At 49.8% G+C, this 57671-nt stretch carries 53 protein-coding genes and 3 tRNA genes (2 of these 56 running past the window's edge); 5 read left to right on the plus strand and 51 right to left on the minus strand.

Annotated elements, in window-relative coordinates; translation table 11 throughout:
* From QWY82_RS14395 to thrS, 23 genes are all read right to left on the minus strand, one after another.
* Positions 1 to 520, minus strand: partial view of a lipopolysaccharide biosynthesis protein gene (locus QWY82_RS14395; RefSeq protein ID WP_290263726.1) — the start only. The gene continues 743 nt to the left of window position 1, outside the view; the window shows 520 of its 1263 coding nt (coding positions 1–520); its start codon is at positions 518 to 520; its stop codon lies off the left edge, out of view.
* A gap of 56 nt (positions 521 to 576) precedes the next feature.
* Entirely contained in the window at positions 577 to 1647 is a 1071-nt protein-coding gene (locus QWY82_RS14400; RefSeq protein WP_290263729.1) for a DegT/DnrJ/EryC1/StrS family aminotransferase, read from the minus strand.
* 1 nt (position 1648) lies between these two features.
* Positions 1649 to 2230 carry an acyltransferase gene (locus tag QWY82_RS14405; protein WP_290263732.1) on the minus strand — a complete coding sequence of 194 codons (582 nt, stop codon included), beginning with the start codon at positions 2228 to 2230 and terminating at the stop codon, positions 1649 to 1651.
* Position 2231: 1 nt separating this feature from the next.
* Positions 2232 to 3185 (minus strand): Gfo/Idh/MocA family oxidoreductase, encoded by a 954-nt coding sequence (locus QWY82_RS14410; protein WP_290263734.1) that lies wholly within the window; start codon positions 3183 to 3185, stop codon positions 2232 to 2234.
* Positions 3186 to 3205: 20 nt separating this feature from the next.
* Entirely contained in the window at positions 3206 to 4483 is a 1278-nt protein-coding gene (tviB, locus tag QWY82_RS14415) for a Vi polysaccharide biosynthesis UDP-N-acetylglucosamine C-6 dehydrogenase TviB (RefSeq protein ID WP_290263735.1), read from the minus strand.
* Between the two features lie 87 nt (positions 4484 to 4570).
* Positions 4571 to 5875: a Wzz/FepE/Etk N-terminal domain-containing protein gene (locus QWY82_RS14420; protein WP_290263739.1), complete on the minus strand. Its 1305-nt coding sequence runs from the start codon at positions 5873 to 5875 to the stop codon at positions 4571 to 4573.
* Between the two features lie 118 nt (positions 5876 to 5993).
* The gene (gene cysN / locus QWY82_RS14425) at positions 5994 to 7403 is read right to left on the minus strand and encodes a sulfate adenylyltransferase subunit CysN (RefSeq protein WP_290263742.1); all 1410 of its coding nucleotides are present in this window, start codon (positions 7401 to 7403) and stop codon (positions 5994 to 5996) included.
* A gap of 50 nt (positions 7404 to 7453) precedes the next feature.
* On the minus strand, positions 7454 to 7807 hold the full coding sequence (locus tag QWY82_RS14430) for a four helix bundle protein (protein WP_290263744.1): 354 nt from the start codon (positions 7805 to 7807) through the stop codon (positions 7454 to 7456).
* Between the two features lie 92 nt (positions 7808 to 7899).
* Positions 7900 to 8319: a type VII toxin-antitoxin system HepT family RNase toxin gene (gene hepT / locus QWY82_RS14435; protein ID WP_290263746.1), complete on the minus strand. Its 420-nt coding sequence runs from the start codon at positions 8317 to 8319 to the stop codon at positions 7900 to 7902.
* Positions 8309 to 8692, minus strand: coding sequence for a type VII toxin-antitoxin system MntA family adenylyltransferase antitoxin (gene mntA, locus QWY82_RS14440; protein ID WP_290263749.1), 384 nt, complete (start codon positions 8690 to 8692; stop codon positions 8309 to 8311). The genes hepT and mntA overlap by 11 nt, the downstream gene beginning before the upstream one ends.
* Positions 8693 to 8871: 179 nt before the next feature.
* Positions 8872 to 9783, minus strand: coding sequence for a sulfate adenylyltransferase subunit CysD (cysD, locus tag QWY82_RS14445; protein WP_290263751.1), 912 nt, complete (start codon positions 9781 to 9783; stop codon positions 8872 to 8874).
* Positions 9784 to 10336: 553 nt separating this feature from the next.
* Complete coding sequence (pyrF, locus tag QWY82_RS14450; protein WP_290263754.1) at positions 10337 to 11041, minus strand: orotidine-5'-phosphate decarboxylase; 705 nt, start codon at positions 11039 to 11041, stop codon at positions 10337 to 10339.
* Between the two features lie 469 nt (positions 11042 to 11510).
* Positions 11511 to 12152: a flagellar brake protein gene (locus tag QWY82_RS14455; protein WP_290263756.1), complete on the minus strand. Its 642-nt coding sequence runs from the start codon at positions 12150 to 12152 to the stop codon at positions 11511 to 11513.
* Positions 12153 to 12454: 302 nt separating this feature from the next.
* Positions 12455 to 12652: a DUF2788 domain-containing protein gene (locus tag QWY82_RS14460; protein WP_290263757.1), complete on the minus strand. Its 198-nt coding sequence runs from the start codon at positions 12650 to 12652 to the stop codon at positions 12455 to 12457.
* Positions 12653 to 12765: 113 nt separating this feature from the next.
* A tRNA-Pro gene (locus QWY82_RS14465) sits at positions 12766 to 12842 on the minus strand.
* 96 nt (positions 12843 to 12938) lie between these two features.
* Positions 12939 to 13301, minus strand: a complete 363-nt coding sequence (locus QWY82_RS14470) for a MerR family transcriptional regulator (RefSeq protein ID WP_290263760.1) — start codon at positions 13299 to 13301, stop codon at positions 12939 to 12941.
* A complete protein-coding gene (gene ihfA, locus QWY82_RS14475) occupies positions 13285 to 13590 on the minus strand; it encodes an integration host factor subunit alpha (RefSeq protein WP_290263762.1) in 306 nt (101 codons plus the stop codon). The genes QWY82_RS14470 and ihfA overlap by 17 nt, the downstream gene beginning before the upstream one ends.
* A gap of 26 nt (positions 13591 to 13616) precedes the next feature.
* Positions 13617 to 16001 (minus strand): phenylalanine--tRNA ligase subunit beta, encoded by a 2385-nt coding sequence (gene pheT, locus QWY82_RS14480; RefSeq protein ID WP_290263764.1) that lies wholly within the window; start codon positions 15999 to 16001, stop codon positions 13617 to 13619.
* Positions 16002 to 16089: 88 nt separating this feature from the next.
* The gene (gene pheS / locus QWY82_RS14485) at positions 16090 to 17103 is read right to left on the minus strand and encodes a phenylalanine--tRNA ligase subunit alpha (protein ID WP_290263767.1); all 1014 of its coding nucleotides are present in this window, start codon (positions 17101 to 17103) and stop codon (positions 16090 to 16092) included.
* Positions 17104 to 17258: 155 nt separating this feature from the next.
* Positions 17259 to 17615, minus strand: coding sequence for a 50S ribosomal protein L20 (gene rplT / locus QWY82_RS14490; RefSeq protein WP_290263769.1), 357 nt, complete (start codon positions 17613 to 17615; stop codon positions 17259 to 17261).
* A gap of 31 nt (positions 17616 to 17646) precedes the next feature.
* Complete coding sequence (gene rpmI / locus QWY82_RS14495; protein WP_290263772.1) at positions 17647 to 17841, minus strand: 50S ribosomal protein L35; 195 nt, start codon at positions 17839 to 17841, stop codon at positions 17647 to 17649.
* A gap of 62 nt (positions 17842 to 17903) precedes the next feature.
* A complete protein-coding gene (gene infC, locus QWY82_RS14500) occupies positions 17904 to 18446 on the minus strand; it encodes a translation initiation factor IF-3 (RefSeq protein WP_290265709.1) in 543 nt (180 codons plus the stop codon).
* A 109-nt stretch (positions 18447 to 18555) separates the two neighbouring features.
* Positions 18556 to 20469, minus strand: a complete 1914-nt coding sequence (gene thrS / locus QWY82_RS14505) for a threonine--tRNA ligase (protein WP_290263774.1) — start codon at positions 20467 to 20469, stop codon at positions 18556 to 18558.
* Positions 20470 to 20846: 377 nt separating this feature from the next.
* On the opposite strand from thrS, the gene QWY82_RS14510 reads away from it, so the two are divergent.
* Together QWY82_RS14510 and QWY82_RS14515 are read left to right on the plus strand one after the other, a co-directional pair.
* Positions 20847 to 20923: transfer RNA gene (locus QWY82_RS14510), tRNA-Val, on the plus strand.
* Between the two features lie 797 nt (positions 20924 to 21720).
* On the plus strand, positions 21721 to 22650 hold the full coding sequence (locus tag QWY82_RS14515) for a GGDEF domain-containing protein (protein ID WP_290263776.1): 930 nt from the start codon (positions 21721 to 21723) through the stop codon (positions 22648 to 22650).
* On the opposite strand, the gene QWY82_RS14520 is transcribed toward QWY82_RS14515, so the two are convergent.
* The 6 genes from QWY82_RS14520 to QWY82_RS14545 form a co-directional block, all read right to left on the minus strand.
* Complete coding sequence (locus QWY82_RS14520) at positions 22647 to 23615, minus strand: hypothetical protein (protein ID WP_290263779.1); 969 nt, start codon at positions 23613 to 23615, stop codon at positions 22647 to 22649. The two genes, QWY82_RS14515 and QWY82_RS14520, sit on opposite strands and share 4 nt — an antisense overlap.
* Before the next feature lie 68 nt (positions 23616 to 23683).
* A complete protein-coding gene (locus QWY82_RS14525; protein ID WP_290263780.1) occupies positions 23684 to 25261 on the minus strand; it encodes an alpha/beta hydrolase in 1578 nt (525 codons plus the stop codon).
* On the minus strand, positions 25258 to 25950 hold the full coding sequence (locus QWY82_RS14530; RefSeq protein WP_290263783.1) for a TIGR01621 family pseudouridine synthase: 693 nt from the start codon (positions 25948 to 25950) through the stop codon (positions 25258 to 25260). Before QWY82_RS14530 ends, QWY82_RS14525 begins: the two co-directional genes overlap by 4 nt.
* The gene (dnaQ, locus tag QWY82_RS14535; protein WP_290263786.1) at positions 25943 to 26656 is read right to left on the minus strand and encodes a DNA polymerase III subunit epsilon; all 714 of its coding nucleotides are present in this window, start codon (positions 26654 to 26656) and stop codon (positions 25943 to 25945) included. Before dnaQ ends, QWY82_RS14530 begins: the two co-directional genes overlap by 8 nt.
* Before the next feature lie 45 nt (positions 26657 to 26701).
* Complete coding sequence (rnhA, locus tag QWY82_RS14540; protein WP_290263787.1) at positions 26702 to 27139, minus strand: ribonuclease HI; 438 nt, start codon at positions 27137 to 27139, stop codon at positions 26702 to 26704.
* A 41-nt stretch (positions 27140 to 27180) separates the two neighbouring features.
* The gene (locus tag QWY82_RS14545) at positions 27181 to 28062 is read right to left on the minus strand and encodes a class I SAM-dependent methyltransferase (protein WP_290263789.1); all 882 of its coding nucleotides are present in this window, start codon (positions 28060 to 28062) and stop codon (positions 27181 to 27183) included.
* 208 nt (positions 28063 to 28270) lie between these two features.
* Between QWY82_RS14545 and gloB the strand changes: the two genes are divergently transcribed.
* Both gloB and QWY82_RS14555 read left to right on the plus strand, forming a co-directional pair.
* A complete protein-coding gene (gloB, locus tag QWY82_RS14550) occupies positions 28271 to 29050 on the plus strand; it encodes a hydroxyacylglutathione hydrolase (RefSeq protein ID WP_290263791.1) in 780 nt (259 codons plus the stop codon).
* Between the two features lie 143 nt (positions 29051 to 29193).
* On the plus strand, positions 29194 to 30786 hold the full coding sequence (locus QWY82_RS14555; protein WP_290263793.1) for a LysM peptidoglycan-binding domain-containing protein: 1593 nt from the start codon (positions 29194 to 29196) through the stop codon (positions 30784 to 30786).
* Between the two features lie 90 nt (positions 30787 to 30876).
* Here the strand turns inward: QWY82_RS14555 and QWY82_RS14560 are convergent, their stop codons facing one another.
* The 16 genes from QWY82_RS14560 to prmB all read right to left on the minus strand — a co-directional run bounded on the left by QWY82_RS14560 (position 30877) and on the right by prmB (position 51312).
* Positions 30877 to 32757 carry a SurA N-terminal domain-containing protein gene (locus QWY82_RS14560; RefSeq protein ID WP_290263796.1) on the minus strand — a complete coding sequence of 627 codons (1881 nt, stop codon included), beginning with the start codon at positions 32755 to 32757 and terminating at the stop codon, positions 30877 to 30879.
* 169 nt (positions 32758 to 32926) lie between these two features.
* Positions 32927 to 33202 (minus strand): nucleoid-associated protein HU-beta, encoded by a 276-nt coding sequence (hupB, locus tag QWY82_RS14565; RefSeq protein WP_290263798.1) that lies wholly within the window; start codon positions 33200 to 33202, stop codon positions 32927 to 32929.
* A gap of 243 nt (positions 33203 to 33445) precedes the next feature.
* The gene (gene lon, locus QWY82_RS14570; protein WP_290263800.1) at positions 33446 to 35854 is read right to left on the minus strand and encodes an endopeptidase La; all 2409 of its coding nucleotides are present in this window, start codon (positions 35852 to 35854) and stop codon (positions 33446 to 33448) included.
* A 187-nt stretch (positions 35855 to 36041) separates the two neighbouring features.
* On the minus strand, positions 36042 to 37340 hold the full coding sequence (gene clpX / locus QWY82_RS14575) for an ATP-dependent Clp protease ATP-binding subunit ClpX (RefSeq protein ID WP_290263802.1): 1299 nt from the start codon (positions 37338 to 37340) through the stop codon (positions 36042 to 36044).
* Between the two features lie 124 nt (positions 37341 to 37464).
* Positions 37465 to 38106 (minus strand): ATP-dependent Clp endopeptidase proteolytic subunit ClpP, encoded by a 642-nt coding sequence (gene clpP / locus QWY82_RS14580; RefSeq protein ID WP_290263804.1) that lies wholly within the window; start codon positions 38104 to 38106, stop codon positions 37465 to 37467.
* A 298-nt stretch (positions 38107 to 38404) separates the two neighbouring features.
* The gene (gene tig, locus QWY82_RS14585) at positions 38405 to 39727 is read right to left on the minus strand and encodes a trigger factor (protein WP_290263806.1); all 1323 of its coding nucleotides are present in this window, start codon (positions 39725 to 39727) and stop codon (positions 38405 to 38407) included.
* A gap of 52 nt (positions 39728 to 39779) precedes the next feature.
* A tRNA-Leu gene (locus QWY82_RS14590) sits at positions 39780 to 39864 on the minus strand.
* Between the two features lie 155 nt (positions 39865 to 40019).
* Positions 40020 to 40946 (minus strand): TraB/GumN family protein, encoded by a 927-nt coding sequence (locus QWY82_RS14595; RefSeq protein ID WP_290263808.1) that lies wholly within the window; start codon positions 40944 to 40946, stop codon positions 40020 to 40022.
* Positions 40924 to 42315, minus strand: coding sequence for a hypothetical protein (locus QWY82_RS14600; protein WP_290263811.1), 1392 nt, complete (start codon positions 42313 to 42315; stop codon positions 40924 to 40926). Before QWY82_RS14600 ends, QWY82_RS14595 begins: the two co-directional genes overlap by 23 nt.
* Positions 42316 to 42728: 413 nt before the next feature.
* A complete protein-coding gene (gene fadA, locus QWY82_RS14605) occupies positions 42729 to 43907 on the minus strand; it encodes an acetyl-CoA C-acyltransferase FadA (RefSeq protein ID WP_290263813.1) in 1179 nt (392 codons plus the stop codon).
* A 17-nt stretch (positions 43908 to 43924) separates the two neighbouring features.
* Positions 43925 to 46075, minus strand: coding sequence for a fatty acid oxidation complex subunit alpha FadB (fadB, locus tag QWY82_RS14610; RefSeq protein ID WP_290263814.1), 2151 nt, complete (start codon positions 46073 to 46075; stop codon positions 43925 to 43927).
* A gap of 132 nt (positions 46076 to 46207) precedes the next feature.
* Positions 46208 to 46987: an amidohydrolase gene (locus QWY82_RS14615; protein WP_290263817.1), complete on the minus strand. Its 780-nt coding sequence runs from the start codon at positions 46985 to 46987 to the stop codon at positions 46208 to 46210.
* A 55-nt stretch (positions 46988 to 47042) separates the two neighbouring features.
* Positions 47043 to 47981, minus strand: coding sequence for a hypothetical protein (locus QWY82_RS14620; RefSeq protein WP_290263819.1), 939 nt, complete (start codon positions 47979 to 47981; stop codon positions 47043 to 47045).
* 105 nt (positions 47982 to 48086) lie between these two features.
* Positions 48087 to 49247 (minus strand): MFS transporter, encoded by a 1161-nt coding sequence (locus QWY82_RS14625; RefSeq protein WP_290263821.1) that lies wholly within the window; start codon positions 49245 to 49247, stop codon positions 48087 to 48089.
* Positions 49244 to 50338, minus strand: coding sequence for a chorismate synthase (gene aroC / locus QWY82_RS14630; protein ID WP_290263824.1), 1095 nt, complete (start codon positions 50336 to 50338; stop codon positions 49244 to 49246). The genes QWY82_RS14625 and aroC overlap by 4 nt, the downstream gene beginning before the upstream one ends.
* 59 nt (positions 50339 to 50397) lie before the next feature.
* Positions 50398 to 51312, minus strand: a complete 915-nt coding sequence (gene prmB / locus QWY82_RS14635; RefSeq protein ID WP_290263826.1) for a 50S ribosomal protein L3 N(5)-glutamine methyltransferase — start codon at positions 51310 to 51312, stop codon at positions 50398 to 50400.
* A 147-nt stretch (positions 51313 to 51459) separates the two neighbouring features.
* On the opposite strand from prmB, the gene folE reads away from it, so the two are divergent.
* Complete coding sequence (gene folE, locus QWY82_RS14640) at positions 51460 to 51999, plus strand: GTP cyclohydrolase I FolE (RefSeq protein ID WP_290263828.1); 540 nt, start codon at positions 51460 to 51462, stop codon at positions 51997 to 51999.
* 21 nt (positions 52000 to 52020) lie between these two features.
* On the opposite strand, the gene QWY82_RS14645 is transcribed toward folE, so the two are convergent.
* The 6 genes from QWY82_RS14645 to htpG all read right to left on the minus strand — a co-directional run.
* Positions 52021 to 52821, minus strand: coding sequence for a DUF4892 domain-containing protein (locus QWY82_RS14645; RefSeq protein ID WP_290263829.1), 801 nt, complete (start codon positions 52819 to 52821; stop codon positions 52021 to 52023).
* Positions 52822 to 52912: 91 nt separating this feature from the next.
* Positions 52913 to 53827, minus strand: coding sequence for an alpha/beta hydrolase (locus QWY82_RS14650; protein WP_290263831.1), 915 nt, complete (start codon positions 53825 to 53827; stop codon positions 52913 to 52915).
* Complete coding sequence (sixA, locus tag QWY82_RS14655) at positions 53824 to 54312, minus strand: phosphohistidine phosphatase SixA (protein ID WP_290263833.1); 489 nt, start codon at positions 54310 to 54312, stop codon at positions 53824 to 53826. Before sixA ends, QWY82_RS14650 begins: the two co-directional genes overlap by 4 nt.
* A gap of 2 nt (positions 54313 to 54314) precedes the next feature.
* A complete protein-coding gene (locus QWY82_RS14660) occupies positions 54315 to 54620 on the minus strand; it encodes a DUF4389 domain-containing protein (protein ID WP_290263835.1) in 306 nt (101 codons plus the stop codon).
* Positions 54613 to 55668 (minus strand): NAD(P)H-dependent glycerol-3-phosphate dehydrogenase, encoded by a 1056-nt coding sequence (locus QWY82_RS14665; RefSeq protein ID WP_290263837.1) that lies wholly within the window; start codon positions 55666 to 55668, stop codon positions 54613 to 54615. The genes QWY82_RS14660 and QWY82_RS14665 overlap by 8 nt, the downstream gene beginning before the upstream one ends.
* Positions 55669 to 55845: 177 nt before the next feature.
* Positions 55846 to 57671, minus strand: partial view of a molecular chaperone HtpG gene (gene htpG, locus QWY82_RS14670; protein WP_290263838.1) — the 3' portion only. Its footprint extends 133 nt past the window's final position; the window shows 1826 of its 1959 coding nt (coding positions 134–1959); the start codon falls outside the window, past its right edge — the gene reads right to left on this strand; the stop codon is at positions 55846 to 55848.

A 57671-nucleotide genomic window follows, 5' to 3' on the forward strand; every position in this document is an offset into this window, starting at 1 on the left:
CTGACTTAATTACCCCAAAACTTAACTGAACGGCAGACATCGCGGTTGCTTTGTATACATTTGCTTTTGCAATATCTTTATATAGCTTCTTCCGCGTATTTAAATAGTTCAGTACATTAAATAACCCCATCATCAATACGACAAAGGGAACAAAATAGAGCCAAAAACTAATATCTGCATTACCTAAAAACCGGGTAATCTCAGAATTGTAAATCGTAATTGGCAGGAAAAGAAAAATAGAGAATGCTATTCCGATTAGAAGGCCTAGAGCTGCTATATTGATTGCCTCGTCATCTTCTTCTGGCAGCATTATAGCTAATTCATAACGACCATTTACGACAGAGCCTAAAATAGCTGTAATTGAAATAAACAACGCAAGAATGCCAAAATCAGCAGGGCTATACATCCTGGTCAGGATTGGTGTTATAGCTATGGGGATTGCCTGAGCTATCGTTGACCCTGTCATAAGAGTCAACACGTTTTTGTTAAATTCAGAGCCAGATTTTAGTCCGCTTAGCATATAATTTTAATTTTACTCGATTTTTATAGGGGCCTTCATAAACTTTCTTTATGAAATTACAACCCCATATACGGATGCATAGGAAGACTAAAAACCTGCTTACACAGCCGTGAGGCAACAGGGAGCTCAGCATCGCTATAACCTAAAGCGCTAAAAGCCGTTTGCTGGTGCATGCAAGTACCATAGTAAATCATGGTTGGAACACCCTGCGCTTTATAATTGGCCATATCTACATCCCGGTTTTCACTTATTACCGTATATTGCGCCCAAGAGCTTAGGTAACCTTGCGGAACAAACGGGATAGTATATTTTCCAGCCAAGGTTTCAGTGTAACGCGCAGCAGCCTTATTTCTGACAATAAGCTCTTTGGGAAATTCAGCTAACTTCTCCAGCAATATCGCCGCCTGAATGGTATCTAGCCTGCTGTTTACTCCAATACGAATGTTGTCGTATTTATCCTTGCCCTTACCATGAACCCGGTATGAGCGAAACAATGCGGCATAATCATCGTTATTGGTAAAAATGGCGCCACCATCACCGTAACAGCCTAAAGGTTTAGCCGGGAAAAAGCTGGTCGTCGCCATATCGCCAAAACTACCAGCTCTTTTACCGTTAATTTCACCACCAAACCCTTGAGCAGCATCTTCAATAAGTTTTAGACCATACTTATTAGCAATAACCTCTAGCTCGGGATAGTTTGCCGGCAAACCAAATAAATCGACCGCAATAATCGCTTTTGGTGTCAATTTACCTTCTGCTATAACGGCTTGAATACGTTTTTCGAAATCTTGTGGGCTAATGTTGAATGTTCGCTCGTCAGAATCAACAAATACTGGTGTTGCACCCGCATAAGCAATAACTTCAGCGGTAGCGAAGAATGTAAAGGTTGGACAAAACACCGCATCACCAGACTTTATATCCAATACCATCATGGTTAGTTGCAAAGCATCAGTGCCATTGGCACAACTAATACAGTGTTTTACCCCAACATAGGCAGCAAGCTGTTGCTCTAACTCCTCTACTTCGGGCCCCATAATGTAATGGCCGTGATCCAACACTGTTTGAATGCGTTTATCAATTCGCTGCTTAAGATGCTGATACTGTGCTGCCAGATCAATGAACTGCATATTAGTTAACCTTGCTTAAAAAATTATTATATAAAATATAACGGCTACCAGTATGCTGACATAATACCTCGCCCTCACCGGTGACAGGTAAGTTTAAACGCTCACCAAACTCGCTCATCCACCCAACTTGCTTTGCTGGTACACCCACCACAAGTGCATAGGCTGGCACATCCTTAATAATAACGGCCCCCGCCCCAACAAAAGCAAACTCACCAATTGTTACCCCACAAACGATAGTACAGTTGGCGCCAAGCGTTGCGCCTCTTTTAACCAGGGTATCGCGATACTCATCTTTGCGTTCAATTAACGAGCGTGGGTTGTACACATTGGTAAATACCATACTAGGGCCACAGAACACGCCCTCCTCTAAATGTACGTTGTCGTACACAGAGACATTGTTCTGCACTTTGCACTTATCACCAATGGTAACTTTATTACCGACAAACACGTTTTGGCCAAGAGACACCCCTTTGCCAATTTTTGCACCGCCACAAACATGGACAAAATGCCAGACACGTGAACCCTCACCAATAACCGCGCCATCGTCTACTATCGCGCTGGGATGCACCTGATAATTGCTCATTTTACTTAACCAGTTTGGACACAAACGGGTGGAAATCGCCTACCAGAGGACTAATGGTTGCATTCCGTATATTGGCAACTGTTTCAATTGCTACTCGGTTTTCCTCAAGACCAAAGCCTCTTCCAGCCAGAATTTCTTTGTAGCTAACGGTGTGGAGATCAGTAAAACCATCTGAAAATTCAATAGATTCGCCATCAGCGGTAATAGCACGATACGTACGTTGCCCAGCAGCACGTACCTCAGCAGGAATATCATTAACATCTACCGATAAGAACCAGCGCACCCGGGCTTTTTCGTACTCTAAATAGCCGGCGGCCTTGGTTGGCGAGTTAAAATGCACTCTATTGTCTTGCAGCTTACCGAACACAAAATGCAGCATGTCATAAAAATGTACGCCGATATTGGTGGAGATACCACCCGATTTTTTTTCATCACCTTTCCAGGACTGCAAATACCAGTGACCTCGAGAAGTGATATAGGTAAGATCTACATCGAACTTCTTATCGGTAGGACTGGCCGCGACTTTTTCTTTCAATGCAATAATGGCTGGATGCAAGCGTAATTGCAAAATGGTATTCACTTTTTGACCAGTCTCGCGTTCTATTTCCTGTAAGCCGTCAATATTCCAAGGGTTTAAAACTAACGGCTTTTCACAAATAGCATCTGCGCCTGCACGTAAAGCGAAGCGCATATGAGAGTCATGCAAATAGTTCGGCGAACAAATGCCAACGTAATCTATTTGGTTACCGCCGCCTTGCCGGCGTAATTTGTCGACATGACGATCAAAGCGCTCAAACTCGGTAAAAAAATCTGCATCTGGGAAGTGGCTATCAATAATCCCCACAGAATCGTTTTTATCTAAAGCTGCAACGAGGTTGTTACCTGTTTCCTTTATCGCTTTCATATGACGAGGCGCGATATAACCTGCCGCACCAATTAACGCAAAATTTTTCATAGTTTAGTTCTCTTAATTCTCTAAAAACGAATATCTACCAAGTTTTTATCAAGTAGGTATTTTAAATCATAAATTACGCTATCAGGCCGGCAAAACTGCCGAATGCCGGTGGCACCCATAGTTTTAAACTCATTGTGGCCAACGGCTAGTATAACGGCATCATAGTTGCCGCTCACCGGTGCAGTAATTGGCGTTATGCCATATTCGTGCTGTGCTTCAGCCACATCAACCCAGGGATCGAATACGTCTCCAGCTACACCGTATTCTTTTAGCTCGGTAAGTATATCCACTACCTTGGTGTTACGAATATCTGGGCAATTTTCTTTAAAGGTTAAGCCCATTACCAGCACCCGGGCGCCATCAACGTGTATGCGCTTTTTCAACATGGCTTTTACCAACTGACCTACGACATACGCACCCATTCCATCATTAAGACGTCGACCTGCCAAAATTATCTCAGGGTGATAACCGACTGACTGTGCTTTATGCGTAAGGTAATACGGATCAACACCTATACAGTGACCGCCGACCAATCCAGGACGAAATGGAAGAAAGTTCCATTTAGTACCCGCAGCTAATAATACCTCTTCGGTATCGATACCGAGTTTGCTAAAAATCACTGCCAATTCGTTAATAAGGGCAATGTTTAAATCGCGCTGGGTGTTTTCTATTACCTTCGCTGCCTCCGCTACGCGAATTGAGCTGGCTTTGTAGGTACCAGCAGTAATAATGCTGCGGTATAGGCTGTCAACATATTCGGCAACCTCTGGGGTAGAACCCGATGTAACTTTTTTAATGGTGGTAACCCGGTGCTCTTTATCGCCCGGGTTAATGCGCTCGGGGCTATAGCCGGCAAAAAAATCTATATTGTACTTAAGGCCGGACATTCGCTCGATTACTGGTATACAGTTTTCTTCGGTCGCGCCAGGATAGACTGTAGATTCATAAATAACGATATCGCCTGGTTTAATCACCTTACCTAAGGTTTCCGAGGCTTTAATTAGTGGTGTTAAATCAGGCTGGCGATGTTCGTCTATAGGCGTTGGCACTGTAACAATGTACACATTCGCATGACGTAAATCCTCCCTCTCGTTACTATAACTCAGCTGGCCAGCATCAGCTAATTCGGCACGGCTAACTTCCAGCGTATGGTCCCAGCCTTGCTGTAACTCGGCAACACGTTTTTCACTAATATCAAAGCCGAGAGTGGGATAATATTTTCCAAATTCGACAGCCAGCGGTAGGCCGACATAGCCAAGGCCAATGATGCAAAGTTCGGTATTTTCTAAGTTGCGCATTCAATTCCCACACTTGAGTGCATCGTAAATTTAATGTAATAACAATCAAATATTTACGAAAAATTACTTTATTGGTTATAAAAATACTTATTTAACAAATATTCTTTTAATCAGCGCTACAAATAATCCGAGCATTCCACCAATTATCAACCCTACAATACAAATCAACGACCTTCTCGGCTTTACTTTAGTAGAATCGGTATACGGGCTATCCACCACCAATGCAAAATCAACCTCCTGCAACTCATCTGGTAAAGATTCAAGCCGGAACAATTTTTCCTTTAAGTCGCTGACACCCCGATAAAAGTTCGGATTCCCAAGCCTAGCCTGCAGTGCCTGCACCTTGCGATTCTCCGCGAGCTCTGCGAGCTCACGATCTATCGCAGCAATACGAGAGTCAGCTATCGCTTCATCTGTACGGCTTTTCAGCGTTTCTATCTCCGCTGTTAGAGCCATGGTTCCCATTAGGTAAAGAGGGGCATCTCTATTATCGATTGTTGTAACCACACCACCTGTAGCAGTAGCTTCACGTGCTTTCGAATCGAAATTGGAAATGGTTCTGGGCGTTTCTATACCTAATTTCTGCGCCGTTGATTTCGCTTCTTCTAGCACCTTTAGCCGTGATAAACGAAGTTGTTTTAACTCCGCCAATATAGAGCTCTTGCGATCCTGCAGTTCGGCAATTTGAACCTTGTCGGCCTCTTTCAATTTGGCTGTTTCGACAGAAACGGAAATCTCTAACGCCTCAACACTCTGTGCAATATTCTTGTGGACATCGGCTACCTGAGCCTTTATCGCCATTTGGTATTCATTTGTATAGGCGTTTAAAACTTTGGCTTCAGAAAAACGATAGTATTCTGACAGTACCCTTTCAGCATCCACGCCTTCCGGCGAAACATATCCAATACTTAGAAAAACGCCTTTACCTTTATCCTTTTTTTCATCTGGAACTGTAAAAATGAAACCATCCCGGAGAAAACTAGCAAAGGCTTTCTGATCATTATTATCTTTATAATAAACCGCAAAGAGCTCTTTATTTGCCAAAAAGAACTCGCGCTTATTGGTTCGACTTTCTAACGCAGAAAATAGTCGATCAAAGGCGCTGGCACTCGTAATGTTAATCACACCAGTGTTATTAATTTCCAGGAAATGTGCCTTTGGCGCAGGCCGTATTTTTGCCTCAGTTTTATAATAAGGCGTGGCAGTTAATGCATAAACTAAAGCCGCTAGGGTAAACACCGAGGTAATCGCAACGATCAACCATTTCTCTGCCCACAAACCTAATATCAGTTCTTTCAGGTCTATTTCATCATCACGAACGGCTGGGTAATGACCGGTTAGGTATTGAACTGCCGGAGGCTGTGGAGTTTGATTATTTTTAGGATCAGTCATAGGAAACTCGGTTTAAAAAGGGTTAAAACTAAGTAAACAGTTCACAGGACAAACAAACGCTGCAAGCCACAAGCTACAAGCTACAAGCCGGATGGCCGGCCCCTACAAGCTACAAGCATTAGAATATTTCTTTTGCATTCCAATGCGGGAAGTGCTTGCGCACCAGCGCATTTAATTCTTTTTCGAACTCACTGTATTGCGCGGGCACCTGCGAACCTGATTGCTCTTTAACGCTGGTTACCATGCCTGCACCCACTGTTACATTGGTTAGGCGATCTATTACGATAAACGAGCCTGTGGCACGGTTATTTGCGTAAGGATCTACTACAACGTGTTGGCTTAGCTCTAGGTTGACAAGGGCAATATCATTTAGGGCTAACTGGTCAGCTGCCTGTGGCTGCTGAGTATTCACATCGACTTTATGTTCGATGGTATTCACATGACCGGAAGTTGTTTTGCTGGCGAATTTAAACAGGTACTCTTTTGACCTATCCAGCGGGCTTTCGCTCATCCAAACTAAATATGCCTCAAGTGCATTGGAGGCGATTACTTTGTCGCTGGCTTTCACTAGCATATCGCCACGGCTGATGTCGATTTCATCGCGCAAGGTGAGTGTGACGGACTGATCAACAAAAGCCTCAGCTATTTCGCCATCGGCGGTGACTATTGCTTTTACAGTACTGGTTTTGCCACTCGGCAAGACTTTAATTTCATCACCTACGGCAATAACGCCGGAGGCCAGTGTGCCGCAAAAACCACGGAAGTTTAAATTGGGGCGGTTTACATACTGCACCGGAAAACGAAAATCTGACAAGTTGCGATCTTCCGCAATGGGAACAGTTTCCAATATTTCCATTAAGGTTAGACCTTGGTACCAATCGGCTTTGGTACTACGGTCTACCACGTTGTCGCCATCCAATGCTGACATGGGTACATAATGCACATCTTGCATGCCGAGCTTTTTGGCTAGCAGCTCATAATCGGCTTTAATTTTTTCGAATACGGTTTCGTCGAAATTTAACAAATCCATTTTGTTAATCGCGCAAACAATATGCTTTATGCCTAATAAAGAGGCGATATAGCTGTGGCGACGGGTTTGGGTTTGTACACCGTAGCGGGCGTCGATCAGAATGATGGCGAGGTCACAGGTAGACGCACCGGTAACCATATTGCGGGTGTACTGCTCGTGACCAGGGGTGTCGGCAATAATGAACTTGCGCTTATCGGTAGAGAAATAACGATAGGCTACGTCAATAGTGATGCCCTGCTCTCTTTCCGCTTGCAGCCCGTCTACCAACAAGGCCAAATCCACTTTTGCGCCGGTAGTACCGTGCTTAGTAGAGTCTTTTTCGATAGCCGCTAACTGGTCTTCAAAAATCATTTTGGAATCGTGCAGCAACCGACCAATAAGGGTAGATTTTCCGTCATCAACACTGCCGCACGTTAAAAAACGCAACATTTCTTTGTTTTCGTGTTGGGTTAGATAGGTGGTGATGTCTGATTCGATGAGAGTCGATTGATGACTCATTTTCAATTCCTCATAGTTCTAGCCACAAGCTGCAAGCTACAAGCCGCATGCTAAATAAGGGCGTCGTTTTTAATTCGATTGATGAGACCGGCTAACATAGAGGAAATTTGGCGCGTTTCTTGAACTGCAGAACTACCAAAAGGTCCATCAATGTAGCCTATCTTCATCCCTATATATAGCTGAGTTCGCAATTCGCCACAGGAGCCTTTTGCGTACCCTAAAAATTTAATGCGCTCTTTGGAGCTATCTCGCTCCATTCCCTCGGCAATGTTACTTGGAATAGAAAGCGCAGATCGTGTTATCTGATCTTTAAAGCCAAAGTCTTTTAATGCTGCGAGATGCAGATACATTTCCACACTCATCGCGGACGATTTTTTCCACACGTCCAGTTTTTCAAAGTCCATTTGCACCTCCATGTGCCAAAATTCAAAATGCCTGCGGCTTGTAGCTTGTAGGGGGTCGAAGTGTCGAACCAGCCCCCCCCACCTTACAGCGCTCAGCTTTTCAACTGTTTCAATATCACCTTCACAAACGCCCGAACATTTAAATATTTCCTGCCCAGCAAAACCTTATCTATATAGGCCCAATCGAGATTCAAATAGTCATGAATTATGGCGTTTCTCATGCCTATGGCGCCTCGCATTTCTTGGACAGCGGGTTCTGTTAATGCAAGCATTTCATAAACACGCTCAATCGCAGCCCTAGCTTCTGCCGGCACCGGTTTCTTACGGCTTTTTAGGAAGTGCTTAGCACATACTATTGCAGCCTCAACTATCACTTGCAGACTACGCTCCACCGAGTTGCGCTCTATAAAGTCCAGCGGCCTGGTTTGAGCCTTTAGCTGTAGCTCATCAAGCGCAGCAATATGCTGAGTGACTTGTTCAGATATTGCCAGAGCGTAAGCGTCATAGTTCATTTGGGAACCTATTAGCCTCATGCTTTACATTTTCCCAGCGCGACCACACCCTACTTTCTTCAGCGTGTTGACGCAGGTCTGACTTACTGTAAAGCACGATACCCTCTTCAATAATATTAAGCGCCAATGGTGTGGGGGCCTTATTAATATCAACGATAGATACCTGATGCTTAAGTGCTTGCTCAAGACTAAAGCGAAGCTCTTCGACTTCCTGCTCTCTCACGACGCCCATATCAAAGGCACAAGCAATATCGACATCACTTTGTTCATTAGCATCGCCTCTGGCTCGAGATCCATAAAGCCAAACAACTTCAATAGCGGCCCTTTCGGCTGCCACTGTGGTTAATTGCCTCTTGATCTGTGCTAAATCCATATAACTCTCTAAGATTCTTTCAAGCTACAAGCTACAAGCTACAAGCTACAGGCTACAAGGCGGGGGGCCGCCCCCTACAAGCCGGATGGCCGGCCCCTACAAACAGGATGGCCTAACCTACAAGTTTGAGCTTTGCTTTTCCTGTAGCCTGTAGCTTGCAGCTCTTTTAACGCCCCGCGTTAAAAGTACCCCTCCTGCTTTTTCTTTTCCATGCTGCCGGAGCTGTCGTTGTCGATTACTCGACCTTGGCGCTCGCTGGTTTTGGTGAGCAGCATTTCTTGAATAATTTCCGGCAGGGTTGTGGCTTCAGATTCGACTGCACCGGTTAATGGGTAGCAGCCAAGGGTGCGGAAGCGCACCATTTTTTCTTCGACTTTATCTTCCGGGCCAATGGGCATGCGATCGTCGTCTACCATGATCAGCACGCCGTCTTTTTCAACCACGGGGCGCTTGGCGGCGAAATACAAAGGCACGATAGGAATGCCTTCCAAGTGAATGTATTGCCAAATATCCAGTTCGGTCCAATTCGATAAGGGGAAAACGCGAATGCTTTCGCCTTTATCGACGCGGCTGTTATAAATATTCCACAACTCGGGGCGTTGGTTTTTTGGGTCCCAGCGATGGTTTTTATCGCGGAAAGAATAGACGCGCTCTTTGGCGCGAGACTTTTCTTCATCGCGGCGGGCACCGCCAAAAGCGGCGTCAAAACCGTATTTATTTAGGGCTTGCTTTAACCCCTGGGTTTTCATGATATCGGTATGCTTAGCGCTACCGTGGGTGAAAGGACCAACACCCTGCTTCACGCCTTCTTCATTAATGTGAACGATAAGGTCCCAGCCGAGATCTTTAATAAGCTTGTCTCGGAACTCAATCATTTCCTTGAATTTCCACGTGGTATCTACGTGCATCATAGGAAACGGCGGCTTACCTGGGTAAAAGGCCTTCATGGTCAAATGCATCATTACCGCGGAGTCTTTACCTACCGAGTAGAGCATCACTGGGTTATCAAACTCAGCGGCGACTTCACGAATAATATGAATACTTTCAGCTTCTAATTGCTGGAGGTGTGTCAGTTGATATTGGGAGGTCATGATATTGGCTATGCTATCCGCTTTCCGTGCTACCTAGATCCGTGATGACATCGTTGTCACCCGAACAGGGAGTGTGTCAAAAATGTGGCAGGATTATACGTAAAATCAGGAGGTTAGTCTCTAATCCATCAGATATATTTAGGAATAAGGGTATGACTGAAGAGCAGCTAAGAGCTGCAAGCTGCAAGCTGCAAGCTGCAAGCTGCAAGCTGCAAGCTGCAAGCTGCAAGCCAGTCAAGAGCACCACATTATCATTCCTAGGAATAGCTATTGAATGAAAGGCTTGCCCGGGGGGCACGCTTCCATGATCTGCTGGGCGTCAGACCACCCTACTTGGCGTTTGCAGTTTGTAGGGCTCGAAGTGTCGAACCAGACCACCCGGCTGGTAGCTTGGGCTTGGGGGGTATCTTTGGCTTGTAGCTTGTAGCTTGTGGCTTGTAGCTTGTGGCTTGTAGCTTGTAGCTTGCAGCTTGTGGCTTGCAGCTTGTAGCTTGTAGCTTGTAGCTTGCAGCTTGTGGCTTGCAGCTTGTAGCTTGTAGCTTGCAGCTCGCACCTAACCAACCCCAACCTCATTAAGAATGGCCCGCAATGCTTCCGCAGGGTCAGACGCTTGGGTTATTGGCCGGCCGATGACCATGTAATCCACGCCTTTCTTTAGGGCTTCAGCGGGGGTTAGGATGCGGCGCTGGTCGTCGGCGGCGCTGTTGGCTGGGCGTATTCCGGGCGTCACTAGTTGAAATAGCGGGCCTTGGGAGCCGCGCAGCATTTCAGCCTCTTGCGCCGAGCACACCACGCCGTCTAAGCCAGAATCTTTCGCCAAGGTCGCTAGGCGCAAAACTTGGCCTTCTATGGAGCAATCCAAACCTACATCGGCCAGCTCGCCCTCGGCGGTAGAAGTTAGCACCGTGACACCAATGAGTAATGGGGCGTCGTTGCCAAAAGTGGTTAACGAGGCTTTTGCCGCCTCCATCATCCGCCGACCACCGGAGGCGTGTACGTTTACCATCCAAACGCCCATGTCTGCAGCAACGGCCACGGCTTTAGCGACGGTATTGGGGATATCGTGAAATTTCAGATCCAAAAATACATCGAAGCCGCGACTGGTTAACGCCTTCACCAGTGCCGGCCCCTCGGCGGTAAACAGCTCTTTACCCACTTTCGCTCGGCAAAGTGTGGGGTCTAACTGATCGGCCATGGCGAGTGCTGCAGCAGCATTAGGGAAATCAAGCGCGACAATTACTGGAGACTTTGATGGCATGGGCATGGCTCTGGCAGAATTTTGGGGGATGGTAAGGAATGAGGCGGGAAGCTGCAAGTGAAAAGCAGTTTACAGGGGGAGCAAGCTGGAAGACACAAGCTACAAAGCTACAAAGCTGCAAGCTGCAAGCTGCAAGCTGCAAGCCACAAGCTAGAAGCGGCAAGCGGCAAGCTACAAGTGAAAAGCAGCTTACAGTGGCTTACAGTGGTGAGGGTGCAGCTTACAGGAAGAGTGAGAAGCAACAAACAACGAGCAGCAGGTTGTGCGCTATGAGCTATAAGCTACAAGCTACAAGCTACAAGCTACAAGCTACAAGCTACAAGTGTTTTGGGTGGACTAACTCGGATCAAGAACGGCAAAAGGCCTAGTAGCTTGTAGCTTGAGGCTTGTAGCTTGTAGCTTGTGGCTTGGGGCCTGAAGCTTGAAGCTTGAGGCAAGCTGATCTGGTGTCGCCTTCAAACGGCTGACATTAAGCGCTCGATACTTCATCAATATACTGCTCAAGCAACGACGTTGCTTCCTTTGTAACAGCGGTAAACAGGACGCCATACTCGAAGTCTTCCCCTTCCCCCGCTGGCTTGGCGAGCACACCTTTAATGCGCCCTTTTAGTCGGATAATTTTTTCATGGCCGTTGATAGAAAGCTTTGTCGCCAGCGCCAGCGGTGTCTCAACGGCGCCTAAATCTTGCTTTGCGGTGAGTTTACAGCCGGACACACTCACATCAACGATACGCGCGGGCACCGTGACGGCACTGGTTTTAACGTTGGCAATAAGTGAGGTGGAAATTCGCTGGGCTTTGCGCGCTTCATCTCTGGCAATGAAAACAGGAAAGCTAAGGTAGGCGTGAGGTAAGGGCTGGTCAATAATATTTACCACCTGCACACTAAACATAACGGAACAGTTTAGCTGCTCCGAATAGAGGGTCACATCCACCAATTCGCCCAACTGCAAGGCTCTAGGCTGCCCCTGATGCATGGGAATAGAAACGACAATACATTGATTTTTCAAGTAACCAATTAATGTAGAGGGCTCTTTTGTATCTGGGTTAGATTGGTGGAACTCCAAGTGCAGGACTGTGCCAGGCAGCAACTTTAGCTGATCAAAATTCATTTGGCTGGTTTCACGTTAATTAAGGGCTACTAAAGGCTTAAGTGTAGGTTAAGGATTAAGGCCTGAACCACCCAACACTCGAATAACGCAAATATAGCCACCGAGAGCAAAATGACATGAAGCTAACGACAAGCTCGCTGCCCTGAAAACCCATTAGTTAGTACATTTGCGCGCGGCCGCCAACCGGCAATCTGTTCAGGGCGATGAATAAAAGCTGAGAAAAGCCTGCTTATCCGCGGAATTAAAGCCAGCAACTTAAGCAACCGAAACAGTGTTAGCAACAAAGCCGAGACAGGTTAGATTTACTCGATAACCTGCACCAAGACGGCTTTAATGATAAAACCCAATAAACACAAACCCAAAACGATAAACAATATAGCCGTGCCAAACTTACCGGCTTTCGACTCTTTTGCCAGATCCCAAACGATAAATAACATGAACGCGATGAGTGCGCCGACACCTAGGTAAAGGGAAAGCGAGTCGAATAAATCTGCGTCCATCACAGGCTCCAGGCGGTTAAAAACATTAACTCTTGGCGCATAAAAAAGCCTGGGTAGACCCAGGCTCTTTTATTCAAGCTTATTTAACTATTCGTACTCTAAGCTTATTTGTATGGTCGGAACGGCGGGATTTGAACCCACGACCCCTACACCCCCAGTATAGTGCGCTACCAAACTGCGCTACGCTCCGAATTCAGTAAATCGTTGATTTGAAATAACTTTAAAGACAAACCAGGATAATCTGAGAGGCGGCATAATACCGCGTCTAACTAATATTGCAAGTGGTTTAGGGCTTTAGAACGAGGAGTAATTCTTCAAGCTCGGCAATCATTTGCTTAATGATTTGATGGAATTGCACATCTTCAGATTGTGCCGGCGTGGGATCGCCTGTCATCTGCTGGCGAGCGCCGCCGATAGTAAAACCCTGATCGTAGAGTAAAGACCGAATCTGGCGAATGGTAAGCACGTCATCGCGCTGGTAATAGCGGCGATTACCACGTCTTTTAACAGGGTTTAGCTGGGGGAATTCCTGCTCCCAATAGCGCAGCACGTGGGGCTTTACCGCGCATAACTCGCTGACTTCACCAATGGTAAAGTAACGCTTACCCGGGATTACCGGTAGTTCATCGTTATTACTTGGTTCGAGCATGTTCCTCTACTCTTGCCTTTAGCTTCTGACCTGGTCTAAACGTGACCACGCGGCGGGCGGTAATGGGAATTTCTTCACCAGTTTTTGGGTTGCGGCCGGGGCGCTGGCTCTTATCGCGCAAGTCGAAGTTGCCGAAACCGGACAACTTCACTTGTTCATTGGTTTCCAAGGCGTGGCGAATCTCCTCAAAGAAAGACTCCACCAACTCCTTAGCCTCGCGCTTGTTTAAGCCCAGCTCTTCGTACAGTTTTTCGGCCAGATCAGCTTTCGTTAAAGCTCCGTCTGACATCTGAAGTCCCCTTTTGCTGTGCCCTTTTACCTCAAGGTCGCGTTGTATGTGGATTCCAAGGCAGCCATGACGGCAGCGATAGAAGCGTTAATCTCATCGTCGTTAAGAGTGCGGGATGGATGCTGATACGTCAAGCCCAGACCCACACTTTTTCTTTGTGGATCAATACCTTTGCCGCTATATACGTCAAACACCTTTAACTTCGTTAAAGCCTCGCCAGCGTGCGATCTAACGCAATTTAACAAGGTTTTAGCCGCCAAATCCCTATCAACTAGGACGGCGAGGTCGCGTCGAACCTCAGGAAATTTAGACAAAGGTGCAAAATCTGGCATGGCACCCGCCAACAAGGGTGCCAACTGCAGCTCAAAAACATAGACCGATTGGTCCAAGTCCAACGCTTTGAGTGTACTGGGGTGCAAGGCGCCAATGACACCGACAACCTCACCCGCCTTCAAAATCTTTGCAGTTTGCCCTGGATGCAAGGCTGGGTGGCTTCCAGCCTCAAAACTGTAGCAGGCACCGGCGCCGGAGGCCTCAAGCAGGCACTCCACATCGCCTTTCAAATCAAAGAAGTCGACCTTGTCTTTGCTGTTGGCCCAACCTTCAGGCGCGCGCTCGCCATAAACCAAGCCCGCCAACATAGGCTCTTGCGCCAAACCAGCCGGCCCCTTGCCACCGGGCACGAAAGTTTGACCAGTCTCGAAGATTCGCACCCGCGGTTGCTGGCGGTTCACATTGTGCACCAACGTACTCACCAAACCTGGCAGCAAGCTGGTGCGCATCACACTCATGTCGGCGCTAATGGGGTTCAGCAAGGTCGCCGCAGCTGTGTCTGGATCAAACAGCTTATGTAGTTTCGGCTCGATAAAACTGTAGGTAATGGCCTCTTGGTAGCCGCGCGCAATCAATTGCTGTTGCACTAAGCTCAGGGGCGTCTGCAACTCTGCCTGCGGCAGAATTGGCAGGTCTGCCTTCAGGCTGGTAACGGGTAAATTGTTGTAGCCGTAAATACGCGCCAGCTCTTCCAATAAATCGGCCTCAATGCTGATGTCGAAACGGTGACTCGGCACCTGGAATGTCCACGCATCATCGGTATTGGAAACGAGTTTCAGGCCTAGACGACTAAGAATATCGAGCACCCGCGCATCCTCGATGGCAAAACCTAAACCCTCTTCGATGCGACGACGGCGCAGGGTTACTGTGGCTTGCGCAGGTAAGCTGTCGGCACGAACTTGCTCAACCACAGGCCCTGCTTCACCACCGACGATGGACAGTAACAATTCAGTGGCGCGCTCTATTGCCGATTGCTGTAAGGCCGAGTCAACACCGCGCTCAAACCGGTGGGACGAATCCGTATGCAAACCGTAAGCGCGTGCCTTGCCGGCAATAATCGTGGGCGCGAAGAAAGCGCTCTCCAATAAAATATCCCTCGTCGTTTCGCTCACTGCCGAAGCATCGCCACCCATAATGCCGGCCATCGCCAGCGCCTTGGACTGATCGGCGATGACCAACGTGTCGCTATTTAAGGTAACGGTTTGACCGTCGAGTAACTTCAAGGCTTCATCTTGTTTTGCCATGCGCACAACCATGCCGGTATCTAGCTTCGATAAATCGAAGGCATGCATGGGCTGACCGAGCTCTAGCAAAACATAATTGGTGACGTCCACTACGGCATCAATACTGCGCAAACCTGAACGCCGCAGACGCTCCTGCATCCACAAAGGCGTGGGCTTTTTAATGTCGATATTGCGAATCACGCGACAGGTGTAACGGCCACAACCTTCGGCTTCAATGGCAACCGGTAGCGCATCTGACACCTTAGCGGCAACTGCAGAAATAGCTACCGGTGTTACCGCTAGCTCATTGAGCACACCTACTTCGCGTGCAATACCGGCCAAGCCCAAACAATCGGCGCGGTTAGGTGTTAAATCTACTTCAATAATTTTGTCATTTAGCGACAAGTAGTCGCGCAAATCTTTTCCGACCGGCGCATCCAGCGGCAATTCCCACAAACCATCGTCGTCATCGCCTGCCTGCAACTCCGTTTGTGCGCAAAGCATACCGAAGGATTCCACACCGCGAAGCTTAGCTTTCTTGATTTTAAAATCGCCAGGTAATTGCGCGCCTACTGTGGCGAAAGGGATTTTTATACCAACACGGGCATTAGGTGCTCCACATACGACTTGGGTTAACTCGCTGCCGAGGCCGGCAACCATACACACCCGCAGCTTGTCGGCATCTGGGTGCTGCTCGATAGCAACGATCTCACCCACAACCACGCCAGAAAACTCGCCGGCGACAGCTTCTATACCGTCAATTTCTAAGCCAGCCATGGTTAACTGATCGCAAAGGGCCTGCGTGGAAATTGAAGGGTTTACCCATTCACGCAACCAGGATTCACTGATTTTCATAATGCAATCTTTCCATTTTTGAAGCTGAAACTTTTAATTCAGCCACCTAAAAAATTTTATTTGTTTCGAATAACCCGAGCACTAAGTGTTAGAACTGCTGCAGGAACCGCAAGTCGTTCTCGAAAAATAAGCGCAGGTCATTAACGCCGTAGCGCAACATAGCCAAGCGTTCTACACCCATACCAAAAGCAAAGCCGGAATATTTTTCTGGATCGACGCCGCTGGAGGTAAACACATTTGGGTGCACCATGCCGCAACCCATCACCTCGAGCCAGCCCGACTGTTTGCAAACGCGACAGCCTTTACCACCGCATTGCGTACATTGAATATCCACCTCAGCCGATGGCTCAGTGAACGGGAAGTACGAAGGTCTAAAGCGAACCGGCACGTCGGCCTCGAAAAAAGCCTTTAAAAACTGATCAACAGTGCCTTTTAAATCGGCAAAACTAATGCGCTGATCAACCACCAAACCTTCCACCTGATGAAACATTGGCGTGTGGGTAATATCGGAGTCACAGCGGTAAACCCGACCCGGGCAAATAACGCGAATCGGCGGCTCTTGTGTTTCCATAGTGCGCACTTGCACGGGCGATGTGTGGGTGCGCAAAACATGGCTGGCATCCACATAAAAAGTATCGTGCATGGCGCGCGCCGGATGATGAGACGGAATATTCAGCGCCTCAAAGTTGTGATAATCATCCTCAACCTCTGGGCCTTCGGCTATTTGATAACCGGCCTGCTGAAAAATTTCACTAATACGCGCCAAGGTTTTTGTCACTGGGTGCAAACCGCCCCCCTGCTGTCCGCGCCCAGTCAGCGTCACGTCAATTTTTTCATTGGCGAGCTTGGCGTTTACCTCTAATTCTTCGAGCTCAGCCTTGCGCTCGTTTAATTTTTCCTGAACAGCCTGTTTGGCGGTATTAATTTCGGCGCCAGCTGCCGGGCGCTCCTCGGCAGATAGTTTGCCCAAGCCTTTTAACAGCTCGGTGATTTTTCCCTTCTTACCTAAATACTCGACGCGAACGTAATCTAAGCCATTTAAGTCTTCGGCTTTGGCAACCAGCTCAAGCGCTTCCTGGGTGAGCGCGACCAGGTTTTCCATGGGTGTTCTCCGGTGTTCATGTGTGTGACTTAGGTTAATAGTAAAGCCACAGCTGAATAAGTTTAATGTTTACTTGGCGCTAATAAAAAAGGGAAGAGGCGTTAGCCCCTTCCCTTCGAAACACATCGGGATGGTGACATCCCCTATCGTGCGACTTAAGCCAGAGCTGCTTTAGCCTTTTCAACGATAGTTGCAAAAACCGCTTTGTCGTGAACGGCGATATCTGCCAACACGCGACGGTCCAATGCAATATTTGCTTTCTTCAAGCCAGCGATCAACTTGCTGTAGCTCAAACCTTCCGCACGCGACTGTGCGTTGATACGAGTGATCCACAAGGCACGGAAATTACGCTTCTTGGTCTTGCGATCACGATAGGCGTATTGACCTGCTTTGATAACAGCTTGCTTAGCTACACGAAATACACGTGAACGTGCTCCGTAGTAACCTTTAGCGGCTTTTAGTACTTTTTTGTGACTGCGACGAGCCACGACACCACGCTTAACACGCGCCATAATTCAATCCTCTACTTAAGGTTACTGCCAATTACTTGGCGCGGAACATACGATCTACCAGTACCACGTTGTCCTTATCCAGAACATTGGTACCGCGCAGGTGACGCTTGCGCTTGGTAGTCATCTTAGTGAGGATGTGGCTACGGTTAGCATGCTTATGCTTGTATCCAGCACCAGTCTTTTTGAAGCGCTTGGAAGCGCCACTGTGTATTTTAGCTTTGGCCATAATAAAACACTCCGCATTTGCGAGTTTGATAATTAAAGTAACAAGGCAGCTAAAAAGCCCGGCTACTTCTTCTTTTTGGGTGCGAGAACCATCATCAGCTGCCGACCTTCCATCTTCGGGTGCTGCTCGACGATACCGTATTCTGCCAGGTCGATTTCAATGCGTTTCAGCATCTCCATACCTAACTCTTGGTGCGCCATCTCGCGGCCGCGGAATCTTAACGAAACCTTAGCCTTATCCCCTTCTTCGAGGAAACGTATCAGGTTGCGTAGTTTTACCTGATAATCACCTACATCCGTCCCTGGTCGAATCTTAATTTCTTTTACTTGCTGTTGTTTCTGCTTTTTCTTGGCAGCAGCCTTGGCCTTCTTGGCCTCAAACACTTCCTTGCCGTAGTCTAGGATCTTACAAACTATCGGCTCGGCATCGGGCGCGATTTCTACCAGATCTAACGTTGCTGCCTGTGCGGCGGCGAGTGCTTCAGCAATGCTGACGATCCCTATTTGTTCTCCGTCGGCACCAATTAGGCGTACTTCTTTTGCATCAATCTGGTCATTAATGCGGGCTTTTTTCGACTTTCCGCTTTTCGCGCTATCTCGTTTGATGGCTAATGCCTCCTAAATAATTGCCCAATATTGGGCTACAACAGCAAAAGACCGCAAAACGCTGATATGCGCACCCCAAAGTACGCATATTCGCTATTTTGTGGCCTTATTAAGCGCTCTTTGATGCTATCTCAGCATTTAAGCGCTCTGCCAGTTCATCCACACTCATGGCGCCAAGATCTTCACCGTTACGGTTACGCACCGTAATTTTGCCGGTTTCCATCTCTTTGTCGCCAACCACTAGCAGGTAAGGAACCCGCTGAATTGTGTGCTCGCGGATTTTAAAGCCGATCTTCTCGTTTCTCAAGTCCGAAAACGCTCTGAAGCCTTTGTTTTTCAAGGATTCTTCAACTTTCTTCACATATTCGGCCTGATTGTCCGTAATATTGAGAATTCCGACCTGCTCGGGCGCCAGCCAAAGCGGAAAAGCGCCTTCGAAGTTTTCGATCAAAATACCGATGAAACGCTCAAATGAACCCAAAATGGCGCGATGCAACATCACCGGCACCTGACGGGAACCATCCTCGGCAACAAACTGGGCACCCAAACGACCCGGCATGGAGAAATCCACCTGGATAGTGCCGCACTGCCACACGCGACCTAGGCAATCCTTCAGCGAGAACTCGATTTTCGGGCCATAAAAGGCGCCCTCGCCCGGCAACAAACTGTAATCCAGGCCCTTCGCCTCCAAGGCATCGGCCAAGGCCTTCTCCGCCTTATCCCACACCTCGTCGCTACCCACCCGCTGCTCTGGGCGAGTTGATAGGCGAATGATGACGTCGGTGAAGCCGAAATCGGCGTAGACCTTATAAAGCAGATCGGTGAAGGTGCTGACCTCGTCTTGAATTGCCTCTTCCGCGCAGAAGATATGGGCGTCATCTTGGGTGAAGGCGCGCACGCGCATCAAGCCCTGCAAGGTGCCCGACGCTTCGTTGCGGTGACAACTGCCAAACTCAGCCAAGCGAATGGGTAAATCGCGGTAGCTTTTTAAGCCTTGATTAAACACCTGAATATGACAGGGGCAGTTCATCGGCTTAACGGCGTAATCCCGAGACTCGGATTCGACCGTGAACATGCTGTCGCGGAATTTATCCCAGTGGCCAGAGCGCTCCCACAGAGTGCGATCAACAACCTGCGGGGTTTTGATTTCCTGGTAGCCGTTATCGCGCTGCACTTTGCGCATGTATTCTTCGATGGCGGTGTAGATGGCCCAGCCGCGCGGATGCCAAAACACCATGCCGGGCGCTTCTTCCTGAATGTGGAAGTAGTCGTATTTTTTGCCCAATTTTCGGTGATCGCGCTTTACCGCTTCTTCTAAAAATTGCAAATGCGCCTTGAGCGCTTTTTTATCCGCAAAGGCGGTGCCGTAAATGCGCTGGAGCATTTTGTTGTTCGAGTCACCACGCCAATAGGCGCCAGAAATGCGCATCAACTTAAAGTGCTGACAGAAACGCATATTCGGCACATGCGGGCCACGGCACATATCGACATATTCTTCGTGATGATAGAGCCCAGGCGTTGCCGACTTAGGTATGTCGCGCTCGAGTATCTCCAGTTTATAAGGCTCTTCTCGACGCTCAAAAGCAGCCACCGCCTCATCCCAAGATACGACTTTTTTTACCACGTCATATTCTGTTTTGGCCAACTCAAGCATGCGCGCTTCGAGCTTTTCGATATCGTCATCGGTCAATGAGTGCTCGAGATCGATATCGTAATAGAAGCCATTTTCGATGGTTGGGCCGATGGCCATTTTCACATCGGGCCACATCTGCTTTATGGCATGGCCTAACAAATGCGCGCAAGAGTGGCGAATAATTTCCAACCCATCGGCATCTTTCGCGGTGATGATTTCAAGCTTTGCATCTTGCTCAATAAGGTCACAGGCATCAACGCGCTGACCATTCACACGGCCCGCAATGGTCGCTTTCGCCAAACCAGGACCAATATCAAGGGCAACATCTAAAACAGACACAGCAGCATCAAAACGACGCTCAGAGCCGTCTGGGAGAGTAATAACAGGCATTTTCGTTTCCTGAATCCAGTGGTGACCCCTACCAAAGGCCACGTGTATAAAAGGCAGACTAGGCTGCCGGCGAGAGGGGGTATTATAGGCTGCAAGCCTCAAGCTGCAAGCTAAAAAGGCGAGCAAGCAAATCTGGCCTTTAATTACTAGCTTCTAGTTGCTCAATGCGTCCCACCTGATCCTGCTTGCGGCTTGCGGCTTGCGGCTTGCGGCTTGCGGCTTGCGGCTTGCGGCTTGCGGCTTGCGGCTTGCGGCTTGCGGCTTGCGGCTTGCGGCTTGCGGCTTGCGGCTTGCGGCTTGCGGCAAGGATTATACCTGCCTCCCACTCCTAACCTATTGATTCCCCTAAACCTTACTGGTAAAGTGCGCGCCTCTTTAGGACTATAGCTCAGTTGGTTAGAGCGCTACCTTGACATGGTAGAGGTCTCCAGTTCGAATCTGGATAGTCCTACCAGATTTGCAATAAAAAAGGCTACCCGAGTAGGGTGGCCTTTTTTATTGCCAGTAGCGTTAGCTACCGAACTGTAAGTTCGACCCACAGGGCCGCGACCACAGGGAGCGCATCTGGATAGTCCTACCAGATTTTAAACAAAAATGCCCAGCCGATTAGGTTGGGCATTTTTGTTTAAGCTGCGCAAGCAGCCGAACTGTAAGTTCGACTCGATAGAGACGCGACCGCAGGAAGCGCATCTGGATAGTCCCACCAGATTTGCAATAAAAAAGGCTACCCGAGTAGGGTGGCCTTTTTTATTGCCAGTAGCGTTAGCTACCGAACTGTAAGTTCGACCCATTGGGCGGGGCCGCCATCGGAGCGACCACAGGGAGCGCATCTGGATAGTCCTACCAGATAGTAAATAACTGCCTACAACCGCCCTCCCCCTAAACGCAACGCGACAGACCAAACTGCTAGCTCAACCCGGCTTATCTTACACCCCTGAACAGAACCAACTCCCAACAACCCCCAACAAACCCAAGATAAAACGTCACCTGCACATCAAACCAAATGATCACCCGGAAACAAGTAAATACCCCACGACCAAGCGGCAAGAAACCGCCGCCACACCAAAACAACTTGCCGCCCAAGCGTCAACTGGCTGACTTAACTTCAGTGACCACATCAACAAGACTCGATAACCGTTTGTTTTTATTGAGCTTTTAAAGAAACCATTAAAGTGGCACGGTTTTCGCTGAACAGGGTAAATAGGTAGATACAGCCTAGCGTCATTATTGCGAAAACCCGAGGGGTAGATCATGCAAGAATCCAATCAGGTCACGCCGTTACACAGCAGTAACACGGCCAAGCGAAAATTGACCCGCATTGCCATTCAGGAAGACCCAGACCTGCGCCACAAACTCATCCACGCCTTGCAGACCTCACTGGACTTGCAAGCGCTGCTGGAAATTTTTGTTAAATACTTGGGCCAGCAAGTTCGTATTGGCGGCCTTAGCTATCGCCATGCGGCACGGGGTATTCACCTTAATTTAGGGCGAGATAACTTGCACCACTGCGACTACCGGCTGATTACCCCGCGGGACAACTTAGGCGAAATTCGCTTCAATCGGGCCAAGCGTTTTAGCGAGGCCGAACTGGCCTGTATTGAATCACTATTAGGCACGCTCATTTACCCGCTGCGCAACGCACTGCAGTATAAGGATGCCTTGCAAGCAGCACTCTTCGATCCACTCACGGGAGCGGGTAACAGAGTTGCGATGGACACGGCCGTGCGCCGCGAAATGCAAATGAGTCAACGCTATGAGCAACCGCTGACGCTCATGATGATCGACCTCGATCACTTCAAGAAAATTAACGACTGCTATGGCCACGCACTGGGCGACGAAGTTCTACATGAAGTCGCCCAAACCATCATGTTAGTGGCGCGCACAACGGACATGACCTTCCGCTACGGTGGCGAAGAATTTTCGGTTTTATTAAGCAACACAGATATGAATGGTGCGATTATTATCGCCGAGCGTTTGCGCGACGCCATAGAGGGGCTAGACATACAGCAAGGTGATCAGCACTTAACCGTGACCGCGAGCATTGGCCTCGCACAATTGCAAAAAGACATGAGCGCGAAGAACTTGTTTGAGCAAGCCGACAAAGCCCTGTATCACGCAAAACGAGAAGGCCGCAACCGGGTTTCTACTGCATTGGACTTACAAGCTGCAGCTCAGGCTTAAACAAATAGATCCAATTGTTCTTCGTCAACCTCCGGCTCCACTGGGGCGACTACTTTACGCGGTCGCCCGCGTTTTTTTGGGGCTGCAACTGGCTCCACCAAACCAACAACTTCAGCGCCGACAATAACTTGTTGCTCAACCACAGCGCGAACATCAGCCGACTCAATTCGCTCCAAATCTACGCCAGCGTTGAGAAGTTGCTCAGGATTTTTGCGCGGCCTACCACGTTTTTTAACCACCGGTTGCCCCGCAACATCAGCGCCAGAGTTTGACGTTTCACTAGCGTCAGCCTTTGACGCCACAAGCAAACTATTTTCGTCCTGAGCATCAGAAATTGCATCAGCTTTAGGCTTACGCTTGGCTATGTTTTTTGTGGCAGTTAAGAGCTTACCGACTATCTTACGCGCTGAGTTTTGTTTAAACGTAACAACAGAGTCTGGAGAATTACTGTCTTCAGGCAGGCAATCTTGGCCTGAAGAAACGACAGGTAAAACATCATTCACACGGGCTGATTGTTCAGATTTTTTAAGCGCTAATAGCTCGGGAGCAAGCTCAACCGCCAACCCCTGCCAATCGAGCTTACCCTCAGGCTGAGCAACGCTAGGCGCAGTGCCATCTAAAGGAAGCAGCTGCGCCCAACCCGCGGCCGCATCGCAATAAGCAATGCCCTTCAGATAGCGTATTTGAGCGGCCTGCTGCTGAAACCACTCGAAACTAAAACAAATAGCCACTGCGCTTTGCTCTAGCCATTGCGTAGGCGTTAATGAGCCTTCAACTAAGAACCAAGCCAAACTCGCGCCCTGCAGCTCAACATCCAAACCGCGGCGATACAAACCATCGATTAAGTTACGCAGCGCAGGTTCTTGCGATTCGAAGCGGCTTTTATGAATTTCGCAAGCCTGCTCTGCCAATAATTGGCGCGCTTGGCTGGCATTGGAGGCTCGGAGTGCAATGACAACTTTCATGAGATCTACAACGGGGAAAATCGGCAATTCTAACGACTTTTCAAGGAACAAAACAGCGAAAAAACTGTTTATTCGTTAAGCACCTGCAGCCGACTACTGGCAGACAAGGTTATGGATGACTGGAGACAGCTGTTGTCAGCCAACGCCAATAACAGCCGAGGCTCGGCTATAAAATCGCGCAAGAGCTGCTCTGCGCAGATATCCGATGAAACCACCGCATGGCCTACCTGGGAGAAGCTCGCAAGCTGCCAGTGTGGCAACAACGCCTGCAGCGGCTCAACCCAATCGATGGGCGTAATAGGGTCCATTTCACCGCTCAGCAGCAAGACTGGTACATCAATGTTCGCGAGATCCGCCACCGATAATTGCTCCCTGCCTCTCACCGAACCTAAAACTGACGCCTGACATACATCCGTGCCTGCCATACCTTCCAAATAACGACTGTAGTAAGGGTGTTCAGATAAAGCTTTATTCACCCTCTTAGGATCTGAAATACGATTATCCTTGCACTCAGCTGCATAAAAAACCATTTCAGAAAAATCCGGATCAAAGGCATTATTGACAAAACTTTCCGCCAATTTATCCAGCGCTGCTCGTTGCTGAACAGATGCGGACATTAAAGATTCTCCGATGCTCGGCCACAGATGTTGATCGTAAATAGCGGCAAAAACTATCTGCAAATAACGCTGACCATTGACCGCAACCTGATAAGGCGCCTCGCCATACCAACTGGGTACTGATACCTGAACGGGTCGAGCATCGAGCTGTTCAAGCATCTGCTGAAAGCGCTTTTCTGTGGCTTCTGCAGCTTCGGCAATTGGCGTAAGCACAGAAGCTTCGCGCAAGGAGCAATGATGAGTGTCACACCAATGGAAAAAACGCGTCATGGCGGAACTCATCAATCCAGGCCACTCTTCATTGTGGCCCCGCTCGGGCGGGTAGACAGAATCGAGCACGAGTGATTGCAAACCTTGCGGTTTGTTAGCGGCCATGGCCAAGGCTAGTCGCGTACCATAAGACACGCCCCAGAGACTCCACTGCTGATAACCTAAAAGAGACAGAAGCGCTTGCATATCGCGCGCATCTGCTGCTGTACCTAAGGCATCAACGGCGAGCCGTTTACTTTCTGGATGTGAACTTAACTGCTTATCAAAACACCAGGACATAGCGCGAAAATGTTGCGCATTTTCTTCCTTAGCGGATAAGTCCTGGCTTAAACCCTTGCGGTATTCGCGGCGAAAATACGGGCACTGAAGGCGCGGCTCTGCCATACCGGTTCCGCGCCGATCAACCAAAACAAGATCAGACGCCATATCAAAACGCGCGTACTGCCCCTGCCAATAAATCATATCTTCAGCGCTTAAAAATGTACTGCCACCTGGGCCACCGGATAAATACAACACCGCATGATTGCTAGCTTGGGCAGACTTAAGCACCACAACCGGTAAGGTGAAATGGTGCCCAGCCTCAGTGACGCGAAGATTAAAACAGGCCACCACTCTGCCCGCTTCGGGCGTGAACCAACAGCTGCGGGGCTGAAGTTCGGCGCTGTTTTCTGGTAACGCAAGGTCTGGCTCGGCGCGATAGATAAACGCAAATGCTGCGACCGAGAGAAAAATGAAAATAATCGCTAAAAGCTTATTCATGACAACTTAGGCCACGGCATCGATGCGGGCTCAGCATAATCGGCTATTGCTTCCTTAACCGCCGGGCGCGAAAAAAGCTCGCCCTGGCTGGGTACAGACACATAACAGAAAGGCTTGCCAAAAAAGTTGAAGCTCAGCGCGTAAGCGTGCAAATATCCTCTATCGCTATCTACAGTCGATTTGGCATTGTAAATATCGTCCCCCAGCACCGGCACACCGAGGCTTTTTAGCGCCACGCGCAATTGATGGGTTTTTCCGGTACTCGGCTTAAGCAAATAAAGCCGCAAGCCATCGCCCAAACTCTGACTGAAAAATTGTGTAATCGCAGGGTTACTTAAGGTTGGCTCAAGCTTCCAGGTCTTGCGCCGGCTAGGGCTCATATCGCCCTTAACCAAGCCCTGTTTCTTCTTCGGCTTACCGGCACAAATAGCTAAATAATACTTTTCAATCGCGCGCTGTTCAAACAGCTGCCCAAAAGCCGAAGCAGCCTCGGCAGACTTCGCTAATAACAACAAACCCGAGGTCATTTTATCTAACCGATGTACCGGCCAAAGCGTGCGGCCAAAATATTGGCGCACCAACTCAACAATACCTAACTGACCAGACTCGGTATGAAAATTAACTTCCGGTGCTTTATCTACAACGACAAAATCTTGCTCATCAGCAACTAACGAAAAACCCTCATTCACCAGATTGCAACCACACACAAGCACCACTAGCCTTTTGTAATTTTTCCAGCTTTTTAGTGTGCGCGGCCAACTCATCTTGCGTCGCCATAATGACCGGCAATGGCGGCCTTGCTGCAGACAACCTACGGATACCTTCGCTACCACCCTGCTGCTTTTGTTCATTCGCCGCAGCGAAACTCAACGCCTCCTGGCCGCCGGTCATTAGCAAATATACATCCGCTAAAATTTCAGCATCGAGCAAGGCGCCGTGCAAATCACGCTGCGAGTTATCTACGCCATAACGCTTACATAGGGCATCCAGGTTATTTTTTTGACCGGGATGTTTATTGCGCGCCATGGCCAAGGTATCGAGAATGCCGCAATATTGTGTGATCGGCTTTTTGCCATCGGCGAGTAGGCGAAACTCGCTGTTGATAAAACCAACGTCGAAGGGGGCGTTATGGATAATAAGTTCTGCGCCGTTCACGTAGGCTAAAAAATCATCGGCTATTTGCGCAAAGGTGGGCTTATCAACCAGAAATTCATTGCTAATGCCGTGCACTTCCATTGCGCCGGCATCGACTTCGCGCTCTGGGTTGATGTACTGGTGGTAATGGCGCCCGGTTAATTTGCGGTTAACGAGCTCAACACAACCAATTTCGATAATGCGGTGCCCCTGGCTAGGCTCTAAACCAGTGGTCTCGGTATCTAAAACTATTTGACGCATAATTATGATTCGCGATTAGAAACGGATTAACGTGGAGTTCACAGGTTAGGCAGGCAACTGTTCGATGCCGAGGTTGGCTAGCTCATCGGCCATCTCATTTTCCCGATGCCCCGAGTGACCTTTAACCCAAGCCCAGGTGATGCTGTGCCGAGCAGACTGTTCATCCAAGGCACGCCACAAGTCTTCATTTTTTACGGGTTGCCGGCTAGCGGTTTTCCAACCATTGCGCTTCCACTTCTCCATCCAACTGGTAATGCCTTGGCGCACATATTGGGAATCGGTAGTCAGTATGACCTCGCAATGCTCGTTTAGTGCCTTTAGCCCTTCAATGGCCGCCATGAGCTCCATACGATTATTGGTGGTATGTTTTTCACCACCGCACAGGGACTTTTCGAGTTCGCCATAACGCATCAACACACCCCAACCACCGGGGCCAGGATTGCCCTTACAGGCGCCATCGGTAAATAACTCGACCTTCTTCAATCTAACACCGCTTAATTTTCAAAAGCCTGAAGGATACCAGATCAGGATTCCGATGGCGGCTTTTTGTATCCAGATTGACGTGCCTTTTGGCCCACTTGTGCTCGTGGTACCGGCTCTGCCTGACGATTCACCACGCTTAGACCCGGCAGGGCTTGACGCGCCTTCCACATAGGCCGAATTGGCGTTAACGGGGTAACCTCCTTGCGCGCCACCAAGACGTAAAAACCGCCGCCCAGCCACTGCCAGCGCTCGCACCAGTTATCCCAGCCGTGCAAAAGGGATAGACCCTTGGCCGACTGCAGCGGGAACCGATAAAACCCACGGCTCAAGCTAGACACCTCCAGGTCTAACAAACGCAACCAATCATTCAAACGCCTGACGGAAAATGCCTGATATCGCCAATGGGGCTCGTTACCTAGGCGCGCTAACTGCTTCCATAGGCCCATTAAGCTCCAGGGATTAAACCCCACAATAACCAGGTGCCCCCGGGGCATCAGAACGCGGCAGGCCTCGCGCAGCACCTGGTGCGGCTGGTTGGAAAACTCCAGCACATGGTGCAAAAGCACAACATCTGTGCTCTCGGCCGGCAAAGGCAATTGTTCCGGGTGCGCGAGAGCCGCTGGACCGTGCAGCTCATTGCTAGCCGATGCGAGGGGATTGATATTGAACCGGTGTAGAATCCGGCTAGTTGCGGTCAACTCTAAATTTCGGCAGACGCTCATTTGACAGAGGTGGTAGCCAAATAAACACTGCAATACCTCATCGACCTGCTGTAATTCTCGGCTTAACAGCTCGCGCCCCACAGGCGTACGAAACCAAGCCTCCATGGCAGGCACCGCCTCAGATAAGGGCGGCAGGCCCCGGCCCCAGTGGCTAAGCCTCGGTAAACGCTTAAATCTTTCAGGTGGGGTAAGATAGCCCATGTTATCTCCTGCGGTGCACTTTCACGCTAGAACAAATAGCGCAGCAGTACAGCATCCAAGCAACATACAAGGTTCAACAAAGTACAGCATTGAAACAAATTTTGCGCAATTATTCAGCGCTCAACCCCTAACGCCCTTGGGGCTCTGCGCATGGTTTAATAGTATTGGCAGAGCACTTGATAAACACCACCATCGGATTAATTAGATAATGCTAGACCTTACACCCATACCCAGCTTTTCCGACAATTATATTTGGGGCCTAAGCGACGGGCGACAAGCTTGGCTAGTGGACCCAGGAGACGCCGAGCCAGTCATTACATGGCTAGAAAACAAGAAGCTAGACCTGCGCGGAATATTAATAACGCACCACCATGCCGATCATATTGGTGGACTTGCTCAACTCTTGGCCTATCGACCCAATACACCGGTCTACGGACCTGAAACCGATAAAATAAAAGCCGTAACAGATCGGGTGCAAGACGGCACCGAACTCAATATCGGGCCTTGGCATGCAACAGTACTCGATGTGCCCGCGCACACCCTGGACCATATCGCCTACTATCTAGCCCCAGACGCCAGCCAGCCCGGCGTATTATTTTGCGGCGACACCCTATTTGCCGCTGGTTGCGGCCGCCTATTTGAGGGCACGGCAAAGCAGTTAAACCAGGCCTTTAAACGCTTTAAAGCCCTCCCTCCCGAAACACTCATCTGCTGCGCGCACGAATACACCCTGGCGAATCTAGCTTTTGCCCAGCAGGTAGAGCCCGGCAACCCGAAACTACAAGAGCGCTGCCAACAAGAAAAATGCAAACGCGAGGCTGGCCTGCCCACCCTACCCTCAACACTGGCGATAGAGCTTGCAACCAACCCGTTTCTGCGGCCCCATAGCCCGGAAGTACAGGTGTCGGCAAAGCATTACGCCAAAGCGGATCTGGTTGGCGAGGAAGCCATTATCGCAACGCTCAGGCGCTGGAAAGACAATTTCTAAGCCCTAGCAGCGCGGAGGCACAGGTTCACATCCAAAGATAAAAAGACTATAAGTATCCTAGGCTTTTATGAACGTTTGTTGACCAGTGCCGCCTCCAACCCTACAATCGCCCTCAATTACGCAGATAGTTTCTAAAAATACGCATGAATTTTAAGTTAAAGCCTTTAGCGCTCGCGCTAGCCGCAAGCAGCCTATTCATTGGCTGCACGCAAATTACTACACCTAAAACCCCAGCGGAAAAGGAACTCGCTGCTGTCAATCCCGATGTATTTTGTCCGGTGGATGAACTGGCATGGCAGGAGTTTGCACCCAGTGCAGATACTAATCTCTGGGATAGGGTAAGAGATGGATTCCAAATTCCATCGGTACACAATGAACGCGTCGATACCTATATCAGCTGGTATTCACGCAATGACAATTACATGAAGCGGGTGTCGGAGCGCGCCAACCGCTACCTTTACCACATTGTCGAGCAGCTCGACGCCAACGATTTGCCGCTAGAGCTGGCGTTACTACCCATTGTTGAAAGCGCTTTTGATCCCTTTGCCTACTCCCATGGCCGCGCCTCCGGCATCTGGCAATTTATTCCCGGCACCGGCAAACACTATGGCCTCAAGCAGAATTATTGGTACGACGGCCGGCGCGATATCGAAGCCTCCACCGAAGCCGCGATCCGCTATCTAAGCAATCTGAACCGGCAGTTTGATGGCGACTGGCTACTTGCCCTAGCCGCATACAACACCGGCGGCGGCAATGTGCGCAAAGCCATAAAGCGCAATAAAGCCAAAGGCAAACCAACAGACTTCTGGTCACTAAAACTGCCAAGAGAAACCAGTGCCTATGTACCGCAGCTGCTCGCGCTCGCCGAGCTAGTACGCAACCCGGACGAGTACGGCCTGACCCTAACCGACATTCCAAACAACCCCTATTTCGAACGCATAGATTTAGATTCGCAAATGGATCTCGCACAGGCTGCAGAATTAGCCGGCATGGAGCTGAAGGATTTTTATCACCTAAACGCCGGTTACAACCGCTGGGCCACAGATCCCGACGGCCCGTTTCATTTTTTAGTACCGGTTGAGCAAGCCGAGGGCTTTCTAGAAAATCTGGACGCCCTGCCCGAGCAGGAACGCATCAGCTGGAAAAGTTACAAGGTTAAATCTGGCGACAGCTTAAACCTCATCGCCAAGCGTCACCACACGAGTGTTAGCGCACTCAAAAGTGCCAACAATTTAAGCTCCAATTTAATTCGCCAAAACCAAACCTTGATCATTCCCGTTGCCAGCCAACCGGTGGAATCCTACGCCTACAGTCACGAGCAACGGGTCAAAGCCAAACAAAATAAATCCAGCGGCAAAGCCGGCACCTCTAAATCAAACTACGTTGTGCAAAGTGGCGACAGCTTGTGGAAAATTGCCAGCATTCACCGCGTAAGCGTGAGCGAAATTGCACGTTGGAATGGCATGGCCCCACGCGATCCGATCAAGCCAGGGCAAAAACTCGTGATCTGGTCAAAGGTGGCAACCAACAACACTAGCTACGCCAGCAATAACAGCAACGGCGTGATTCGAAAAGTCAATTACCAAGTTCGCAACGGGGACTCGCTCGCAAGAATTGCCGGCAAATTTAATTTAACCGTCAATGACATTTTAAAGTGGAATACGATGAATGCAAAAAGTTACATTCATCCAGGCCAGCGCATTACTCTTTTCGTTGATGTTACGCGTGTAAACTAAAGCAACGCAAAAACGCCAAACATAAAAAAGCCTCGCAATAGCGAGGCTTTTTTATGGCCGCCAATAAAATATCGACGGCAAAAACATAGGTTAGAAAATTTTAATATCAGCAGCTTCTTTTAGCACCGCTTCATAGGCTAACACTTCGGCGTTAGCCGTGTCATAGCTTAAACGCTGAGCCAAAGCCGTGCGCTGCTCCGCAGACAAATTCTCCAACTGACCGTCTTCCACTTTGACCAATTTTAACAGCACCAAGTCACCGGTTTGACTATAAACCTGCGAATAAGCAGGCTCGTCGTCCGCAGACTGGTTCATATCAAACACCTGCTGCAGCATGGCGCGATCATAGCGGCTGTCTGCGCGCTTTACACCGGTGCTTACCTGCCAGTCATAACCAGCGGCTTTGGCAACAGACTCAACATCGGCACCAGTCGCTAGGGACGCCAACAAGGTTTCACCTTGGGCGCTCAAGGTTGCCTGCGCTTTTTCTTCTTTCAACTGAGTTTCGATTAAATCGGCAACTTCTGCCAGCGGCTTAACTTTCGCGGGCATATGCTCAGCTAATCGAACAACCGCTACGCTGGTTTCTGATAGTTCGAGCACCGGACTGATGCGACCGTCGACCAAAACCTCATCGCTAAAGGCCGCACTCACTACCTTGCTATCGGCAGCTAAGCCATTGCCGCCAGCACGACTAAAAGCAGGCACGCTAACAGTATTTACGCCGAGGGTTTGTGCGACCAGCTCGATATCATCCTGCTTGAACGCTTCTTCTTTGAGCAACTCAAGTTTTTCAACAAATAGTTGCTGAGCCATCGAGTCGGCCAAGGCCATACGAATTGTTGGCATCTCTTCTTCTAAGCTTGGCAACTCAGCATTTTCAATGGCCACCAATTTAATCACATGCCAACCAGCATCCGTTTTAACGGGTGCCGATACCGCACCAACTTCCAGCGCCGCCAGTGCAGTTTCAAACTCTTCCGGAAAGGTATCACCAGAGGTGAAACCTAAATCGCCGCCCGCTTCGCGCGTGCCAAGGTCATCTGAAAAACTTGAGGCGACTTCTGCAAAATCTTGACCGCCTGCGAGCGCCTGCTCGATCTCGGCGAGTTTTGCCTGCGCTTGGGTATCATCCTCGACTTCAACCAAAATATGGGCCGCGTGACGCACCGGTGCCGTCTCGTAAGACTTCATGTTCTCTTCGTACTGCGCCGCTACCTGCTCATCGCTAACTTCAACACCGGCGGCGATATCGGCAACATTTAACTCAATCGCTTTAACGCTAACCATTTCAGGAATTTGGTACTGGGTTTGATTGGCTTGGTAGTACGCATCGATAGCCGCTGAATCAATTTCAGTAGCAGCCATGACGGGCGCCAAAGGCAGAGTGACGTAATAGAAATCCCGCGTTTGATCACTTAAGCGCACGTGCTGCGCTAACTGTTGTTCAGTCACAAAACCACCCAGAGCAACTGACGACATGTATTGCTGCGAAATAATTTCTTGGCGAATCATCTCGCGATAACCCGATGCGGTGTAACCCATGGACTGCACCATGTAGGTGAATCGCTGTGGATCAAACTTGCCATCAACCTGAAAAGCTGGTGCTCCAACAATCAGCGCGTCTAATGCTTTATCGCTGATGGTCATACGCCCTTCGGTGGCACCTTGAATACGCAATTGGCGGCTCACTAATCCATCAACAGCAGGGCCGCGCAAGCGCTCATCAGACAAGAAGTCAGCCGGTAATTGATCGCCAAAACGCTGGCTTAATTGATCGCGCTGCATACCAATAGCGCGACGCACTTGATCTTCAGAAACCACATCGCCATTAATACTGGCAGCCTGTCCAGATTTCGCATCACCGGTAAATAAGCTATCAACGCCGAAGAAAATAAAGGGTATTGAAACCAACACCACCAAGAACATCGCTACGGTGCCCTTCAAGTTGTCACGAAATGATTGCATCATGGCCTAAAAACCCCAGCATATTTAAATGACCGCGTGTCAGCGGCGAAAACTGTATGTGACCGACTGTACTTTTTATCTTGTCGGTTATATGAAAAAGGCGCATCGGGGATGCGCCTTTTTCGCGATCGATTGGGTTGGCAAGGCCAAGCCCATACTGCTCTAGGCAGAATTAACCGTTTACTGCATCCTTTAACGCTTTGCCGGCTTTAAAGCCAGGCACTTTAGCTGCAGCGATCTGAATCTCCGCACCTGTTTGCGGATTACGACCGGTACGCGCTGCACGATCTTTCACTGCGAAGGTACCAAAACCTACTAAAACAACCTGATCGCCCTGCTTCAGAGCACCAGTAATTGAGTCAACCATTGCGTCCAACGCACGGCCAGCAGCAGCCTTTGGAATGTCCGCAGAAGCAGCAATCGCTTCGATCAATTCAGATTTATTCACACTAAACCCCTTTTATTATTTCAAGTTCCAAATTTACTACGAAATATGTCACTACCAATGAAAACACTATGCTTATACAAGCCATCGAACGGCTGCACATAACAAAACGAACTGCGATTTATACCAACTGAACCAAGGCCGGTCAAGGCATGAATCGCAGAATTGGCGCGGCCTGCACAGCTTTTCATCGTTTTTTAACGATCCGAGCAAAGCCTCGCCAGATAGATCAAAAATCAACCAGCACTAGTGTGTACTAATTCGCTTTGCACTTTCCTGTGCCTGCTGCTCAAGCACCCGATACTCTTCATCAGAATAGGGTTTTGGCACCTCTTGCAGCGCAATCTCGAGCACTTGATCAACCCACTTAACGGGAATAATCTTCAAATCAGCTTTGATATTGTCGGGAATATCGCGTAAATCCCGTTCGTTCTCTGCAGGGATCACTACCGTATCGATACCACCGCGATGGGCAGCAAGCAACTTCTCTTTCAAGCCACCGATGCGAAGCACTTCACCGCGCAGGGTAATTTCACCGGTCATGGCAACATTCGCGCGCACGGGAATATTGGTTAACACCGACACTAACGCTGTGCACATGGCAATACCTGCACTTGGGCCGTCCTTAGGCGTAGCGCCCTCCGGTACGTGAATATGGATATCAGTTTTTTCGTGGTAATCCGGTGCGATACCCAGCGATTGTGCACGGGACCTCACCACGGTTAATGCCGCCTGAATAGATTCTTGCATTACATCGCCGAGGGAGCCGGTTTTGACCATGCGCCCTTTGCCTTTGACCGCAGAGGACTCGATAGTTAACAGCTCGCCGCCAACCTGGGTCCAAGCAAGGCCGGTCACTTGGCCAATTTGGTTGGCAGAGTCAGCCCGACCATAGTCGTACTTCATCACACCCAAATAATCTTCGAGGTTTTTGTTCTCGATAGTTGCGCAATCAAGCGATTTATCTTTAACGTGCTGGGTAACCACCTTGCGGCATAATTTTGCCACTTCGCGCTCTAGGCTACGCACACCGGCTTCGCGCGTGTAATAGCGAACGATACCGAGAATAGCTTCGTCGGTAATATTAATTTCTTTCTCTTGCAGACCATTGGCCTTCATTTGCTTAGGCACTAAATAGCGCTTAGCAATATTCAACTTTTCGTCTTCGGTGTAACCTGGAATTCGAATCACTTCCATGCGATCGAGTAGCGGGCCGGGAATATTCATCGAGTTAGAGGTGCACACAAACATCACGTCAGACAGGTCGTAATCAACCTCTAAATAGTGATCATTGAATTTACTGTTCTGCTCTGGGTCTAATACTTCCAACAATGCACTAGCCGGATCACCGCGATTATCCATGCCCATTTTGTCGATTTCATCGAGCAAAAATAATGGGTTTTTAACGCCCACTTTAGACATTTTTTGCACCAACTTACCCGGCAAAGAGCCGATATAGGTGCGACGGTGACCGCGAATTTCAGCTTCGTCGCGCACGCCACCTAAGGCCATACGCACAAATTTGCGGTTAGTTGCGCGCGCAATAGACTCACCTAGCGAAGTTTTACCAACGCCCGGCGGCCCAACTAAACACAGTATTGGCCCCTTGATTTTTTTGACCCGTTTTTGCACCGCCAAATATTCCAAGATGCGCTCTTTTACTTCTTCTAAGCCGTAGTGATCGGCTTCTAATATTTCCTCTGCGCGCTTTAAGTCATGGCGCACTTTGCTGCGCTTAGTCCAAGGGACATTGACCATCCAATCGATGTAGGAGCGCAACACGGATGCTTCCGCCGACATAGGCGACATCATTTTTAATTTTGCCAGCTCGGCTTTGGTCTTTTTATCGGCGTCTTCAGGCATGGAAGCGTCGGCGATTTTTTTCTCTAGCTCGTCAAATTCGTTGCCTTCTTCGCCAATATCACCCAACTCTTTTTGAATAGCCTTCATCTGCTCATTCAGGTAGTACTCGCGCTGGCTTTTTTCCATTTGCTTTTTGACGCGGCCGCGAATGCGCTTTTCAACCTGAAACAGGTCGATTTCCGCCTCCATTAAACCAAGCAAGTGCTCGAGGCGTTCGCGCACCGACACCATCTCAAGAATGTCTTGTTTTTGCGCCAGCTCCAGTGACATATGGGCCGCCACGGTATCGGCTAAGCGCCCTAGATCATCGATACCCGAGAGCGAGGTCATTACTTCTGCGGGAACTTTCTTGCTCAAGGTCACGTACTGCTCAAACTGCGTCATGGCAGAGCGCAGCAGCACTTCCGCTTCGCGCTCGGCTACCTCTTCTGAGGGCAGCGTGCTGATACTGGCCTGATAGTATCCACCCATATCGGTAATTTGCTCGAGCTTAGCGCGCTCGCCGCCCTCTACCAGCACTTTGACGGTGCCGTCGGGTAACTTCAGCAGCTGGAGAATGGTAGAAACAGTGCCTATCCCGTATAGCCCTTCGGCGTCAGGATCATCGTCGGCTGCGTTCTTCTGTGCCACCAGTAGCACCTGCTTGTCAGCCGCCATGGCGGCTTCCAACGCCTCTATCGACTTGGTTCGGCCAACGAACAAGGGAATGACCATGTGAGGATAAACAACCACGTCGCGTAGGGGCAATAGTGGCAATTCAGCTTGTAATTCAGCTGGAGCATCGGAAACCATAAGGTGCCTCATTGAATCAATACTGTCCGGTTTAAGAGCCTAGCAGCACAGCTAAAGCCAGGACAGAACTGTTAGTTTTTACGTTAAACAAAGAGTGGGGGCGAGATGGGCCTTTTACAAGCAATCTTGGCCCCGTAAGCGAAAAAAAGAGCCTCCAGGGCTCTTTTTTAGACACTTTGACGCGTTTTTAGTCTTGTGGAGCCGCCTTTGCAGGCTTCTCCTTAGTCTCGTAAACCAGCAAGGGTTCAGACTCACCTTTGATCACAGACTCGTCGACCACCACTTTACTAACACCCTCTTCCGAGGGGATTTTATACATAGTTTCAAGCAGCACGTTCTCCATGATGGAGCGCAAGCCACGGGCGCCGGTCTTCCGATCCATTGCTTTCTGCGCCACAGCTTCCAAGGCATCTGGCCGGAAATCGACTTCCACCCCTTCCATTTCGAACAAGCGCGCGTATTGCTTCGTTAAGGCATTGCGTGGCTCAGTTAGAATCGTGATAAGGGCTTCTTTATCCAACTCTTCTAGGGTTGCGATCACCGGTAGACGCCCAATAAACTCGGGAATCAAACCATAGCGCACCAAATCTTCCGGCTCTACATCGCGCAACACCTGACCAACGTTACGCTTGTCGTCTTTGCTCTTGACCTCGGCACCGAAACCGATGCCGCCCTTTTCAGAGCGATCCCGTATAACCTTATCTAGGCCCGCGAAGGCACCACCACAGATAAACAGGATATTGGAGGTATCGACCTGTAAAAACTCCTGCTGCGGGTGTTTTCGGCCGCCCTGGGGCGGCACAGAGGCAACAGTGCCCTCAATCAGCTTCAATAGCGCCTGCTGAACACCCTCACCGGAAACATCTCGGGTAATTGAGGGGTTATCGGATTTGCGCGAGATTTTGTCGATTTCGTCGATATAAACAATGCCCTGCTGAGCCTTCTCGACATCGTAATCACATTTCTGAAGCAGCTTCTGGATGATGTTTTCGACGTCCTCACCCACATAGCCCGCTTCCGTCAGGGTGGTTGCATCGGCGATGGTGAAAGGTACATTCAGCATGCGCGCCAAGGTTTCAGCGAGCAGGGTTTTACCACTACCGGTTGGACCCACCAGCAAAATATTGCTCTTGCCCAGCTCCACAGGCTCTTTATCTTTACCGGTCTTTTCACCGGTACGCAGGCGCTTATAGTGATTGTATACGGCAACCGCCAGGACTTTTTTAGCCGTGCGCTGACCAATAACATACTGATCTAAGGTACCCGCAATCTCTTGGGGGGTCGGCAACTTACCACTATCGCCTTCACTAACCGCCTCTTGGATCTCCTCGCGGATAATGTCGTTACAGAGATCCACGCACTCATCACAGATGAATACCGACGGACCGGCTATCAGCTTGCGCACTTCGTGCTGACTCTTGCCACAGAAGGAGCAATACAACAGCTTGCCGTTGTCATCTCCACCTTCTTTTGTGCGATCGGTCATCGACCCACTCCACTTACCACTATTTGAATGTTACAAGATGCTAGCTTTACCCCTACTTTTCAAGTGCAGGGGCGGTAATTTAATGCAAGTCTTAGCAGACCTGCGCACATCTTAACCAATTATCTTATTTTTCAGCCTTCGGGCGGCGACTTACCACTTCGTCAATCAATCCGTAGGCTTTAGATTCCTCGGCACTCATAAAGGTGTCGCGCTCAGTATCCTTCGCAATTTGCTCGACACTGCGACCCGTGTGTTCAGCCATAAGGCAATTTAGGCGCTCGCGGATCTTTAAGATTTCTTGAGCCTGAATATGGATGTCACTAGCCTGACCTTGCGCACCGCCGCTGGGCTGATGAATCATGGTGCGGGCGTTAGGCAAACAGAAACGCTTACCCTTTGCGCCTGAACCCAGCAAGAATGCGCCCATACTACAGGCCTGCCCCAAACACATAGTGCTCACGTCGGGTTTAATGAACTGCATGGTGTCGTAAATTGACATGCCTGCGGTCACAGAACCGCCTGGTGAGTTGATATACAGGTGGATATCCTTATCGGGGTTTTCCGCCTCCAAAAACAGCATCTGAGCCACCACCAGGTTCGCCATATGGTCTTCTACCTGACCAACCAGAAAGATTACACGCTCTTTTAAAAGGCGTGAATAGATATCATATGAACGCTCGCCACGCGCGGTCTGTTCGACAACCATCGGAACTAACGTATCAGTGATAATAGTGGGCGATCTGTCTACTAGGTCGAAATGTGCCATCTAAATGTCAATTCCTTTTACTGGGACTTATTTTATAGATACTGAGCTCCGATGAGTCATGGCCTAGGCCGCCCTCATCGGAACTATAGATTAGTACGTAAAACTACCGAAGCCTGTCTGGATATTTGGCCTTAGCACCAACGGCTAGGTGCAAGATTAAAAATTGACCAAATCAGTTTTTCTGGTTTCGTATAGAAGGGAGCTTAACCGAGATATGCCGATGTGCCAACAAAACAAGCATAGTTAATAGAACAAAGCCGCGAGTTTTACGTCGCGGCTCAAGAGTACACTGGATGAATTAGGCGTCTTTATCCGCCGGTTTTATCACCTCATCATAGGTACTCTCTTTGTCGGTAACTTTGCCAGCCGCTAACAGAAAATCAACCACTTGATCTTCGAGTACTGCTGACTCAACACTGGCCAATAAATCGCGATTGTTATAGTAGTGGTTAACCACCTCTTCTGGCTCTTGGTAGGTGGAGGCTAGCTCTTCAACCATGGCCCGAACGCGATCGCCATCAACTTTAATGCCATTAGCTTTTACCACTTCACCTACAACCAAGCCCAGTTTAACACGGCGCTCAGCTTGCTCAGCGAACATGTCATCAGGCAGTAACGAGGCGAAATCTAGCTGTGCATTATTGGCCGCACCACCGAAACGCTGAATCATTTGATTGCGCAAAGCGGCAATCTCAGACTTTACCAAAGCCTTGGGTAAATCGACCTCGTGCTTGGATACTAAAGCATCCATGATTTGCGTTTTGACTTTAGCCTGAGCAGCATTCTTCAGCTCGCGCGCCATATTGTCTTTTACTTCAGCGCGGAACTTTTCTAAACCGCCCTCAGCAACACCGTACTTTGCAAAAAATTCGTCGTCCAATTCAGGCAACTTCTGCGCAGAGGTGCTATTAACAGTCACTTTGAACTGAACCGCTGCTCCGCGAAGCTCTTCGGCTTGATAATCCTCAGGGAAAGTTAAATCAAGCACATGCTCTTCGCCAGCCTTACAGCCAATCAAGCCCTTTTCAAAACCTGGGATCATCGAGTCTGAACCCAGCACCAAGAACTGGTTCTCAGCCTTGCCACCTTCAAACTCTTCACCGTCTTTGGTGCCCACGTAATTAATGTTTACGCGCTCACCTTTTTTAGTCTTGCGCTTGGTATCTTCCCAAGTCGCCTGTTGCTTTTGCAGCACTTCAATCATTTTATCGATATCGGCATCGGTTACGTCTGCGGTTAGGCGGGTAACTTCGATATCGCTAAACTCAGATAGAGTTACTTCAGGGTAAACCTCAAAAGTTGCCACGAACTCAAGGTCTTTACCCTCTTCCATCTGCTTTGGCTCAATGCTTGGTTGGCCGGCAGGTTTAACGTCTTCTTTACGCACTGCATCGTAGAAAGAGCGGCTCATGACTTCGCCAACCACTTCCTGACGAACGCCAGCACCGAAACGCTGCTTAACCACTTTCAACGGTACTTTACCTTTACGGAAGCCATTGATGCGAACGGATTTAGCCGCTTGCTGCAGACGCTTATTGATCTCGCTTTCGATTTGATCGGCGGGTACGCCAACAGTCAAACGACGCTCTAGACCTGAAGTCGTTTCGATAGAAACCTGCATTTTTATCCTCGTGAATTTTGAAAGGATGCCTTTGCATCCCAGCAACTCGATATGGTGCGAAAGGAGAGACTCGAACTCTCACGACTTGCGTCACTGGAACCTAAATCCAGCGTGTCTACCAATTTCACCACTTTCGCATGGTCTGTCCGGCGCATTCTAGCAGTACCGACACAGTAAAAACTAGCGCTAACTCTTTGTTTTTACTCAATTAAATGTGAAATTTAACGAGTGGTTGCGCTCAAGGGGTGGAGATTGTGCCACAGTCATCTGCACGGTTCAATAACCTTGCAAACTAAAATTTACTCGCAATAAAACCCTTGGCCCTTAAAAGGCTAAGCAACCCCTCTTGGCCCAGTAAATGCCCCGCGCCCACCACCACAAATAGGCTTTCCCCCACCCTTACTTGGCCCATCAATTTCTCGACCATCGAGAAATTGCGCCGTTGGAACAACGCCCGATAAATAGCCTGCCCCTCCGGCGCCGTTACCATTGGCTCCAAAACCAGCAGTCGCAAAGCATCATCATCGCCATGCCGCCAGGCATCGACCAACTCGGTAACCTTATCGCTTCCTGAATTGAACTCCATCAAACTCTGGCTTAAAAAATCCGATTGGGCCCTCGCATCCAAACCACTAAACGCTTGCATCTGCTGGGTAAAGCTTTCCAATTCAATGACATCTTTATCTTTGGCTCGACGTAAAAAATAACTGTCTACACCGAACTGGGTTTGGAAACCTGAATTTGCGAGCATGGCCGTTGCGAAGTGCAAACCTAAAAACCAGGGTTGCATGGCTTCCATCTGCGCTTCTGGCGGGCAATGTACTTTAAGATCTCCACGACAAAATACGGCCAAGGCCTGTTGCGCCCCGGGTGTTAACACCGACGATAAACCCTGTTTATTTTGCAACTGCTGGTCGTCGAACATACCCAACTTGCGAATGGCAGCGGCAACCTCGGCGCCATCTAACGCAGTGACATCCAGCTCCACAACCAACGCGCTCGCGGTCTCGAAAGCCTGCTCGACGGCATCGTCAAATGGGTAGAAACTTTCGTCGCCAACATGAATTGAACCGAGTAGAACGATGTTGCCGCGGGCACTTTCAAGCAGCCACACAGAGGGCCTTGCACCAGCCAATAAAGGTGTTGAAAAAACCAGACTTAAAAGGATAAAAAATACGGCGAAGGGCTTCATCAATTTATCGCACCAAGGGATAGGCATAAAGAAAAACAACCTCATCGGCACCGGCATTTTCCAATTTGACTTCACTCAGTGCGGCGGGAAGCAATCGCGCTTGCATAGCGGGCAGCTGACCACAGCCATCAATATTTAGATCACCGCGCACCGCCATCAGCAGGGAGTATTCAACACCCAAATCTAAATGCAGTGACTTGTACGGCGATAGCGTGATGCGCTCTACGGCAAAATCATCAAACCTAACGACCTCTTCGCGCAGAACCTCTTCGGTATTTAAAAGGACCGGTAAAGGAGCCTCCAAGGGCGCTTCCACACTAACATCGGACATAGCAGATTCTGTATCCCAGTGCGGCTGGGTCAATACTTTTTGAGCAAAGGACAAAATTTTTCGCTCGTACACTGGCGTTTGAAACTCTACGGTTGTCACGCCATGCAGCAGAGAGTGTGGTGTAAAACAGGGAACCTTTACCACATCGCCAACGGACAAATTTTTAACCGTAGCATAAGCATCCAAGGCCTGCCGAAGCGCTAGCTCTTGCTGACTTAACTCACTGGGCAATCGAGCCACCCAGCGCTTAATAGTGTCGGCATTAACTGGCTCGTTAATGGCAATACCCAGGTCCTGGCGAAAACCATCAAAAATACTATCGATTTTTCGTCGCACGCGCTCGTAACATTTAACCGCAGTTAAATAAGCGGCGCGGAAATCAGCATCGCTTGCAAACTCTGCCCGCTTAGCCTGACAAAAGCCAAAACGAATGCCACCTACGGCATCTGGCCAAGCAGTTTGGTCCACATGGGTAACCACGTAAACTTCGCGCTTTTTTTCGTGCATTTCGAAGTAAAGGTCGCCGTAAACAGGCTCAGGCAGAGGCGCAAGAATTTTTAGCAGAATAACATCGCGCGAATAACTGTTCGTTAGCGCCTGGGGAAAGGTTTCAAGCAGCCATGGCAATGGAACACTCAGGCCGGCGCTATCGAGAACCTTTGACTGGCCCCTCGCCTCGATTCCGGTAAACCATATTTCCTCGCCCCAAGGTTTAGCAATATGAACAGGCGACAAAATCAGGGGCTGGTCAAGTGCGATACAAGCAAGAGCATTTTTTTTCGCCCATGCAAGCAATGCAGCGCGCTGACTAAACAAATTTTTCGGCAGGGGCTCGAGTAAGGGTGCTGAGGTGTCAAATATGCAAACGAGAACCGGTTTGCCGCTTTTCAGCCAAGCGATAACAGAGAGCGCTATTGCGGGGGCATCTGGCAGATAGTATTGCTCCAGCCTTTGCTCAACCACAGCACACTGAACCGGTAAATGAGCATCAGCGGCTGATGCCAGCGCTGCCTCTGCCGTCTGCCCTTGGTTTAGGTCAAGGTTAAGGTTTATATTTTGTTCCACCAGCACCCCAGCCTACGGATTTTAAAGCAGGCAAGTTTACCAGATAGTCGCCGTTTCACCACGGCATAAAAAAGCCTGCCGAAGCCACTGCTGTCCGACAAAAGCGATATGACCACGTTAGGCTTTAAGCCTCACAACAGATGCGACATCTCGGCATGTACTTGGACATGAGTTTGGTGCCCGCACTAGCGACACGACGTGAATACATCCTTGTAGTCTCAACACCCGCCCTTTGGGACCGGCCCACAATGACACATTGTGGGCGTTGCTATCGCTGCAAAGCATGCTTTGCAGCGATAGCAACCCATGCGGGTGACGGTCCCTAGTAGGGGCGCCAAACTCTTCCGCGACATAACAGTGGACAGCAGTGCGCCGAAGCGGGCCTTGTGGTAGGGCGGGCTCAAACAAGTGGATTAGTTAAGTCGCTCAATTACCGTAGTAATGCCCTGCCCTAAACCGATGCACATGGTAGACACGCCGATAGCAGCGTCTTTATTTTTCATCGCCGTTAACAAAGTACCGGTAATGCGCGTGCCCGAGCAGCCGAAGGGGTGCCCTAAGGCGATGGCGCCGCCATAAAGATTGACTTTATCCTCCATCACCTCGAGCAGCTGCAAATCTTTTAACACGGGTAAAGCCTGGGCGGCAAAAGCTTCGTTAAGCTCGACCACCTGCACATCATCCATGGTCAAGTTAGCCGCTTTAAGCGCTTTTTCAGTCGAAGGCACGGGGCCATAACCCATAATACTTGGATCAACACCCGCCAAAGCCATGGAGGTAATGCGGGCGATGGGTGTTAAGCCAAGGGCCAGCGCTCGCTCCGCCGACATTACCAACATGGCAGAGGCGCCATCGGAGAGCTGGGACGAAGTACCCGCTGTTACCGTGCCGTTTTTCGGATCAAACACCGGGCGCAATTGCGCCAAGGCTTCTGCGGTTGTCTCCGGTCTTATGGTTTCATCTTGCGTCACCATGACCGGAAAACCGCGACTGTCGTGCCCCATTACGGGAATAATTTCTCTCGAAAAAATACCGGCCGCCGTCGCTTTCGCCGCTAGCTGATGGGACCGAGCACCAAAAGCGTCCATTTGCACACGTGAAATACCGTGCAACATCGATAAGTACTCCGCCGTCATGCCCATATTGCCGGCGGCTTTAGCAACGGTTAAACCCAACATGGGGTTAGGATTTACCGCTTCGTACATGGGTAGATGCCCCAAATGCTCGACCCCGCCAACGAGATATACATGGCCCTGACCGGCGCGAATATTAACCGCCGCCGTGTGCAGAGCACTCATGGATGAGCCACACAAGCGGTTAACGGTTTGCGCTGGTATGGTGTGAGGTAGGCCAGCCTGCAACACAATATTGCGTGCAATGTTGAAGCCCTGCTCTTCGCGCTGCAAGACGCAGCCCCAGATAACATCGTCAATTTCCGCAGGATTAATTTCGGGGTTACGGGCTAACAAATGCGAAATAACGGCAACGGATAAATCGTCAGCACGAACATTTCGAAAGCAACCATTTTTAGAGCGGCCCATGGGGCTGCGGCCAAAATCAACAATAACAGCGTCTCTTGGATTCAAAGTCACAATAGGTTCTCCGTCGCTTATGCGTAATAAGTTTTGTTAGCTTTTGCGAGCGCTAACATGCCGTCGGTTGGCTGATAGAGTTCGCCCAAGGCTTGGTATTGCTTCGCCATCGCTACCACCGCCTCAACGCCAAGGCTATCTACCCAGCGAAATACACCACCCCTGAAAGGTGGAAAACCCAGGCCGTATATTAACGACATATCGGCTTCTGCCGCCGTTTCAACCACGCCCTCTTCCAAGCAGCGCGCCATCTCCGTGACCATGGGCACCATCATGCGGGCGATAATTTCTTCGTCGCTAAATTCTTTAGTTTCGGCGCAGTGAGGCTTGAGCAATTGGTAGGTTTTGTCGTCTACCAGCTTCGCTGGTTTACCCTTTTTATCGGCTTCATAGCGATAAAAGCCCAGGCTGTTTTTCTGACCGTATCGCCCCGCTTCGTACATCACATCTGTACACGCCTTAAAGGTTTTACCCATGCGCGTTGGAAAACCTTCGGCCATCACAGCTTCGCAATGAGCAGCCGTATCAATACCGACCACGTCGAGTAAATAGGCTGGGCCCATGGGCCAACCCCAGGCCTGCATGACGCGATCAACCTGCTGGAAATCTGCGCCATCGCGTAGCAACATTGAAAAGCCGGCGAAATAGGGAAACAGCACGCGATTGACCAAAAAGCCGGGGCAATCGTTAACCACGACGGCCTTTTTACCCATGGCATTGGCATAGGCCACAGTGCGGGCAATGGCCTTATCGGAGGTCTTTTCACCGCGAATTACTTCGACCAGCGGCATGGCATGTACTGGGTTAAAGAAGTGCATACCGCAAAAATTTTCGGGCCGCTTAAGTGCCTGAGCCAAATAGCTAATAGAAATGGTTGAGGTATTTGAGGCAATCACGGCATCGTCGCCCAGCGACTGTTCAACTTCAGCCAGCACCGCGTGCTTAACTTTTGGGTTTTCCACCACCGCCTCGACGACCATATCCACGGCGTCAAAACCCTGATAACTCAAACAGGGTTCAATGCGGGTCAATACCTCGGCCATTTGTGCCGGCTTCATACGGCCGCGCTCGACTTGCTTGGTGAGTAACTTCGACGCTTCCGATAAACCCAAATCGATACCCGCCTGGGCAATATCTTTCATTTTTATCGGCGTGCCTTTTAGTGCCGATTGGTAGGCAATACCGCCACCCATAATGCCGGCGCCTAAAACAGACGCTCGGGCAATTTTCTTGTCTGCCTTCTTTTCCCACTGTTTGGCTTTTTTGGCAATTAACTGATCGGATAAGAAAAGCCCCACTAGCGCTTGCGCTGCTGAGCCTTGAGCTAATTTAGCAAAGGCTTCAGCTTCCGCCGCCAGCGCACCGGCGCGATCTGCTTTGGCCGCTTTCTGCATAGCTTTGACTGCAGCAACTGGTGCTGGATAGTTGCGGCCAGCCTGGGCACCAATAAATGATTTGGCGGTTTCAAAAGCCATCAGCGCCTCGGTGTCATTCAGCAGCATGGCACCGGTTTTTCGAGCCCTTCGGGTTCGAATATCGAAGCTGCCGTTCATGCATTGCTCTAGGGCATGCAAGCCGGCCTCCCGCAATAACTCAGGCTCGACCACGGCATCGACCACACCGGCTGTTAACGCCGCGTCGGCGCGCTGATCTTTACCCGTGGCGATCCACTCGGCCGCGGTATCGACGCCGGCGATGCGCGGTAACCGCACCGTGCCGCCCCAACCAGGGATCAAGCCCAATTTGGTTTCCGGCAAGCCAATCTTCGCCGCGCTGCTAGCAATACGATAATCGCAGGCCAAGCAAAACTCCAAGCCGCCGCCCAGCGCAAACCCGTTAATAGCCACCACCACGGGCACCTTGAGATCTTCGAGACGGTTATTGTTTTCGTTATTTTTACTCAGATGAGCAATCACTGCGTCCGGCCCTGCACCAAAAACGCCACCGAATTCAGTGATGTCGGCACCCACAATAAATACGCTTTTTCCCGACGTTGCCAATACCCCGCGCAGATCGGGCATGGCCTCCAAGGCGCTTATCGCCTCGCTCAGCTCATTAACTGTCGCGACATCAAACTTGTTGACCGACTCGCCTTGGGCATCAAAGCACAACTCGGCAACACCATTGTCCAGCGCTCGCACGGCAACTGATTTACCTTGGTAGACCATGGAAACCTCTCAGATTGGGAAATAATTCATTTTAAGGCCGATGGACGCGCCTTCAGCCAAGATCATTCAAACGTATGTTTTAAATACTATAAACTGTTAGGCCGTAAAGGTGAATAGTGTAGACGGGCTAGGTTAAAGTTTGAGGGTGAATTCGTCAGCATCATCTAAAACAGGGAACCTGTCGCGCTGTTGTGCCAACTTGATGGCGGAGAGCTCGGTGCGGACGATAGTTTCACCACCGACATTTTCGGCCATGGGCTCACCTTGGCTATCAAATATCTGGCTATCGCCAACGTAAACGAAGCCCTCACCGTCGATGCCCACCCGGTTTACTCCAGCGACGTAAGCTTGGTTTTCAATGGCGCGAGCTGGCAGCAGACGGCTCCATTGCGCGACCCTAGCCTCGGGCCAATTGGCCACATAAAAGAGCAAGTCGTAATCGGCGCGCGAGCGACTCCAAACCGGGAAGCGAAGGTCGTAGCAAATCATCGGGCAGCAGCGCCAGCCATTGCAGCCAAACACAACCCGCTGCTTACCAGCACTGAATGTCCTGTGCTCACCAGCCATGGAAAACAAATGGCGCTTATCGTAAACACCATAATCGCCACTCGGCGGCATCCAGATTAAGCGGTTATAAAAATGCTCACCTTCGCGCACCAAATAGCTGCCGGTAATGGTGATATTTCTGTGCCCCGCCAAATTGGCCATCCAATCGAGCGTTGGGCCTTGAGCTGGCTCGGCCAACTCATGCGCCGCATTGGTAAAACCGGTGGTAAACACTTCGGGTAATATCGCGAGATCTAGGCCCAAGCCCTCTTCATCGAGTAATCGCGTCATAAGACGGCGATTTTCCTCGGGCGACTGCCACATCAAATCGGCCTGCAGCAGGCCAACAGAAAGACGCTCTTTCATCGCAGACCAAGGTGGAATTGATAGACGCCAATAGCGCTGTTAAAGCTATTGGCTATCATTGAGCGCTAACCACGGCAGTTTGCTGTAAGCGCTCGGCCTGCAGACGCGCCTCTGTAGCCGGTTCAGGCTCCTCATCCTTATCCCAATAGAGAGCCGCCCTGTACCAAGAAGCGACACCCTGCTGGCGGTAATAATTAATGTATTGGGCCTTAGAGCGGGTTTGTTCACGCCAAGAGATCATCACTACCGATGTTTCGGCCGCCGACTCCCATGCCCGTGCCGCCTCGGGGTAATCTTTGGTTAATGACGCCAACTCGGCCGCTTGCTGAAAAGCATTACCGGCGTAGCGCAACACGTTCATCGCAAGAACTAACCGCTTTTTCTGCAGCTTTGGATCAGTTTCAGCTCGGTCGGCCCAAAGACCACGCGCGGTGATGTAAAGCAGCTCGCCCCACTCTTGAAGTTTTTCATAGCCGGCTTCAGCGACGTCGTCAGCTTCACCCTTCTCATCGAGCGCGCGCCAACCATCGTAGGCTTGGCGGGAAATACCGTAGGCGCGATCCAGTGTTGCCGAAAGGTTTTTATACACCGTTAGCGAATTGCCATAGGCTGATTTATTTTGATAATTATCTGCACTTTTCAGATCTTCTTGAGCAGACCAGTACATAGACTCGAGTAGAGCCAATGACTTTTCGACATCGTCTTCGGTGGTGAATTGTGGTGGCAAATCATAGAGGCTAAACGGCAAGGGCGACGCGTTTAATCCGGCAATTTGACAGTAACCCGTGAGGTTGCCGGTGGCCTTGCAATCTGTCTCTAGCGAAAGCTGCTGTTTTTCACAGGCCAGTTTATCCCCGGCCGAGGTCAGCGCCGCGCAATCACATTGAATGGTCAAACATTGATTAGCAAAACTCGGAAGACTAGATAGTGCGAGTATCACCCCGGTAAAAAGAAGGTGTTCAAACTTAGGCCTAAATAGCGATGGCATTTGCATAAGGGGCCCCTTGTTAAATTAGGATTATGATGGGCTGCACGTTTTAAGTGTCTACAGGTTCACATTAAAACGAGCCAAGCGTGAGTGCAATACGTTATTAAAAACTTAATTTCTTATTCTGACAAATCTCAGGCTTAGCGCCACCATTAAGCCCAGGGCGGCAATCGCGCTGGCGCCAAAGAAGGTAAATTCTGCCGACCACTGCCAAGCCGAACCACTTAACAGCGCGCCAAGGGCACCGCCAGCACCAAAGCTCAGGGATGAATAGAGCGCCTGCCCCTGGCCCGGAGAGCTGTCAGAAAAGGCGTTTCCTACCCACTCAATCGCGACTGCGTGCGCCAAACCGAAACTTGCCGCATGCAGGAGTTGCGCTACCAGTAAAAGGGATATCGCCTGAGGATAAGCGCCAATGAGGTACCAACGTACAACAGTTAGAGCCAGCGCTATGGCTAAAAGGTTGAGCAAGCTTATTCGCACCAATAAACCACGTGCGAACCAAAAGAGAATAATTTCCGCGATCACACCTAGCGCCCATAACCAACCAATGGTGCCCGCCGAATAACCCAAATCATGCAGATAGATCGTGTAAAAGGTGTAGTAAGGGCCGTGGCTCACTTGCAACAAAAAGCAAACGAGAAAAAATAACAGGGCCGATGGCTGCCTAAGCTTAAGCCAAAAGGAGGTTGCCGGCGGCGCAGCCTTGTGGCCAGCCACATCCGGCACGGCCAGGGAGGAAAGCCAGATCAACAACAACAAAGTAAAGATCACCAAGGGTAAATGGCTAAGGCTGATCCATTCAAACACATAACCCAAAGCCAAGACTGCGGCAATAAAACCCACCGAACCCCATTGCCGAATTAAGCCGTAACGACCGGTTTGAGGAGCCAATAGCGCCAACGTAAGCACTTCAAATTGGGCGAGTACTGCGTTCCAAAAAAACGAGAAGCTCAGCACCACCCAAACCAACCATTGATAGCGGGTGGAGATAAAAATACTGCTAAAGCAGAGCGCCGCGGCAAAGCTACCGATGCGGATAATGCTCAGGCGATTGCCATAGCGATCGGCCAACCAACCCCAAATATTCGGTGCTAGCACCCGAGTGGCCATGAGCAGACCCGCAATGACGCCTATTTCATAGGGGCTGTAGCCAAGATGCTGCAGATAAAGTGTCCAGTAGGGAACTAAGACACCGACTAACGCATAGTAGAAAAAATAGAAACTCGATAAGCGCCAATAGGGAATTGGCGCTGAGGTGTTAGGTGTCACCGAGGCGTAATGTTGGGCATATTGTGCACAACACCGCCATTTTGGCCGCGCTGACGTAAGAAGTGATCCATAAGCACAATGGCCATCATGGCTTCAGCGATGGGGGTGGCGCGAATACCCACGCAGGGGTCGTGCCGCCCTTTGGTGATCACTTCGACTGCGTCGCCATTCACATCAATGCTGCGCCCAGGTATGTGCAAACTAGAGGTCGGTTTCAAGGCGATATGCGCGACGATGTCTTGACCCGATGAGATGCCACCCAGAATGCCGCCGGCGTGGTTGGACAAAAATCCGTCTGGGGTCATTTCGTCGCGATGCTCTGTGCCCTTCTGCGCGACGGCATCGAAGCCGGCGCCAATCTCTACGCCTTTAACGGCATTAATACTCATTAAGCCATGAGCCAAATCCGCATCCAATCGGTCGAAGATAGGCTCGCCTAAACCAGGTGGCACACCTTCGGCAACAACCGTTATTTTTGCACCGATTGAGTTGCCCTCCTTGTTCAGTGCCTGCATGTAAGCTTCCATCTCTGGGACCTTGCTCGCATCGGGGCAAAAGAAGGGGTTTTGGTCAACTTGCGCCCAATCCACAGTCTCGACGATTATGGGGCCCAATTGCGACAGGTAACCGCGCACCTTGATCCCGAGAAACTGCTGCAAATACTTCTTCGCCACGGCCCCTGCAGCCACGCGCATCGCTGTTTCCCGCGCCGACGAGCGGCCGCCGCCGCGGTAATCGCGCACGCCGTACTTATGCATGTAGGTGTAATCTGCGTGGGCTGGGCGAAATTGATCTTTAATATTGCTGTAGTCTTTCGAGCGTTGATCGGTATTTTCGATCACCATGCCAATGGGGGTGCCCGTGGTTTTGCCTTCAAACACACCGGACAGAATTTTGACTTCATCGGCTTCGCGGCGCTGGGTGGTATAGCGCGACTGGCCCGGTTTGCGACGATCCAATTCGGCCTGAATGTCCGCTTCGCACAGCGCCAAGCCCGGTGGGCAACCGTCGACGATGCAGCCTAACGCAAGGCCATGGCTCTCGCCAAAGCTGGTGACAGTAAAGAGCTTTCCAAAGGTATTACCAGACATAGAGATTCCGAATTATCCAAAGCATCGCAATAAAGGGCGCGAATTATACGCGAAACAATTCAAATATTGCCAAAATGCTTGTCGAGATCTTGCGCAGTTAATAAAAACACACCATGGCCACCGCGCTCGAACTCAAGCCAAGTAAACGGCAAACTCGGAAACGCCTGCTCGAGCGCTACCCAGCTGTTGCCCACTTCGACAATTATCACGCCCACATCACTCAAGTGCGCGCGGGCCTGCTGCAACAGCGAGCGAGTAAAGTCCAAACCATCTAGGCCTGAACCCAAACCAATACTGGGCTCACACAAATATTCGGGCGGCATAGTGGCAAGATCCTGCGCGTCCACATAGGGTGGATTGCTCACGATCAAATCAAACTGCTCACCCTTTAGCCCCGCCAAGCCGTCGGATACCAGGGTTTGAACCTGAGTCTCCAAGCCGTAGCGGCTAATATTGCTCTCAGCCACCGCTATAGCATCGGCGGAAATATCAGACAGCACAACTTCGGCCTCGGGAAACTCCAGCGCGCAAGCAATGCCGATACAGCCACTGCCCGTGCACAAGTCCAACACCTTGCGCGGCTGTGCCGGCAACCAGGGCTCAAAGCCGTTTTCGATCAATTCCGCAATCGGTGAACGTGGCACCAAAACTCGGGCGTCAACATTAAATGGGATGCCCGCAAACATCGCCTCGCCGGTCAGGTAAGCCACCGGTACACGCTCTTTCACGCGCCGGGCAACTAAATGCATAACCTGTTCGCGTTCAACTAGCGTTAACCGGCAATCGAGCAACTGGGTATTTTCACTCCAGCGCATGTGAATCACATGCAACACCAGCTGCAGGCTTTCGTCCCACGCATTGTCCGTGCCGTGACCGAAAAAAACGCCGGCCTCGAGCAGGCGAGAAGCTCCCCAGCGAACCCAATCTCTCAAGGTCTCGAGTTCGGCAAGCGGATTAGATTCGGTGTTGATCACGGTAGCTCCATTGAGGCGTGGCTAAAAAACGCTATTATGCGTATTTGGGAAAAATACATCCAGTTCGTTTCAGCAAGCGTAAAACACTAGCACTCCGGATCGTAATAGCGATAATACACACCCTCAACGTCATCAAGGTCGAGCCCAATGAAACAAGAATTTGCAAATATTATTTCCGCTATCGGCGAAGACCTCAACAGGCCCGGCCTTGTCGATACGCCGGAGCGCGCGGCAAAAGCCTTTGAATTTCTAACGCGTGGCTATCGACAGTCCCTCGACGAGGTTGTAAACGGCGCCCTATTCCCGTCCGACTCAAATGAGATGATCATCGTTAAAGACATCGAACTCTATTCTATGTGCGAGCATCACCTGTTGCCGTTTATCGGCAAAGCACATGTTGCCTACATTCCAACCGGCCAAGTTGTTGGCCTTTCCAAGGTCGCACGCATCGTCGATATGTTTGCCAGACGCCTGCAAATTCAAGAACAACTTACCCTGCAAATTGCCGAGACAATTAAAAGCGTAACCGGCGCCGAAGGTGTTGGCGTGATTGTTGAAGCCAAGCATATGTGCATGATGATGCGCGGGGTCGAGAAACAAAACTCGGTGATGAAAACCTCTGCAATGCTGGGCTCCTTTCGCGACGACCCAGCCACCCGCACAGAGTTTTTAAGCTTAGTCCGGTAAATTCAACAAACCGCGCCGACGCTATCGGCGCACCAGATCGACCCGAACGGATTGGCGCCCGCGCCCGGCTGGCGCCAAATTACCCACACTAAAAACGTCGAGTTGCGCTTTAATATTTTTCGCTTTCAGTAAAGCCAACACCAGCTGAGCGTGTTGCTCAGCAAGATTCATAACATCTTTACCCGACGAGTAGTCGTGCCCCACCAAAACAAAGGCAGCACCGCGTTGACTCTGAATATAGTCCACTATTGCCTGGAGCTGGGCCGCGGAAACTTGTAGACCTTGGCGCTCACCATAACTTAATGGAATGGAAAAATACCCTCTTTCATCGATACTGGTGGCAATCGAATGGGTCGACGTCACCAGCCGCCCGAGCTCGGAAGCCGCCACTTTAATGCGCTCTAACTGCACATAGACACTGCCGTTCCCACGCTTAACAGCATAGATTACCGTGTAGGCAACAGCACCATCCGCTCCTTGAGTTTCAAACACACCATAGCGCTGATTATTGTCGAGACCATAAAGCATTGCCTTACCAAAATGCGTATTTGCCCAAGCGTTGCTAGAGCCGCATAAAAGGTCGACACAAGAAAACAATTCGCGCCGTTGATCGACTGAAAGCTGCTCTTTAAAAGCCTGATAGGCAGCTGCCTCACTCATGCCTTTGGGCAACTCTATGGTCTTACGCTGTAGGCGACCACTGATAATTTCAGCGCCTTGGGTACGCCACTCGTTATTAATGCGCTTATAAATACCGAGCAGTAACAGGTAGTCATCGACATTGGACTCCTCTTGAAATACCACGCGGCTATCATGTGGCATCTGCCAGTCCATTTCAGCTAGGGCATCGAACGCGAACAATGATGCAAACAACACAGACGAAAATGTTTTGAACACAGTTTTAAACTCGGTGTTAAACACGATTTTCATCACCCTGATGCTGTTGAATTTTTTGGTTAAATAACGCTGCCACTTGCACCACTTCATCTTCCAAATGCAGGTGATGACTACCCACTAAATTAACCATTTCTATATTAGAGAAAGACTGCAAATTTTTAGCGAAAAATGGGAATAGCTTGGGCATTCCTTCACTTGCCAACACTAGCGTGGCGGGCACTTGGATATCCGCAACGAGCGCGTTAATTTGTTCTGAGGTGAGCTTAATCATGGATGGCGCCAATAATTTAGGGTCCACGCGCCAAGTCACGCCCGCGTCAACCGGTTTCGTCCCGCGCTCCACAATGGCATTAGCTGCCATTTCACTCAAGGGAAACATTCCTTGGTGCCGAATTTTCGCCGCGGCAGCAATTGAGTCATAAATGGGAAAGGAGCGAGCCGCGTGGCGCTTAAACTCTAATATAGCCTTGCGTAACTGAGCCGGAAACTTAGCGCTGGGCACAGGCTCGGGAACTAAACCATCGATGAGTAATACTTGATGGCAGCGCTCTGGCATAATTGCCGCGTACATGGCGCAAATTATCGCTCCGCGCGAATGCCCCAGTAACCCAACTTCAACGCCACCCAGCTGCTCAACAATTTCTTCGAGATCAATTAGGTCGTCCCAAATATGGTAAGGCGCTTCTGCGTTGCGATGATAACTTAAACCATGTCCGGCTAGATCTAAGGCAATCACCGTGACATTTAACAAAGGCGCCAAACGAGAAAATGACGCGCTATTATCAAGCCAGCCATGCAGCGCGAGAAATATCGGCGCATCAGGTCTTTCCCAAACTTGAGCACAAATTTCGCGCCCGCCCGCAAGGGTAAAAACTCGCTCAACGACCGGTACGTTCGCTGCACTTACATCAGGATTTATTAACACAGTCATCGGGGTACCAATGCGGGCGTGATAGATTTCAATTCAGCTAAACCTTTGGCGAGGACACTTACCTCTAAATAGGCTAACGAGGCGGTATCCATACTTACTTGCCACACCGGCGTATCACTTAAAAAACTAATTAACTGACTCACCAAAGGCTGGTGGCTGACTAACAAAACCGGTGCCCCTGCTATAACTGGCTCCAACCCGCGAATCACCTGTTCGATTGCTACATCCGGGGTTAACCAAGCTGCTTCGTGGCGGCAGGCGTTCGTCGCCCCTGACAACTCTGCGAAGAGCTCATCCGCGGTTTGCTGCGCACGTAAAAAAGGGCTGACATAAACCTGTTCGACAAGAGCCAGTTCAGGCTTAAAACATGCCGCTTGTGCCCGCGCCTGCCGACGACCAAAATTAGTCAATTGCCGAGCGGCATCGGTTGCGGCCTGCATTTGTGCCTCGCCGTGCCTTAAAATATAGAGCTTTGTTCTTGCCAAACTCACTCGTCCTTGGCGTCGGGCCAGTCGGAAAAAGGAAAGGGTTTGTCTTCGCTGTTGTAAGTTAAAAAAGCCAAGGTTTGGGCAATATAGGCGGTCAAACTAGCGCCTAACTGACGCAGGTTTTCATTATCTTTACCGGTAATTAAGGCAAAAATAAATTGCAGCACCACCACCACGCCAACAACAATACTGGCCACCTGCAACACCAAACCAAATAAAATCATAAATAATAAACGCACCCAATGGTCAGGCTTAAGGATGTTGGTTTTAATATTGTCTAAATTTGTTTCTTTTTCGTTAGTCATGGCTTTCCCCCATAAATTCAACATCGTAGTTTTGCTCACCCACCATCAGCTTATGCGCTACCTCACTGATGGGCAAGCCATTAAAAATCACTGCATATAAACCTTTCACCAGCGGCATATACACATCCATCTGCTTGGCTTTTTGCGCCACAACTTGGAGTGTATTTACACCCTCTGCCACCTGCCCTAACTCAGTCACGATATCATCTAAGGCTCGCCCATGCCCCAAAGCGAAACCAACGCGATAATTACGCGACAAATCAGATGTACAGGTCAATATTAAATCACCCACGCCCGCTAAACCGAGAAAGGTCATCGGGTTTGCCCCTAATTTGCTACCCATTCGGCTCATTTCTGCCAGCGAGCGCGTTATTAACATAGCGTGGGTATTGCTACCGGCGCCGAGGGCTGTGGCCATACCGCTGATGATGGCATAGATATTTTTCAGAGCTCCGGCGAGCTCGACGCCGCGCTTATCCTTATTGGCATAAACGCGAAAATTACCAGAACTCAGTACCGCTTGAATGGTTTTAATGAGATTGGCATCATCGGACGCGATAACCGTTCCTGTTTGTTGCTGTTCAACAATTTCCTTGGCGAAGTTGGGCCCACTCAGCACGCCAACAGGATGCTGGGGTAACTCCTGTTCTAAGATTTCACTCATGAGAGTAAAACCATTGCCTTCGATGCCTTTGGTTGTGCTCACCAAAAGTGCATCGGCGCGCACTAAGGGTTGAATAAGTCGAACCACTTCGCGAAAACCGGAACTCGGCACCGAGACAAAAACAATATCGGCATCGACCACCGCTGCGCGTAAATCGGAGGTTGCAATCAAGCTAGGTGCAAACTTATAACCCGGCACGTAATGGCTGTTCTCACGCACCTGCTGACACAAAGCAGCGCGCGCCGCATCGCGCATCCACAGGTAGGTTGGGTTGTTATTGAGGGCACATATATTTGCGATTGCGGTGCCAAAACTGCCACCGCCGAGAACGGCAATGCGCTTTCCACTTTGTTTCGGTGACATGGAAGAATTCGCTTCTGTCATTTGAGTATCTTCTATTGCCTAAGTCGTACAGGCTCATCAATTATTTTATATAAACCGGCAAATGGCGCCTGCCGGTACCGCTCAATATACCCTATTCTTGCAAATTGTAGGGTCAAGATATGACAAAGGCCATTACCCTTTCGAGCAACGGCCTTTCCATTCATCAGGGGCGATGAATTAGTGACTCAGTTCCAGTAACAACTTGTTCAAGCGCGCAACATAGAGCGCAGGGTCTTCGAGTTGCCCACCTTCGGCTAAATGCGCCTGATCAAACAGCACCATGGCCAAATCCGCGAAACGCTCTTCGTCCGGCTCTTGATCCAGCTTAAGCAGCAAAGGATGCTCTGGATTAATTTCAAAAATTGGCTTGGATTCCGGTACCTTTTGACCAGCCTGCTCCAACAATCGACGCATCTGCGCGCCCATATCTTGATCACCCACCACTAAACAGGCGGGAGAATCCGTTAAACGATGGGTAACCCTTACCTCAGACACTTGGGCTTCCAGCGCTTTCTTCACTCGCGCGATTAAATCAGCGTGGGTCTTGGCGCTCTCCTCCTGGGCCTTTTTCTCCTCATCGGTATCCAGCTCACCCAGATCTAAGGCGCCCTTGCCCACGTCCTGTAGTGGCTTGCCATCGAAATCGACCATGTGACCCATAAGCCATTCGTCAACCCGATCGCTCAGCAATAACACTTCAATGCCCTTCTTGCGGAAAATCTCCAAATGCGGGCTGCTTTTCGCGGTATTGAAGTTTTCTGCAGCCACGTAATAAATCTTTTTCTGCTCTGGCTTCATCCGAGCAACGTAGTCTTCGAGTGATTGGTCCTGGGTCGCCACATTGGTATGTGTGGTGGCAAAGCGCAGCAATTTGGCAATTTTTTCGCGGTTAGCAAAATCTTCCGCCGGCCCTTCTTTAAGTACCTGGCCAAATTCCTTCCAGAAGCTGGCATATTTCTCTACGTCATTTTTCGCCAATTTAGACAGCATATCCAGCACGCGCTTGGTCAACGCGGTGCGCATTGCATCGATATTTGGATCTTGCTGTAAAATTTCCCGCGATACGTTCAAAGACAAATCGTTGGAATCGACAACACCCTTGATAAAGCGCAGATACATCGGCAAAAACTGCTCGGCGTCATCCATAATAAAGGTGCGCTGAACATACAGTTTCAACCCACGAGCGGCTTCGCGATTATACATATCGAATGGCGCGCGCGCCGGCACATACAGCAAGCTGGTGTAATCGAGGTTGCCTTCTACGCGGTTATGGCTCCAGGTCACCGGTTCGGCGTGATCATGGGATACGTGCTTGTAGAACTCTTTGTACTCTTCTTCAGATACGTCCGTGCGCGAACGGGTCCATAAGGCCGTAGCGCTATTGATGGTTTCAAATTCAGGCGCCGCTTTATCTGCTTTCTTGTCCGACTCATCATCGGCAACATCATAATTAATCTTTTCCATGACCACAGGAATAGAAATATGATCCGAATATTTTTTGATAATTGAACGCAAGCGCCAGTTATCAGCAAAATCTTTTTCGTCTTCTTTAAGATGAATTACGATAGTGGTGCCGCGGCTTTCGCGCAGGGTATCTGCCACGGTGAATTCCGCTTCGCCGTTACAAACCCAATGCACCCCCTCAGCCGCCGGTGTGCCAGCGCGACGGCTAAACACTTCGACCTCTTTTGCCACGATGAAGGCAGAATAGAAGCCAACACCAAACTGACCGATAAGGTGCGCATCTTTCTTTTGATCGCCGGTCAAGTTTTGGAAAAACTGAGAGGTGCCGGATTTGGCGATAGTACCCAAGTTTTCGATCACTTCGGCGCGAGACATACCGATACCATTATCGGTAATCGTGATGGTGCCGGCTTCTTTATCAAACTCTACCTTTACTTGAAGATCTGAGTCACCTTCAAAAAGGCTATCATTGGTGAGCGCTTCGAAACGTAGTTTATCAACCGCATCAGAGGCATTGGACACCAGCTCGCGCAGAAATA

This window comes from Simiduia curdlanivorans (genome assembly GCF_030409605.1).
GTDB lineage: Bacteria > Pseudomonadota > Gammaproteobacteria > Pseudomonadales > Cellvibrionaceae > Simiduia > Simiduia curdlanivorans.

Bases quoted from the DNA above. Each gene is read 5' to 3' on its own strand.
- QWY82_RS14400 (WP_290263729.1), bottom strand. From the start codon at position 1,647: ATGCAGTTCATTGATCTGGCAGCACAGTATCAGCATCTTAAGCAGCGA.
- QWY82_RS14405 (WP_290263732.1), bottom strand. From the start codon at position 2,230: ATGAGCAATTATCAGGTGCATCCCAGCGCGATAGTAGACGATGGCGCG.
- QWY82_RS14410 (WP_290263734.1), bottom strand. From the start codon at position 3,185: ATGAAAAATTTTGCGTTAATTGGTGCGGCAGGTTATATCGCGCCTCGT.
- tviB (WP_290263735.1), bottom strand. From the start codon at position 4,483: ATGCGCAACTTAGAAAATACCGAACTTTGCATCATTGGCCTTGGCTAT.
- QWY82_RS14420 (WP_290263739.1), bottom strand. From the start codon at position 5,875: ATGACTGATCCTAAAAATAATCAAACTCCACAGCCTCCGGCAGTTCAA.
- cysN (WP_290263742.1), bottom strand. From the start codon at position 7,403: ATGAGTCATCAATCGACTCTCATCGAATCAGACATCACCACCTATCTA.
- QWY82_RS14430 (WP_290263744.1), bottom strand. From the start codon at position 7,807: ATGGACTTTGAAAAACTGGACGTGTGGAAAAAATCGTCCGCGATGAGT.
- hepT (WP_290263746.1), bottom strand. From the start codon at position 8,319: ATGAACTATGACGCTTACGCTCTGGCAATATCTGAACAAGTCACTCAG.
- mntA (WP_290263749.1), bottom strand. From the start codon at position 8,692: ATGGATTTAGCACAGATCAAGAGGCAATTAACCACAGTGGCAGCCGAA.
- cysD (WP_290263751.1), bottom strand. From the start codon at position 9,783: ATGACCTCCCAATATCAACTGACACACCTCCAGCAATTAGAAGCTGAA.
- pyrF (WP_290263754.1), bottom strand. From the start codon at position 11,041: ATGCCATCAAAGTCTCCAGTAATTGTCGCGCTTGATTTCCCTAATGCT.
- QWY82_RS14455 (WP_290263756.1), bottom strand. From the start codon at position 12,152: ATGAATTTTGATCAGCTAAAGTTGCTGCCTGGCACAGTCCTGCACTTG.
- QWY82_RS14460 (WP_290263757.1), bottom strand. From the start codon at position 12,652: ATGGACGCAGATTTATTCGACTCGCTTTCCCTTTACCTAGGTGTCGGC.
- QWY82_RS14470 (WP_290263760.1), bottom strand. From the start codon at position 13,301: ATGCTCGAACCAAGTAATAACGATGAACTACCGGTAATCCCGGGTAAG.
- ihfA (WP_290263762.1), bottom strand. From the start codon at position 13,590: ATGTCAGACGGAGCTTTAACGAAAGCTGATCTGGCCGAAAAACTGTAC.
- pheT (WP_290263764.1), bottom strand. From the start codon at position 16,001: ATGAAAATCAGTGAATCCTGGTTGCGTGAATGGGTAAACCCTTCAATT.
- pheS (WP_290263767.1), bottom strand. From the start codon at position 17,103: ATGGAAAACCTGGTCGCGCTCACCCAGGAAGCGCTTGAGCTGGTTGCC.
- rplT (WP_290263769.1), bottom strand. From the start codon at position 17,615: ATGGCGCGTGTTAAGCGTGGTGTCGTGGCTCGTCGCAGTCACAAAAAA.
- rpmI (WP_290263772.1), bottom strand. From the start codon at position 17,841: ATGGCCAAAGCTAAAATACACAGTGGCGCTTCCAAGCGCTTCAAAAAG.
- thrS (WP_290263774.1), bottom strand. From the start codon at position 20,469: ATGCCTGTTATTACTCTCCCAGACGGCTCTGAGCGTCGTTTTGATGCT.
- QWY82_RS14515 (WP_290263776.1), top strand. From the start codon at position 21,721: ATGCAAGAATCCAATCAGGTCACGCCGTTACACAGCAGTAACACGGCC.
- QWY82_RS14520 (WP_290263779.1), bottom strand. From the start codon at position 23,615: ATGAAAGTTGTCATTGCACTCCGAGCCTCCAATGCCAGCCAAGCGCGC.
- QWY82_RS14525 (WP_290263780.1), bottom strand. From the start codon at position 25,261: ATGAATAAGCTTTTAGCGATTATTTTCATTTTTCTCTCGGTCGCAGCA.
- dnaQ (WP_290263786.1), bottom strand. From the start codon at position 26,656: ATGCGTCAAATAGTTTTAGATACCGAGACCACTGGTTTAGAGCCTAGC.
- QWY82_RS14545 (WP_290263789.1), bottom strand. From the start codon at position 28,062: ATGGGCTATCTTACCCCACCTGAAAGATTTAAGCGTTTACCGAGGCTT.
- gloB (WP_290263791.1), top strand. From the start codon at position 28,271: ATGCTAGACCTTACACCCATACCCAGCTTTTCCGACAATTATATTTGG.
- QWY82_RS14555 (WP_290263793.1), top strand. From the start codon at position 29,194: ATGAATTTTAAGTTAAAGCCTTTAGCGCTCGCGCTAGCCGCAAGCAGC.
- QWY82_RS14560 (WP_290263796.1), bottom strand. From the start codon at position 32,757: ATGATGCAATCATTTCGTGACAACTTGAAGGGCACCGTAGCGATGTTC.
- lon (WP_290263800.1), bottom strand. From the start codon at position 35,854: ATGGTTTCCGATGCTCCAGCTGAATTACAAGCTGAATTGCCACTATTG.
- clpX (WP_290263802.1), bottom strand. From the start codon at position 37,340: ATGACCGATCGCACAAAAGAAGGTGGAGATGACAACGGCAAGCTGTTG.
- clpP (WP_290263804.1), bottom strand. From the start codon at position 38,106: ATGGCACATTTCGACCTAGTAGACAGATCGCCCACTATTATCACTGAT.
- tig (WP_290263806.1), bottom strand. From the start codon at position 39,727: ATGCAGGTTTCTATCGAAACGACTTCAGGTCTAGAGCGTCGTTTGACT.
- QWY82_RS14595 (WP_290263808.1), bottom strand. From the start codon at position 40,946: ATGCCTATCCCTTGGTGCGATAAATTGATGAAGCCCTTCGCCGTATTT.
- fadB (WP_290263814.1), bottom strand. From the start codon at position 46,075: ATGGTCTACCAAGGTAAATCAGTTGCCGTGCGAGCGCTGGACAATGGT.
- QWY82_RS14615 (WP_290263817.1), bottom strand. From the start codon at position 46,987: ATGAAAGAGCGTCTTTCTGTTGGCCTGCTGCAGGCCGATTTGATGTGG.
- QWY82_RS14620 (WP_290263819.1), bottom strand. From the start codon at position 47,981: ATGCAAATGCCATCGCTATTTAGGCCTAAGTTTGAACACCTTCTTTTT.
- aroC (WP_290263824.1), bottom strand. From the start codon at position 50,338: ATGTCTGGTAATACCTTTGGAAAGCTCTTTACTGTCACCAGCTTTGGC.
- folE (WP_290263828.1), top strand. From the start codon at position 51,460: ATGAAACAAGAATTTGCAAATATTATTTCCGCTATCGGCGAAGACCTC.
- QWY82_RS14645 (WP_290263829.1), bottom strand. From the start codon at position 52,821: ATGCCACATGATAGCCGCGTGGTATTTCAAGAGGAGTCCAATGTCGAT.
- QWY82_RS14650 (WP_290263831.1), bottom strand. From the start codon at position 53,827: ATGACTGTGTTAATAAATCCTGATGTAAGTGCAGCGAACGTACCGGTC.
- QWY82_RS14660 (WP_290263835.1), bottom strand. From the start codon at position 54,620: ATGACTAACGAAAAAGAAACAAATTTAGACAATATTAAAACCAACATC.
- QWY82_RS14665 (WP_290263837.1), bottom strand. From the start codon at position 55,668: ATGACAGAAGCGAATTCTTCCATGTCACCGAAACAAAGTGGAAAGCGC.